42 protein-coding genes and 1 pseudogene are annotated in these 53342 nt (G+C 64.4%); 28 read left to right on the forward strand and 15 right to left on the reverse strand.

The window, feature by feature from the left end; all coding sequences use genetic code 11:
• The 6 genes and pseudogenes from ASG69_RS23015 to ASG69_RS03510 form a co-directional block, all read right to left on the reverse strand.
• Positions 1-226: pseudogene (locus tag ASG69_RS23015) on the reverse strand (acyl-CoA dehydrogenase family protein); the annotation flags it as partial.
• Between the two features lie 79 nt (positions 227-305).
• A complete protein-coding gene (locus tag ASG69_RS03490; RefSeq protein WP_056449006.1) occupies positions 306-917 on the reverse strand; it encodes a TetR/AcrR family transcriptional regulator in 612 nt (203 codons plus the stop codon).
• Positions 918-976: 59 nt separating this feature from the next.
• On the reverse strand, positions 977-2299 hold the full coding sequence (locus ASG69_RS03495) for an NtaA/DmoA family FMN-dependent monooxygenase (protein WP_056449448.1): 1323 nt from the start codon (positions 2297-2299) through the stop codon (positions 977-979).
• 87 nt (positions 2300-2386) lie between these two features.
• A complete protein-coding gene (locus tag ASG69_RS03500) occupies positions 2387-3076 on the reverse strand; it encodes a nitroreductase (protein ID WP_056449010.1) in 690 nt (229 codons plus the stop codon).
• Complete coding sequence (locus ASG69_RS03505; protein WP_156380423.1) at positions 3073-4776, reverse strand: AMP-binding protein; 1704 nt, start codon at positions 4774-4776, stop codon at positions 3073-3075. The genes ASG69_RS03500 and ASG69_RS03505 overlap by 4 nt, the downstream gene beginning before the upstream one ends.
• A 34-nt stretch (positions 4777-4810) precedes the next feature.
• Positions 4811-6682, reverse strand: a complete 1872-nt coding sequence (locus ASG69_RS03510; protein WP_082544707.1) for a flavin-containing monooxygenase — start codon at positions 6680-6682, stop codon at positions 4811-4813.
• 296 nt (positions 6683-6978) lie between these two features.
• Here ASG69_RS03510 and ASG69_RS03515 point away from each other — a divergent pair, with 296 nt between their 5' ends.
• Positions 6979-8166, forward strand: a complete 1188-nt coding sequence (locus ASG69_RS03515) for a CaiB/BaiF CoA transferase family protein (protein ID WP_056449454.1) — start codon at positions 6979-6981, stop codon at positions 8164-8166.
• Here the strand turns inward: ASG69_RS03515 and ASG69_RS03520 are convergent.
• Together ASG69_RS03520 and ASG69_RS03525 are read right to left on the reverse strand one after the other, a co-directional pair.
• Complete coding sequence (locus tag ASG69_RS03520) at positions 8163-8840, reverse strand: TetR/AcrR family transcriptional regulator (RefSeq protein ID WP_056449015.1); 678 nt, start codon at positions 8838-8840, stop codon at positions 8163-8165. The two genes, ASG69_RS03515 and ASG69_RS03520, sit on opposite strands and share 4 nt — an antisense overlap.
• 54 nt (positions 8841-8894) lie before the next feature.
• The gene (locus ASG69_RS03525) at positions 8895-10001 is read right to left on the reverse strand and encodes a zinc-dependent alcohol dehydrogenase (RefSeq protein ID WP_056449018.1); all 1107 of its coding nucleotides are present in this window, start codon (positions 9999-10001) and stop codon (positions 8895-8897) included.
• Between the two features lie 354 nt (positions 10002-10355).
• Here ASG69_RS03525 and ASG69_RS03530 point away from each other — a divergent pair, with 354 nt between their 5' ends.
• From ASG69_RS03530 to ASG69_RS03550, 5 genes are all read left to right on the forward strand, one after another.
• Positions 10356-12401, forward strand: coding sequence for a hydantoinase/oxoprolinase family protein (locus ASG69_RS03530; protein ID WP_056449022.1), 2046 nt, complete (start codon positions 10356-10358; stop codon positions 12399-12401).
• Positions 12401-14485, forward strand: coding sequence for a hydantoinase B/oxoprolinase family protein (locus ASG69_RS03535; protein ID WP_056449025.1), 2085 nt, complete (start codon positions 12401-12403; stop codon positions 14483-14485). Before ASG69_RS03530 ends, ASG69_RS03535 begins: the two co-directional genes overlap by 1 nt.
• Positions 14482-15603 (forward strand): LLM class flavin-dependent oxidoreductase, encoded by a 1122-nt coding sequence (locus ASG69_RS03540; RefSeq protein WP_056449028.1) that lies wholly within the window; start codon positions 14482-14484, stop codon positions 15601-15603. The genes ASG69_RS03535 and ASG69_RS03540 overlap by 4 nt, the downstream gene beginning before the upstream one ends.
• 60 nt (positions 15604-15663) lie before the next feature.
• Positions 15664-17010 (forward strand): MFS transporter, encoded by a 1347-nt coding sequence (locus tag ASG69_RS03545; RefSeq protein WP_235578837.1) that lies wholly within the window; start codon positions 15664-15666, stop codon positions 17008-17010.
• A 205-nt stretch (positions 17011-17215) separates the two neighbouring features.
• The gene (locus ASG69_RS03550; protein WP_082546981.1) at positions 17216-18541 is read left to right on the forward strand and encodes an MFS transporter; all 1326 of its coding nucleotides are present in this window, start codon (positions 17216-17218) and stop codon (positions 18539-18541) included.
• A gap of 82 nt (positions 18542-18623) precedes the next feature.
• Here the strand turns inward: ASG69_RS03550 and ASG69_RS03555 are convergent, their stop codons facing one another.
• Positions 18624-19340 (reverse strand): TetR/AcrR family transcriptional regulator, encoded by a 717-nt coding sequence (locus ASG69_RS03555; RefSeq protein WP_056449036.1) that lies wholly within the window; start codon positions 19338-19340, stop codon positions 18624-18626.
• 221 nt (positions 19341-19561) lie between these two features.
• On the opposite strand from ASG69_RS03555, the gene ASG69_RS03560 reads away from it, so the two are divergent.
• From ASG69_RS03560 to ASG69_RS03580, 5 genes are read left to right on the forward strand one after another with little or no spacing between them, the layout of a single operon-like run.
• Entirely contained in the window at positions 19562-20728 is a 1167-nt protein-coding gene (locus ASG69_RS03560; RefSeq protein ID WP_056449039.1) for an acyl-CoA dehydrogenase family protein, read from the forward strand.
• Between the two features lie 36 nt (positions 20729-20764).
• Complete coding sequence (locus ASG69_RS03565) at positions 20765-21943, forward strand: thiolase family protein (protein ID WP_056449041.1); 1179 nt, start codon at positions 20765-20767, stop codon at positions 21941-21943.
• The gene (locus ASG69_RS23245; RefSeq protein WP_056695666.1) at positions 21940-22404 is read left to right on the forward strand and encodes a Zn-ribbon domain-containing OB-fold protein; all 465 of its coding nucleotides are present in this window, start codon (positions 21940-21942) and stop codon (positions 22402-22404) included. The genes ASG69_RS03565 and ASG69_RS23245 overlap by 4 nt, the downstream gene beginning before the upstream one ends.
• Complete coding sequence (locus ASG69_RS03575) at positions 22401-23183, forward strand: crotonase/enoyl-CoA hydratase family protein (RefSeq protein ID WP_056449048.1); 783 nt, start codon at positions 22401-22403, stop codon at positions 23181-23183. Before ASG69_RS23245 ends, ASG69_RS03575 begins: the two co-directional genes overlap by 4 nt.
• Positions 23180-25585: a CaiB/BaiF CoA transferase family protein gene (locus ASG69_RS03580; RefSeq protein WP_056449051.1), complete on the forward strand. Its 2406-nt coding sequence runs from the start codon at positions 23180-23182 to the stop codon at positions 25583-25585. The genes ASG69_RS03575 and ASG69_RS03580 overlap by 4 nt, the downstream gene beginning before the upstream one ends.
• Before the next feature lie 78 nt (positions 25586-25663).
• On the opposite strand, the gene ASG69_RS03585 is transcribed toward ASG69_RS03580, so the two are convergent.
• Complete coding sequence (locus ASG69_RS03585; protein WP_082544710.1) at positions 25664-26932, reverse strand: acyl-CoA dehydrogenase family protein; 1269 nt, start codon at positions 26930-26932, stop codon at positions 25664-25666.
• A 65-nt stretch (positions 26933-26997) separates the two neighbouring features.
• Between ASG69_RS03585 and ASG69_RS03590 the strand changes: the two genes are divergently transcribed.
• The 10 genes from ASG69_RS03590 (at position 26998) to ASG69_RS03635 (ending at position 35933) form a co-directional block, all read left to right on the forward strand.
• Positions 26998-27474 carry an FAS1-like dehydratase domain-containing protein gene (locus ASG69_RS03590; protein WP_056449058.1) on the forward strand — a complete coding sequence of 159 codons (477 nt, stop codon included), beginning with the start codon at positions 26998-27000 and terminating at the stop codon, positions 27472-27474.
• On the forward strand, positions 27471-27932 hold the full coding sequence (locus ASG69_RS03595) for a MaoC family dehydratase (RefSeq protein WP_056449061.1): 462 nt from the start codon (positions 27471-27473) through the stop codon (positions 27930-27932). The genes ASG69_RS03590 and ASG69_RS03595 overlap by 4 nt, the downstream gene beginning before the upstream one ends.
• 6 nt (positions 27933-27938) lie before the next feature.
• Positions 27939-29084 (forward strand): acyl-CoA dehydrogenase family protein, encoded by a 1146-nt coding sequence (locus ASG69_RS03600; RefSeq protein WP_056449063.1) that lies wholly within the window; start codon positions 27939-27941, stop codon positions 29082-29084.
• Positions 29085-29163: 79 nt separating this feature from the next.
• Complete coding sequence (locus ASG69_RS03605; RefSeq protein ID WP_056449066.1) at positions 29164-29928, forward strand: enoyl-CoA hydratase/isomerase family protein; 765 nt, start codon at positions 29164-29166, stop codon at positions 29926-29928.
• A gap of 23 nt (positions 29929-29951) precedes the next feature.
• The gene (locus ASG69_RS03610) at positions 29952-30395 is read left to right on the forward strand and encodes a Zn-ribbon domain-containing OB-fold protein (RefSeq protein ID WP_056449068.1); all 444 of its coding nucleotides are present in this window, start codon (positions 29952-29954) and stop codon (positions 30393-30395) included.
• A complete protein-coding gene (locus ASG69_RS03615) occupies positions 30392-31606 on the forward strand; it encodes a thiolase family protein (protein ID WP_056449071.1) in 1215 nt (404 codons plus the stop codon). Before ASG69_RS03610 ends, ASG69_RS03615 begins: the two co-directional genes overlap by 4 nt.
• On the forward strand, positions 31603-32541 hold the full coding sequence (locus ASG69_RS03620) for an SDR family oxidoreductase (RefSeq protein ID WP_056449073.1): 939 nt from the start codon (positions 31603-31605) through the stop codon (positions 32539-32541). The genes ASG69_RS03615 and ASG69_RS03620 overlap by 4 nt, the downstream gene beginning before the upstream one ends.
• 89 nt (positions 32542-32630) lie before the next feature.
• Positions 32631-33599: a zinc-dependent alcohol dehydrogenase family protein gene (locus tag ASG69_RS03625; protein ID WP_235578838.1), complete on the forward strand. Its 969-nt coding sequence runs from the start codon at positions 32631-32633 to the stop codon at positions 33597-33599.
• Between the two features lie 113 nt (positions 33600-33712).
• Positions 33713-35224: an MFS transporter gene (locus ASG69_RS03630; protein WP_235578839.1), complete on the forward strand. Its 1512-nt coding sequence runs from the start codon at positions 33713-33715 to the stop codon at positions 35222-35224.
• A gap of 49 nt (positions 35225-35273) precedes the next feature.
• Complete coding sequence (locus ASG69_RS03635; protein WP_056449081.1) at positions 35274-35933, forward strand: TetR/AcrR family transcriptional regulator; 660 nt, start codon at positions 35274-35276, stop codon at positions 35931-35933.
• Positions 35934-36025: 92 nt separating this feature from the next.
• Here the strand turns inward: ASG69_RS03635 and ASG69_RS03640 are convergent, their stop codons facing one another.
• Positions 36026-36820 carry a DeoR/GlpR family DNA-binding transcription regulator gene (locus tag ASG69_RS03640; RefSeq protein WP_056449458.1) on the reverse strand — a complete coding sequence of 265 codons (795 nt, stop codon included), beginning with the start codon at positions 36818-36820 and terminating at the stop codon, positions 36026-36028.
• Between the two features lie 134 nt (positions 36821-36954).
• On the opposite strand from ASG69_RS03640, the gene ASG69_RS03645 reads away from it, so the two are divergent.
• Genes ASG69_RS03645 through ASG69_RS03665 form a run of 5 tightly spaced genes read left to right on the forward strand, consistent with a single transcriptional unit; the run spans position 36955 to position 42241 of the window.
• On the forward strand, positions 36955-37836 hold the full coding sequence (locus ASG69_RS03645; RefSeq protein WP_056449461.1) for a class II fructose-bisphosphate aldolase: 882 nt from the start codon (positions 36955-36957) through the stop codon (positions 37834-37836).
• Positions 37833-39161 (forward strand): D-tagatose-bisphosphate aldolase, class II, non-catalytic subunit, encoded by a 1329-nt coding sequence (locus tag ASG69_RS03650; RefSeq protein WP_056449084.1) that lies wholly within the window; start codon positions 37833-37835, stop codon positions 39159-39161. The genes ASG69_RS03645 and ASG69_RS03650 overlap by 4 nt, the downstream gene beginning before the upstream one ends.
• Positions 39158-40303 (forward strand): SIS domain-containing protein, encoded by a 1146-nt coding sequence (locus ASG69_RS03655; protein WP_056449089.1) that lies wholly within the window; start codon positions 39158-39160, stop codon positions 40301-40303. The genes ASG69_RS03650 and ASG69_RS03655 overlap by 4 nt, the downstream gene beginning before the upstream one ends.
• Complete coding sequence (locus tag ASG69_RS03660) at positions 40300-41310, forward strand: N-acetylglucosamine kinase (protein WP_235578840.1); 1011 nt, start codon at positions 40300-40302, stop codon at positions 41308-41310. Before ASG69_RS03655 ends, ASG69_RS03660 begins: the two co-directional genes overlap by 4 nt.
• On the forward strand, positions 41303-42241 hold the full coding sequence (locus ASG69_RS03665; RefSeq protein ID WP_056449093.1) for a DMT family transporter: 939 nt from the start codon (positions 41303-41305) through the stop codon (positions 42239-42241). The genes ASG69_RS03660 and ASG69_RS03665 overlap by 8 nt, the downstream gene beginning before the upstream one ends.
• 20 nt (positions 42242-42261) lie before the next feature.
• Here the strand turns inward: ASG69_RS03665 and ASG69_RS22720 are convergent, their stop codons facing one another.
• From ASG69_RS22720 to ASG69_RS22420, 3 genes are all read right to left on the reverse strand, one after another.
• Positions 42262-42726, reverse strand: coding sequence for a substrate-binding domain-containing protein (locus ASG69_RS22720; protein ID WP_082544711.1), 465 nt, complete (start codon positions 42724-42726; stop codon positions 42262-42264).
• A 360-nt stretch (positions 42727-43086) separates the two neighbouring features.
• Positions 43087-46641 (reverse strand): DEAD/DEAH box helicase, encoded by a 3555-nt coding sequence (locus tag ASG69_RS03675; RefSeq protein WP_082544712.1) that lies wholly within the window; start codon positions 46639-46641, stop codon positions 43087-43089.
• An 885-nt stretch (positions 46642-47526) separates the two neighbouring features.
• Positions 47527-47676, reverse strand: coding sequence for a hypothetical protein (locus tag ASG69_RS22420; RefSeq protein ID WP_156380425.1), 150 nt, complete (start codon positions 47674-47676; stop codon positions 47527-47529).
• A 310-nt stretch (positions 47677-47986) separates the two neighbouring features.
• Here ASG69_RS22420 and ASG69_RS03680 point away from each other — a divergent pair, with 310 nt between their 5' ends.
• Positions 47987-52468, forward strand: coding sequence for an EAL domain-containing protein (locus ASG69_RS03680; RefSeq protein WP_056449467.1), 4482 nt, complete (start codon positions 47987-47989; stop codon positions 52466-52468).
• A 157-nt stretch (positions 52469-52625) separates the two neighbouring features.
• A complete protein-coding gene (locus ASG69_RS03685) occupies positions 52626-52844 on the forward strand; it encodes a hypothetical protein (protein WP_056449103.1) in 219 nt (72 codons plus the stop codon).
• 11 nt (positions 52845-52855) lie between these two features.
• On the opposite strand, the gene ASG69_RS22835 is transcribed toward ASG69_RS03685, so the two are convergent.
• The coding region (locus ASG69_RS22835; protein WP_442971091.1) for an MmyB family transcriptional regulator at positions 52856-53342 on the reverse strand (487 nt) is incomplete at its 5' end.

Genomic DNA, 53342 nt, shown 5'->3' on the forward strand with positions numbered 1-53342 from the left:
TGCTCATGGACAAACCGCCGCCGCCGAACTCGCGGGGCGCGTGGGGGGCGAACACCGCCGCGTCCTTGGCTGCGGCCTGCAGTTCCCGGCGCAGGTCGTCCCCGCCCGCGGCGGTCACGTCACCGAGGAATTTGTCCTCGATGGGCAGGACGTGCTCACGCGTGAAGGTGCGGGTGCGGTCGATCCACTCGCGGACGCTCGGGTCGTAGGTCAGATCGATCGCCATGCTTACCTCCAGGTACCGACCGAGCGATCGCTCGGTCACCCCGATGGTGTCAGACGGCGGAGCGATCGGTCAAGGGTGATCAGCCGCGCCAATCGGCTCCCACGGTGCCCCGCGCGAGTTCGGAATACACCTCGACCAGTGCGCGCGGGTCCAAGCGCCCGCCGGATCGGTACCAGGTGGCTACTCCGACGCACATGGTCGTCACAGCGCGGCTCGCGTCGAGGGGGTGCGACGTCGCGAACGTTCCCGACTCGACGCCGTCCAGCACGATCCGGTCCAGCATGCGTTGCTGGGCGTCCCGTTGCGCGAGGTAGGCCTCACGGTTGCCGTCATCGAGGCTGCGAATCTCGGTGGAGCAGAGGAAGGCGACGTCCTGCCGGTGGACGTGGAAGAGAAGCAGTGACTCCACGACCGCGTCGAAACGGTTCACGGGGTCAGCGCCGGCTTCTTCTTCCGCGCGGGTCGATCGGTCGAGCAGTTCGCTCATCGCGGCGGAGGTGATGGCCACCAGCATCGCCTGTTTCGACGGATGGTGGTGATAGAGACCGGGAACCGAAAGCCCTGCCCGAGAAGCGATCTCGCGTACCGACGTGCCGTGGTAGCCCTGGTCCACGAAGGCGACGAGCGCGGCGGCGAGAATGGGGGGAAGCGGATCGGACTCGTACTCCCGCCAGGAACCGTCCTTTGTCATGAGGTAAGAGCGTAGAGGCCCGGCACCCCTGTCGTGCTCGGCGCCGAGCCGTCGGCTTCTCACACTCGCGGGTCGAGTCCGTACTGATCCGGCACGCCGAGGTTGTCGCGCAGGGTCGGTCCCTCGTAGTCACGGTGGTACAGACCACGCTCTTGCAGAATCGGCACGACCTCGTCGACGAAGGTGTCGATTCCGTCTTCGTAGATGTCGATCGCGACCCAGAATCCGTCCGCCGCGCCGGCCTCGAACCACGTCTGCAGGTGGTCCGCTGTCGTGGACGCAGGGCCGATGGGGGTGGGGTGGTAGTCGATGACCCCGTGGGCGAGCGTCTCGCGGATCGTCCAACCTTCTCGTGCGACTTCGAGAGCCCGAGCGGACCGTGGATCGCCGGGATGCGCTCGTGCGGTGGCCAGCTCATCGGATGTGAGCGGACGGTCGATCTGCTCTGCGGTCAGGGGAAGTCCCAGCATGGCACCGAGGTACGGCACGCGGCTCGCGAAGGACTGCTCACCCAGTGCGAGGCGGCGATCGAGTGCCTCCCGTTTCGTTCGGGCGATAGCAGGCATCACGCCCGCGAAGAATTTCACCTCGTCCGGATCTCGGCCCGCGCGTTCCGCAGCGGCGCGGACTGCAGCTCGCTGCGCTTTCGCGTCCTCGATCGTGAAGACGGCGCCGATGACCGCGCTCGCATACCGCCCCGCGATCTCGAGGCCGTACTCGCCGCCGCCCGCGGAGACGATGACGGGCTGGCCCTGTTCGGACGGTGGTATCGCCAGTGGTCCTGTGGACGCCACGTACTTCCCGCTGAGGTTGATCGGTCGGATCTTGCTCGAGTCGACGAATCGAGGGGTTGCAGTGTCCTTCAACCATGCGTCACGCTCCCAGCTGCCCCAGAGCGCCTGAGTCATCTGGATCACCTCGTGAGCTCGTTGGTAGCGCTCGGGTCGCGGGGCGATCTGTCTGCCGAAGTTGGCCGCCGCCGCTGGATCGCTCGTGGTCACGGCGTTCCATCCGACACGCCCATGGCTCATGACGTCGAGGGCCTTGAAACTGCGCGCGATGTTGTACGGCTCGTTGAATGTCGTCGATCCGGTCGCGACGAGGCCGATGCGCTCCGTCTCACGGGCGATGGCCGCCAGCGTGATCATGGGTTCGAGCGTCAGCATGGGCGCCTCGTGATCGTGGCCCTCCCCGATCTGCGCGAGGAAATCCGGAAAGAACAGGAACGCAACCTTCCCACGCTCGGCGGATCGGGCGTATCGGACGAGGGCATCGAAACTCGTGTAGTTCGACGGATCGACGCCCGGCGCTCGCCACGCCGTCGGTTGAGTTCCGTACCCGTTTCCGAGCTGCATTCCCAGGATCATCTGGCGGTCGGTCATGACACTCCTCATTGCTTGTGGCGTTGAAGCGACAACGTTCCTCGATCGGAGTTTCTTCCCATGGGCGGACATCGACTTTCCGACTGCTCAGTCGGTGACCCAGTCGAAGGTGTCCTCCACTGGCGCCCTCCGCGTTCGGAACCCGTTGGCGGGATGCCCTGCATCGGGATAACCGAATGAGATGCCGCACAGCACGACACGGTTTTCCGGGAGGTCGAAGTACTTCCTGATGAAGGGGGAGTGCGCCGCCAGCGCCGCCTGGGGCACCGCTGCGAGTCCTACACTGTGAGCGGCCAGCAGGAAGGTCTGTACATAGAGCCCGCAATCCACGGCGCCGTAGACGCCGAGCTCCGCTTCCGTGGTCACGATCGCCGTATGGGGTGCACCGAAGAGTTCGAAATTTCGTGCTGCCTGCCGGGACGAGGCTGCTCGATCGCCCTTCTCCACCCCCACGCTCTCGTACAGTTGCCATCCGCACTCTCGTCGCCGATCCCGATGTATCCCCGAATAGGAAAGCGGGAAAGGAAGATCGGGCTCGGCCTCCGCGCCGGACGAGTACTCGACGAGAGCGTCTCGAAACCGCGCTGTGCCCGCACCCTCGGTCACCAACAAGTGCCATGGCTGCGTGTTGCACCAGGACGGAGTCAACCGCGCCAGATCGAGCACGTGCTCGATGACATGCCGCGGCACCTGCTCGTCCACATAGCCGCGACAGCTGCTTCGCCCGCGCAGCAGGCGAGCGAGAACGTCGGTGTCGGTGTGATCGCTCGAACTCATGTCGTCTGTTCGTCGCGATCCGGTCGGACTGCAGGGGCCGAGCGTCGAGCGTGTCGGCTGACGGCGAGTCCGGATTCGTGCAGATCGACCACCGCCGAGTCGGTCACACTGCGGTTCAACGTGTGTTTGGTGATCCTCCCACTCGCGTTCCGAGGTAGGGCATCGACGATCTCGATGAATCGTGGGGTGGCGTAATAGGGAAGTTCGACGTTGACGAATTCCGCGAACTCCTCGATCGTGAAGGACGATCGGTCGTGAACGACGATGTCCGCCTTGATGCAGTCGTCGACTTCGGTGTCTATGCGTACGCCGAACACCGCTACTTCGCGCACAGCAGGGAATTTGGAGATCGCGTGCTCGACCTGGAATGCGGAGACGTTCTCGCCGCGTCGTCGCATGGAATCGTTCGCGCGGCCGGCGAATTGAAGGTTGCCGGTGACGTCGTATCGAGCCAGGTCGCCCGTTCTGTGCCACAGGTCGCGCCATGTCTTCAGCGTCGCTTCCGGCTGGCGCCAATATCCGGTGAACATCACGCCGGGTCGGGTAGGGCGCAGCACGATCTCGCCGACCTCACCGTCCGGCACGTCGTTGCCGGAATCGTCCGTCAACCGGAGTTCGACGTGATCGAGCGGCCGCCCCATGGAGTTGCGGTCTCCGGGTGGATAGTCCGACTGCACCATGGCGACCGGATTGAATTCGGTCTGGCCGTATCCGCCACCGATCACTCGGACGCCGAACCGATTCTCGAATTCCTCCTTGGCCTCGTGCGGCGCCGCGCCGCTCCAGAAGAATCGCAGGGGATGTTCTCTGTCGTCGTCGCGCGGGGGCTGTCCGAGAAGCGCGAGGGTGGTGAATCCGAGGCCGTGGAACGCGGTCACTCCGTACCGTCGCACGCGGTCCCAGAACGCCGACGCGCTGAAACGGGGAACGACGACCACCTCGGCTCCCGCGATGAGTCCGGTGGTCAGCACGTGTATGCCACTGACGTGGTAGAGCGGCGCGGACGACATGTACACGTCGTCGTCACGCAGCCCCGACCACGGCCCGAAGACCTCACCTTGATGCAGGAGGTACCGCTGGCTGAGGACGCAGCCCTTGGGCAGTCCGGTGGTGCCCGACGTGTAGACGATCTGGGCCGGGTCGTCGGGCCCGGCGAGTTCGAGTTCGTGCAGAAGAGGTCCGGAGGCCACGGTGCTCCACGCGACCAGGTCGAACGGCACCCCCGGAAGCGGGTGCGACGTTCCGTCGTCCAGTACGACAACCGTTCTCAGCTCCGGGACGTCGAGCGCGAGAGTGGCGAGCATGCTCAGACCATCGGAATCCACCACGATCACGCTGGGCGCGGCATCGACGAGTTGATGACGGAGCGAGTCACCTTTCAGGTACTCGTTCAACACGACGTTCACCGCGCCGAGTCGGTATGTGGCGAGAACGGTGAGCAACACCTCGCGTCTGTAGGCACTGAGATACACGATGCGCTCGCCCTTGGCCACGCCGAGCTGTAGGAGGCCTCCTGCCAGCGCTGCGGTCGCCGTGTCCAGGCCGTCGTACGTCAGCACGGTGTCGTCTATGCGTACGGCCGTGCGTCCCGGTCTCGTACGTCCCCACGTGTGCAGTGCGCTCGCGATATTCATGAACGGCTCTGCAGGGACTGATGATTCGTTTCCGGTGCGGGCGAACGCGAGATCGGGGTCGGTCATGAGTTCCTCACTGCGGACGTGGTCGGGATTGCGCTCATGCGATCGGGTCGAGGCCACGGAGCGATCCCTCCTCGCGCCAATTCTTCAAGAGGTCGAAGAACTTGAGGGGTCCGTCTCCGTAGCCGCCGGAGAACAGTCCGTTGGCATCGCCCGGCTTGCCCTCGTTGTTGAAGTAGCCCGGAGTGCACTCCTCGTAGAATGCCTGGCTCGACTTCGACGAGCGGATGATCTCGTCACGCCATTCCTTCTCCGCGAGTGGCGATGCTTCCAGCGGGCCGAGATCGGCTGCCTTCTGAGCGGAATAGATGTAGGCGATGTGCTTTGACTGCTCGTTGACCGTGTGCATGTAGTTCACCGATGTCCCGGTCTGTATCCGGCCCATGAAGTAGCAGTTGGGAAAGCCGGCGGAATGCAGACCGTGGAATGTGCTGAACCCGTCCTGCCATTTCTCGCTCAGACGTATTCCATTGCGCCCGACCACGTCGTAACCGTTTCTGCTGGTGTACTGAGTTCCGACCTCGAAACCGGTGGCGAAGATGAGGCAGTCCAGTTCGACGGTCCGGCCGCCGGCCACCACAGCACCCTTCTCGATGCGTTCGATCCCTTGTCCCATGGTGTCGAGCAGAGTGACGTTGGGACGATTGAACGTGTCGAGGTACTCGTCGTGGAATCCCGGGCGCTTGCACAGCAGGCGATACCAGGGTTTGAGCGACTCGGCGGTGTCGGGATCCGCGACGGTCGCTTCGATGCGATCCCTGATCTCGTCCATCTTCTTGAAATCCAGCAGTTCGAGAATCTCGTCCTTCTCTGCCGGCGAGAGTCGCCTACCCAGTTGCTCTGCCACCGGGCGAACTGCTCGCCCCGTCAGGCGCTCGTAGATCGATGTCCACCCGTCCGCCACGAGATCCGTCGTCACCGCGTTTCCGCTGACGATGGTGATGAAATTCTTCATCCGATCCTGCTGCCAACCCGGTTGCAACGACTCCGCCCACTCCGGATCCGTCGGACGATTCGCGCGAACGTCGACCGTGGAGGGTGTCCGCTGGATGACGACCAGTTCGCCTGCAGATTCGGCCAATTGGGGAACCGCTTGCAGGGAGGTCGCGCCCGTGCCCACGATCCCGACCCGCTTGTCGGCGAGACCGCTCATTCCGCCTGTCTCGTCGCCGCCCGTGTATCCGAAGTCCCAGCGGCTGGTGTGGAAGACGTGGCCGCCGAAATGCTCGATGCCGGGGATGCGTGGGAACTTCGGCTTGCTCAGCGGGCCGCTGGCGATGACGATGCTCGATGCGCGGAGAACGTCGCCGCGGTTCGTCCGGATCTGCCAGACGGCGCGGTCGTGATCCCATTCGACGCTCTCGACACGTGTGTGGAACGTGGCCTTCTCGTACAGTCCGAAGTGACGTCCGATCCGCGCGGCATGGGCCCGGATCTCGGGCCCCTTCGCGTATTTCATCGTCGGGACGTAACCGACCTCGTCGAGAAGCGGTAGGTAGATGTACGACTCGATGTCGCACATCGCTCCGGGGTACCGGTTCCAGTACCAGGCCCCACCGAAATCTCCACCTTCGTCGAGAATTCGGATATCGGTACATCCTTGTTGCCGCAACCGCGCACCTGCCAGCAGACCGCCGAACCCGCCACCGATGATGACGACCTCGACGTCCTCGTCGACGGCGGCCCGAGGTTCGACGTCCATGAAGGGGTCGTCGGCGAATCCTTCGTACGTGTCGATCGCGCCCTGGTACTGGGCGACCCCGTCGACCCTGATCCTCTTGTCTCGCTCGCGGCGGTAGATTTCCCGGTACTCCTCGGGAGACTTGTGGAGCCCGGCGACGAGCGACGCTCGAATCTGTTCGAAGTCCGATGTCGTCGGGTGTGTGGGTGTCGAGTGCGTGCTCGTCATGTTTCGCTGTCCCTGTCTTGTGTCGATTCGCCCATCGGTGATCGGGGCGCGCTACGGAAGCAGTTGTCGTGCTTCGACTCCGCGCACAGCGGGGGCGGTCGAAGTCGAGTAGGTCTTGACTAACTAAACAATGTTTAGTTGACTTCTCTCGAACGGTACGTCCATCGGACAGGCCCGTCAACCCCCACTACGGGGAACAGTGCCACCGTTGCGGCGAGGCGGTACCGGGAGATCTCACGGGCTGTTCTACCGCGTCGGCCGGCGGCCCGAGAGTGGCGAAAGATCAAGGAGTGATCATGAATTCGACGGACGGTGCTCCGGGGCCACTGCAAGGGCTACGGGTGTTGGAACTGGCGGGAATCGGACCCGTCCCTTTCGCGGGAATGATGCTCGCCGACATGGGCGCAGATGTCATCCGCCTGGACCGGGTGGGTCGGGGCGCGCATGCCGCGGACGTCGACGAGCTTCGGCACACCAGCATCAATCTCCGCGGCAAGCGTTCACTCAGCGTGGACGTCACCACGCCGCAAGGCCGCGACGTCGTTCTACGCGTGATCGAGACGTGCGACGTCGTACTCGAGGGAATGCGGCCGGGAGTCGCGGAACGGTTGGGGCTCGGTCCCGACGACTGTATGGCACGGCGCCCCGACCTGATCTACGGACGGATGACGGGGTGGGGACAGACCGGTCCCTACGCGCAGGTTGCCGGGCATGACATCAACTACCTGGCGCTGGCGGGCGTGCTCGAGGGCATCGGGCGGCCGGACTCACCTCCGACTCCGCCGTTGGCGTTGGTAGGAGACTTCGGGGGTGGTGCGATGTTCCTGTTGTTCGGCGTCATGGCAGCTCTCCACGAGGTGACATCGTCCGGGAGGGGACAGGTCGTCGATGCCGCCATGACCGAAGGTGCTGCACTGCTGAACACGATGAACTACAGCATGAGCGCTGCAGGTGCCGGGACGACGGAGCGAGGCGAGCATTTCCTGTCCGGCGCAGCGCCGCACTACGACGCCTACCGATGCTCGGACGGACACTGGATCTCCATCGCGGCGAACGAGCCGCAGTTCTATGCCGAACTACGCGACGCACTCGGCCTCGACGGAAAGGAGTGGGACGACCAGCACGACCGAGCGCTGTGGGCATGGCGAAAAGTGCAGCTCGACACTCTTTTCGGGAGTGCTACTCGTGAACAATGGTGCGAGCGGTTGGAAGGTCGCGCTATCTGCTTCTCACCGGTACTCGACATGCACGAAGCGGCGGAACACCCACAGAGCCTGGAGCGACAGAGCTTCCTGTCCAGGGAGGGTGTGCTGCAGCCGGCACCGGCGCCTCGGCTCAGCCGCACTCCCGCTCGTGTCGGAGCAAGACCTCCGAAGATCGGAGAGCACACGATCGACCTTCTGACGGAACTCGGCTTCGGCCCGGAGAGCGTGCGCCAGTGGGAGATCGACGGAGTGATCGGGTCTCGAGCCGACTCGGACTAGTGTGCGTCCGTCTCGCCCGTCGGCTTCCCGGAGACCGTCGCTTCTTCGGCAAGCGCCTCGAAACCTCGGATGAGTGCTCGCACGGTGATGTCCAGTGACTCCTCGGCCGTCCAGGTGTCGGCTTCGATAGCGCGCCGCAAGGTCGGGTACTGCTCGGGTACGTCTCCGTACTTGCTGTTGTCCCAGTCCGGGCCGATGAGCGCCGAGGCGAGACCCAGCATCTCTCCGGCTCGCATGATCGCGAGCTGGAGGTTCTCGGGAACTCCTCCGGCCGCCATCGACGACAGGGAGTGCTCGAACTTCGCGTACGAGTAGCTCTGCCACAAGCGTGCTGCGAGGATCGGTGCTGCACGGGGATGTTCGATCAACGTGCGGCGATACTGGTGAGTGCCGTTGACGAACGTGTTCTGCCAGCTGTCCTGCTGCTTCGGTATTCGTTGCTTGCGCAGCAGGTGCATCGTCAACTCCGCGAGGATCTCCTCCTTGTTCGCGAAGTGGTGGTACAGCGAGGCGGCGGTGACGTCCAGCGCCGTGGCAATCTTCCGCAGGTTGAGTCCCTCGGGGCCATCGCGATCGACGATGACGAGTGCAGCATCGACGATCGATTCGCGGGTGATCAGAGCCGTCTTCGGGCGACCGAGCCCGCGCTGACCGTTCTCTGTCTTCTTCTGCACCGTGCCGAGCCTACCTTCGTCTCCGGGATGGATGCCTGGTAGAGGTCCCGCTCGTCAGGGCGTGAAGTTCGGCGTGACGACGACGTTGATGGCGTTCTCACCGGCGACCTGACCCTTCAACACGTCCAGTGCTGTCCCGAGCCGATCGAAGCCGAAGACGTGTGTACGCAATTCGGACAGGGCCTTCGGATTGTTCGCCACGAGGTCCAGCGCCAGGCGGTAGGAACGGTCGGTGCTGCCCGGCACCGCCTTGAGGGTGCCCCGCTTGTAGAGGAACTGGTCGATCGGAAAGCCGTCGAGAGTACGGAGTTTCACCCCGATGACCATGATCGTGCCGCCGCGCCGGAGAGCAGCGACCGACTCGTTGATCGGGGTGACCGCGTGAGGTGTGGTGTCCAGCACCACGTCGAAACCCTCGCCGTCCGAAAGCTCCATGCACCGAGCGACGAAGTCTTCCGATTCCACGTCGATGACCGCGTCGGCACCGAGTCGAAGAGCGACATCCAGTTTGAATCTGTCCTTGGTGAGACCGGTGACCACGATCTTGCCCGCACCGGCATGACGGGCGGCCAGCACTGCTCCGAGGCCCCGTTGACCCGGTCCCAGGACGAGAAGCCGATCGCCGACGCGCAAACCGCCCTGGGCGATCGCCCACTCGTATCCGCCGGCTATGGGCTGCCACAGAGTGGCATCGAGGGCATCGACTTCGGGCGGCACCTTGTACAGGATGCCGTTGCGCGGAACGAATGCGTGTGTCGAGTACCCACCCCACAGGCTGGGCGACACCGATGTCGGCACCATTCCGTACCGCAATCTCTCGACATGGCCTGTGCAGCCGGAAAGATCGCCGATCAGGCACGAACGACAGATGCCGCACGAGACGAACGGATTGACGCACACCCGGTCGCCCACGGCGAGGCCGCGGCGATTGACCGTCGCCGGCCCCATGTCCTGGATGGTGCCGGCTATCTCGTGGCCGAGAATGCGAGGACGTTCATCCCAGTCCCGGTCGAGCCCTTCGTACGCTTCGACATCGGACGCGCACAGTCCGTTCGCCTCGACACGCACCAATACGTCGCCCTCGCCGAGTACCGGCAGGTCGAAGTTCTCGAACTCGAACTTGCCGGCGCCGTGTTGGACGAGCGCAGTCGCCTGTTCCATGTAATCACCTTTCCAGGGTCGAGGCAGATGGGCGCATCGTCCTGTGACCGAGTGCGCCGGCCGCGAGTGCCGAAGTTGAATCGTTGCAGGTCGGAAACCCTTGTTTGCCGACACACTGTATCCAAACAGTGTTTGATTTACAGGTATATCCCACCGGACGAGACGTGGTCAACCGCCGAAGTGCAGCAGCTCACCGGATCGAGGAAGTGTGATCTGCATCTAGCGTCGCAGGTCACATTCGACTACTATGTCGATTAAGCGGAGATGAGATCTGCATCGGCTGTCGCCGGGCTCGATCGACCGCATGAGTGATAGCTGCCGGAGCTCGGCTGCACCCGACACGAGGAGTTTCAGATGGGTTTCACAATCGGAGTCGACGTCGGTGGAACCTTCACCGACATCGTCTTGAGCGACGGTGAGCGAACCTGGCGCGACAAAGCGCCGACGGATCCACAGGAGTTCGGCCGCGGCGTGCTCCAAGCATGCGACAACGTTGCTGCGCGAGCCGGAACGACCAGCGCGGACCTGATGCCGAAGGTCGAGCGCTTCGGTCTGGGCACCACCGCTGTCACCAACGTCCTGACGGTGCGCAGGGGAATGCGCGTGGGCCTGCTGACGACCGCGGGATTCGAGGACGTCATCTCGTCCGCCCGAAGCCGCCGCGTCTCCGTCGACGGGTGGCTGGAGGTGCCCTGGCAACCGGTCGAACGCTCGTGCGTCAGGGGAGTGCCCGAACGTATCGGTCGGGGTGGCGTCGTCGTCGACGAGCTGGACGAGGCCGCGGCGATCGCGGCGCTGGACGAGCTCGTCCGGGATCAGGGTGTCGAGTCGATCGCCGTATCGCTGTTGTGGTCCTTCGCGAACTCGGCACACGAGGAGCGTGTGACGGCCATCGCGCGGGAGAGGTACCCGGAGATTCCGGTGTTCTCGGGTGCGGAACTGCACCCGTCCATTCGCGAGTACGAACGGACGATGGTCGCGGTGCTCAATGCGTTCAGCGGTAATGCGCTGGACGGAATCGACGATCTCGCAAAGACTCTTGTCGACATGGGTCTGCGTTCACCCATGCTCCTCCTCCAGGCGAACGGGGGCACGACCACGCTCGACGAGGCCCGGCGATCACCGTTCAGCCTGAACTCCTCGGGGCCGTCTGCGGGTGTCGTCGCGGCCGCCGAGTTCGCGGCCGCAGCCGGGTTCTCGAACGCGCTGTGCGGCGACGCCGGCGGCACGAGCTTCGATGTGGCACTGGTTCGGGACGGCCTTCCGCAGCGCACACAGCGCGGAACGCTGCACGGTGTCATCACTGCTCAGTCGACGGTCGACGTCGAGTCCATCGGAGCGGCGGGAGGGTCGATAGCCTGGGTCGACGACCGGGGGCTCCTGCGGGTGGGCCCGGAATCCGCGCGCGCCATGCCCGGTCCGGCCTGTTACGGGCGCGGCGGTACGCAACCTACGTTGACCGACGCCATGGTCGTACTGGGCTACATCGATCCGGCATCGTTCCTGCGTGGCACCATGCCGCTGGACGCTGCGGCCGCGCTGGAGGCGTGTGCCACCGTCGGTGCCCGACTCGGTCTGAGCGGTGAGGAGGTCGCGCTGGGCATCCATGCGATCGCGGTCGAGCAGATGGGCAAGGCCGCCCGGCTCCTGGCGACGTCGAGTGGTCTCGAACCCCGATCGCTGGCCTTTCTCGGCTACGGCGGATCCGGGCCTCTCTTCTCCGGGGATCTGGCTCGGATCGCGGGGGTGCCGACCGTGCTGGTTCCGCTCCCGGCGTCGGTGTTGTCCGCCTTCGGTGCCGCGTGCGCCGAGGTTCGACGAGAACGCCTCACCTCTGTCGACCAGTTGATCGATGCCGTTGACACTGAGTCGCTCTCGGCCAAGATGAAGAGCCTCGGCCAGGACGTGTACAACGATGTCGAACGCAACGGGGTGCCGGAGTCCGGGCGTCGCGTCGAATTCGAAGCGGACATTCGCTTCCACCAGCAGTCGTTCGAGCTGACGATTCCCCTCGGTGACGGAGCGTTCGACGCCGCGCAGATCAAGGATCACTTTCTCGAGCAGTACTCCCAGCGCTACGGCACGAGTGCCATCACCCTGGGAACTCCCGTCGAAGTGGCCGCCGTGCGCGCCATCGGCATCGGGAAACTCCCGCGCGCGGCCATACAGATCGATCCCGACGGCGTCGACACGACAGCGAAGCCCGACGGAACGCGGCAGATCCTCCTCGACGAGAACGGCCGTCGATCCGTCGATGTCTACGTCGCAGCCAATCTGCGTCCAGGACACACGTTCACCGGGCCGGCGATCGTGGACCAGGGAGACACGACCATCGTGGTTCCCGACGGCTACCGCGCGACGCGCGACTCCCGCCACACCTTGAAGATGGAGGCAATCTGATGACCGCTCTGCAGGAGAACCCGACCGTCACCATGAACGTGATCGCGGTCGAGGTTCTACGGCACCGACTGGAAGCGCTCGTCGCCGAGGCATCGAGGGTGATCGAGCGGACCGCGATCAGTCCGATCGTCGTCGAGAACGGTGACTACTGCACCGCGATCCTCGACGGGGCGGGCGATCTCGTCATCGGCGGCGGCAAGATCACGATGCAGTTCAACGAGTCCACCAATGCTGTCAAGACGGTATTGGCGGTGCACGACGACATCGCCGCGGGCGACGTCTTCCTCTCGAACGACCCGCACGGTGGCGGCGGACTGCACCCGCAGGACGTCTTCGTACTGAGGCCCGTCTTCGTGCACGGCGAGCTCGTCGCATGGGTGGTGAACTCGGCGCACCTCATGGATCTCGGCGGCATGGTGCCGGGATCGTTCGCCCCCAACGCCACCGAGTGCTACCAGGAGGCGCTGCGCTTCCCGCCCGTACGTCTGGTCCGCAGCGGCGTGGAGCAGCGAGACGTGTGGGCGATCTTCCTCAACAATGTCCGCGTCGCGCACCTCGTCGAGATGGACCTGCGCGCACTGGTGGCCGGCATCAACGTCGGCCACGACAGGCTCTCCACCCTGGTCGAGGAAACCGGGATCGAACGATTTCGCTTCGCGATCGCCGACCTGAATCGACGTGCGCTGGCGGCGATCCGAGGTCGGATCGCCGAATTGGCCGACGGTACGTACCGCTACACGACGTATGCGGAATGGCGAGGTGCGTTCCACAAGATTCCGTGTGCGATGACGGTCGACGGGTCGTCCCTCGTCTTCGATTTCGACGGCGCGGCACCGCAGGTCGCCAGCTTCCTCAATTCCAAGGACCATGTCGTCAAGAGCATGTTGAGCATGTACCTGGCGCTCTACCTGGTGGGCGATCTGCCGCACAATCAGGGCTACCTGGATGCCTTCGAGGTCAAGTGCACGGAGGGTTCGATCCTCAACGCCCTTCCGCCGGCCCCGGTCGGTGCCGCGCATCTGCTCGCGTCGATGGATGCTGTCAGCGCGGCCCTGCGCTGCCTGGTCGCAGCAGCGTCGTCGGCCCCGGGTTCGTACGTCAGCCGATTCCTGTCCGCCATTCCGCCGCATTCGGGAAAGTTCCTCTTGACCTGGTCCGGTCCCGGTCACTCGGGCGAGCCCCTGGCATGGTTGATGCAGGACTCCTCGGCGGCGGGCTCGTCGGCGGGCGCCGACCGCGACGGAACCGATTTCTACTGCGAAATCGTCGGGAAGCAGAACACGATCGAACCTGCCGACGTCGAGACGACCGAGTCGTGGTACCCGTTGCGCATCGACTTCCGCCGCCGGGGAACGCGCATGGCACACGGAGCGCACCGCGGCGGCGCCGGCGTGGAACTGGGTTTCCGGTCGACGAGCGACGCGTCGCTGTTCGGCACCAGTATCGGCCAGCACGATCTCCTGTCGACGGCAGGAACTGCCGGGGGACTCGACGGAACGACATCTCGGATGGCGATCCAGCTCGCTGACGGCACGCGGAAGCCGCTGGCCTTGACCGATCAGGGATTCGAACTGAAGCCGGGCGATCAGTTTCTGTGCTGGGCGGGAAGTGGAGCGGCGTGGGGCGATCCGATCGATCGTGCGCCCGCTCTCGTGGAAGCCGACATCGATGCCGGGTATGTCTCCGTCGAGGACGCTGCCGAGATTTACGGCGTCGTGCCGGGGGACGAGGATGCAACGAGTCGCCGTCGGGCAGAGATCGGTTCGAGGCGCCTGGCAGCGGCGCGGGCTGCGGCTGTCCCGATGGAGCAGACGGTGGTGTCGGACGAGGCAGGTCTGCCCATCGGTCCGAATGTCGATCAGCGAGGAGACCTCGCCGTGGCGAGTGCGTCCGGGGCGGTACTGGCGCAGGCGCCTCGTCCGTGGACGGACGGCGCCCCAGTTCTGGTCGAGGAGATCGGGGGTGCCTCCGAACGGCGGGCATACCTCGACCCGGTCACCGGGCACTTCCTCCACGTGGAGGTCGTGCCGGTGGGCGAAGGGATCTCCTTCGAGTACATGCCCACGAGTTGGGTGACTGCATGAAAGACGTCGAAGCGTGGACGACCCTGGTGTCACCGTCGAGCAGTCGTGACCCGCGGAAGTTGGCCGAACGTGCGCAACGCCTGGAATCCGACGGGTGGGACGGTGCTTCGCTGGTCGACTCCCAGTGCCTCATGGGGGACGCGTTCGCGGTGCTCACTCTCGCCGCGGTGTCCACGAGCACGCTGAAACTGGGGACAGGCACCAGCAATCCCGTGACACGTCATCCATCCGTCCTGGCTAATCTCGCGGCGACCGTCCAGGTCATCTCGGGGGGCCGGATGTCCTTGGGTATCGGACGTGGTGACTCGGCGTTGGCTCACATCGGAGCCCGACCTGCGACCGTGGCGACGTTCGACAAGGTGTTGTCGATGCTGAAGTCGTATCTGCGGAACGACGGCGTTCCGATGTCCGATTCGGCGAGCATGCTTGCTGTCGGACGTCCCGGGCTCGACGGCATCGCCATCGCCAACGCGCCGGAAACCAGTCGGCTGCACTGGCTTCCCGCGGACCTTCCGCCTGTGGAGATCGAGGTCGCGGCCAGCGGCCCCAAGGTCATCGCCGCAGCAGCTCGGCACGCCGATTGGATCTCGTTCTCGCTGGGTGCAGACGAGCACAGACTCCAGTGGGCGATCGACGTGGCACGTGAGGAGATGGATCGGGCAGGGCGGGAACCCGGATCCGTGCGCTTCGGCGCGTATCTGCCGCTGTACCCGCACGAGGACGTCGAGTTCGCTCGCGAACTGAGTCGGGGAATCGTCACGTCGCACAGTCGATTCGCGGTGATGAGCAACTCGATCACCGGACCCGTGAGCGAGTCTCAGCGCGCCAACCTCGAACGGGTCAAATCCACCTACGACATGACGAAGCACGGCGATGCTGCCGGTGCGCACTCCCGGGTGCTCGATGACGACTACATCGATCAGTTCGCACTGGTCGGAGACCCCGATCGATGCGTGGAGCGGATAGAGCGCCTCGTCGACATCGGGATCGAACGGTTCAATTTCTGGACCGCAGACCTGGACGGTAAGGCAGGCGAGAGTTACGGCCTCGCAGTCGAATCCATTCTGCCCCGCGTGCCGAACCGGGGGAGGAGTCCCGCGGCGTCGTCACTCGACTGAGGGTTCGCGAGACCGATGCATGACGGTGCCGATGGATCTCACCACCGTAGGACGTTCGCGGTGCTCGCCGCCGGTGTGGTGTCCTTCGCGCTGATGCTGTCGCTGGTGACGCCGGCTCTCCCGACGATCCGAGACGAACTGGGAACCTCTCACGCCGGCGTCACGCGAGTACTGACGGCATATCTGCTGTCTGCGTCCATCTTCACACCGATCGTGGGTCGGCTGGGTGACAGATACGGCAAGAAGCGGTTCCTGGTTATCGTCCTCGTCGCGCTGGCGCTCGGGTCGCTGGCCGCGGCGTTGGCAACCACTCTGCCGTTCATGATTCTCGCTCGGGTGATCCAGGGAATCGGCGGCGGCGTACTGCCGTTGGCGTTCGGAATCATCCGTGACGAATTTCCACCGGACGAGGTCGGCGGCGCGGTCGGGTTCATCGCCGCGCTGACTGCGTCCGGTGCCGGCCTCGGGTTGGTGCTCGCCGGGCCGATACTCTCGACGTTGAATTACCGATGGCTCTTCGTGATACCGATGGTCGTCGTCGTCGCCGCGGCAGTTGCAGCGCAGGTGTTCATCCCCGAGAGTGCGGAACGTGCAAGCGATTCGATCAGTGTACGGGCGGCACTGGCCATGTCGGGTTGGCTGGTGGCGCTTCTGGTCGCCATCGATGTCGCACCGCAGCGGGGTTGGACCTCCGTCTCGGTCATCGGTCTCCTCGTCGTCGCCCTCGTTCTGTGCACTCTGTGGATCCTCATCGAGACTCGTAGTGACTCGCCGCTCATCGACATCCGACTGATGGCCGCCCGTCATGTGTGGGCGACGAACCTCGTCGCACTGCTTTTCGGTGTTGCCCTGTACGCCTTGATGAGCACTCTTCCTGCGTTTCTCCAGACCGCTACGGACCACGGATACGGATTCGGTGCGTCGGTCACCCACTCGGGGTTGATGCTTCTGCCCCAGTCGGTGTTCGTCTTTATCGCCGGATCCTCTGTCGGCGGACTCGCCCGCAGATTCGGATACCGTGCGATCCTCGTAGCGGGGACGATCATCTCGTTCGCCGCATTGGTGACCTTGGCCTTCGTGCACACCCGCCAGTGGCACATTTTTCTCGTGACCTCGTTGACCGGAGTGGGATTCGGTTTGGCTATCGCCTCGATGTCGAGCATCGTCGTCCGCTCCGTACCCCGGCATCGAACCGGGATGGCCAGCGGGGTGAATGCCAACATTCGGACGATCGGTGGATCCCTCGGTGCGTCGGTCGTGGCCGGCGTCGTCGCGGCGAACGTCGATCCGTCGGGCGTACCCGCCGAATCCGGTTACACCGTCGGCTTTCTGGTCCTCGCAGGCGCCATGTTGCTCAGTGTGTTCGCGGCATTGGCGATTCCGAGGGAGCCGCGGGCGATCGCGTGAGTGTCCGTTCGTGAGGTCGTCCGAAGTTTCGTGTCGGACAGTAATTTTGGGATTCCTTGCCGGCGGTTCGGCCGCCGCAAGCGGGCAGAATCAAGCATTGCAATCGACATGCATGTCGGGTACGTTCCTCCGGTAAGTGAAACACATCACATCGTCGGACGTTCCTCGAGCCCGAGGTCGGTCCATTCCACGGAAGGATGTTCGCATGCCAAAAATGCAACCTCGGCTTGCGGCGGGGGCCAGCCTCATCGGCACGACAATCGAGTACTACGACTTCTTCGTATACGCGACAGCAGCAGCTCTCGTCTTCAACAAGGTGTTCTTCCCCGGTCTCGGAGAATTCGGTGGCACGTTGGCATCACTGTCCACCTTCGCGGTGGCATTCTTCTTCCGGCCGTTGGGCGGCATCGTGATCGGGCACTTCGGTGACAAGGTGGGTCGCCGTCCCATGCTGATTCTGACGCTGACCATGATGGGTGTGGCCACGGTCCTCATCGGAGTGCTGCCGACATTCGCAACCATCGGCGTCGCCGCGCCGATCCTGCTGGTCCTCCTGCGCGCCGTGCAGGGTTTCGCCCTCGGCGGTGAGTACGGCGGCGCCGTCGTCCTGACGATGGAACACAGCCCGGTCGAACGACGTGGGTTCTTCGGCAGTTTCACCACTGCTGGTGGTCCGTTGGCGCTCGTGCTCGCAACCCTCGTGTTCCTTCCGATCACCGCGTTGCCGGAGGAGGCTCTGCTTTCCTGGGGATGGCGTATCCCGTTCATCCTGAGCGCCGTTCTGATCTTCCTCGGCTTCTATCTCCGGCGAACCATCGAGGAGAGCCCCGCGTTCGCCGAGGTGAAGTCGGCCGGCCGACAGGATCGGTCACCGGCGCTGACCATCGTTCGTCAGTACCCGCTGCGGAGTCTGCTCATTGCCGGCATCAGCCTGAGTGCGGGTGTCTCGTTCTACGTGTTGGCCGTGTTCGGTCTGTCGTACGGCACGGGCACAGTCGGGTTCAGTCGTCAGACGATGCTCGAGATCATCATGGTGACCATGATCTGCGCCTTCGCATTCATGGTCGCGGCGGGCAGGCTCTCCGATCGCATCGGGAGGCCGAAGTGCATCGTTGCCGGAATGGTCGGACTCGCCGTATGGGCTTTCCCCTGGCTGTGGCTGGTGGGTAGTGGCAACGCCTGGCTCGCGTTGGTGGGCTGCGTCGTCCTGTGCATCCCGTTGGCGATGAACATGGGTGTCATGGGTGTCTTTCTCGCCGAGTGCTTTCCCCCGGAGGTCCGGTACGCCGGCATCTCGATCGGCTACACGATCGGGCTGATCGTCGGCAGTGGTCTGGCGCCCCTGATCGCGACCACTCTGACGTCCGAATTCGGTGCGTACGCGGTCGGGTGGTACCTGGTCGCCATGAGTCTGCTGTCACTGCTGTCGGTAGCAGTGCTGTTGCGCACCAACGGCCATACAGCTGCCGGCCGTCGGGCCTCGGTGTCGACGTCGAGTGCTCCGCGGGACAAGTCCGACGTGATTCACTGACGGACGGGTGCAGTGCGACTGCGGGACAACGAGAACGAAATCGTTGTTCCGCAGTCGACGTCGTAGCACAGAGTAGGACGATTCAGCCCTTGTCCCTGCTCAGGCCGATGGTGCGCACCCACGCATCGGTGAGCGCTGTCGCTGCTTCGTCATGATCGTGTGACTCGTTGCCGACGAACCACCAGTAGTTGAAATTCGAGGTCATCGAGACGAGCAGACCGGCAGTCGTCTCCGCGTCGATCGTGGTGTCGGCTATCCCGCGATGTTGCCATCGCCGGATCGTGTCCGCCACGCGCGCCACGTGGTCGCGTCTCCTCCTGGTTCGGTCCGTGTGCACCTCGGGGTCGATGGTCGCGACCTGCTCGACCAGTCCGTACATGGCGGCATGCTGCTCGTAGGTCGCGATGTATCTGAGGTTCGATTCGTGCAGACGGGCGATCGGACCGAGAGACTTCGTCGGCTCCGCAGTCGCGGCTTCCAGTACCGCTTGGTTCACCTCGGCGGACAGGATGCGAAACACTTCCAGTTTGTCCTCGAAGTATGTGTAGAAGCTTCCCCGCGCAACTCCTGCTTCCTTCACGATGTCCTCGACCCCGGCATCGATGTAACCGATGTTCTCGAAGACTCGTCGAGCGGCATCGAGTAGGCCACGCCTCGTACGTTCTCCCCGAGCTGTTCCCTTGGATGCGTGGTTGGCGCGGCGTTCCGCAGCTGTACCGACGGGTGTCCATCCACCGCGTGTCAGCGGACCGGATTTCTTTCCGCGGCCGGCCGAGGGCGTCGTGGAACGAGGCACCATTTCCTCCTTCGTCGAGCGAGACGAGCGATGTGCGGCCGTCACTCTTGTCGAGCAGAGGTCCCGCTACACCTCGAGAGCTTAGTGGACCCGCACGTCATGTCCTCGTCGATGACGGCACATCGGTGTCGTCGCGCAAAGCCTCGTAGAGTATCGACAATGATGTCGAATGGGGCTAATCTGTGATCATCGCCTCGGCGCCGTTGCCTACGGGTCCGCCGAGAATGCACGCCGGTCATCTCGATCGGCTGTCGACGGAGGGATGTGGGCCGGTGCCGAACTTGATCTTCACCGCAGAGCAAGAAGAGTTCAGATCCGTGCTCGCGGACTTCTTCGGGAGCAGGTCACCGGAATCCGAGGTGCGGCGACTCATGGAGACATCCGACGGCTACGACGCAGCGTTGTGGCGAGAGATGGGAGAAGGCCTCGGCCTCCAGGGTCTCGGAATCCCCGAGCAGTACGGAGGTTCCGGGTTCTCGCACCTCGAGATCGCTCTGGTGCTCGAGGAAATGGGCAAGGCATTGGTCTGTGCCCCCTACTTCTCGACGGTCGTCCTTGCGGCGAACGCGGTGATGCTCAGTGGTGACGACGATGCCAAGGGTTCCTACCTTCCCGGCATCGCGTCCGGTGAGACGATCGCGACACTCGCATTCACAGACGATCGCGGGCGGTGGGACGCGAACGGAATCTCGGCAACTGCCCGTGAGTCGGAGACCGGCTGGTCCATCACCGGAATCAGCTCCTTCGTGACTGACGGTCACACGGCCGACCTGGTACTCGTTGCGGCTCGGTCCACGTCCGGCGTGTCGCTCTTCGCGGTTCCGGGGGATGCGCCCGGAATGACCAGAACGTTGCTGACCACGCTGGACCCCACCCGGAAGCAGGCGCGCCTCGAGTTCTGCGAGACGCCCGCGACATTGATCGGCACCGAGGGGCAGGGTGAGCCCGTTCTGGACAAGGTGCTCGACCTGGCAGTCGTCGGACTGGCGGCAGAACAGGTGGGTGGAGCTCAGCACGTTCTGGAGATGGCAGTTCGGTACGCGAAGGAGCGCATTCAGTACGGCAGGCCGATCGGAAGCTTTCAGGCGATCAAACACAGGTGCGCGGACATGTTGTTGGAAGTCGAATCGGCGAGATCCGCTGCCTACCAGGGTGCGTGGTGCAGCGTCGAGGGTGGCGAGGAGCTCGCCGAGGTTGCGGCTCTTTCCAAGGCGTACTGCTCGGAGACGTATCTCGACGCTGCGACCGACAACATCCAGATTCACGGGGGTATCGGATTCACGTGGGAACACCCGGCGCACCTGTACTTCAGACGTGCCAAATCCTCGGAGCTCCTGTTCGGCAATCCCACACATTGGCGTGAGATCTTCGCCGACCGCATCGGGCTGTGACATGAGGATTCGCGAAACGACAGAGGTGAGGGCGACATGAGATTGCCTGCCGGTGAGGGGTCCTACGGCACGATCGTCGGGCTCGGAATGACAGACAACACGGTCGACGGCCGATCGGCTGCAGATTTCGCCACGGAAGCAGTTCATCTCGCTCTGGACGACGCCGGACTCACCCTCGACGACGTCGACGGACTGGTGACCTCCAGCGGCAAGTCCGGTGGAGTCGATGTGAAGCTGGCAAGCAGGCTCGGGCTTCGGGACCTCGGCTTGCTGACCCAGATTTCGCAGGCGGGGTCGACCGCGAACGCGCAGATCCAGTTGGCGGCTCTGGCAATTGCCGGTGGCCTTGCCACCACCGTGGTGTGTGTCCACGCCGATGCTCCCTTGACAGCATCGAAGCGCGCGCGTGATGCGTACCGCCCGTCGGCCGGCGCGGTCGGTACCGGTTTCCGCGGGTTGTCCACCGTGGCAGGCCCCCGAAATCCGAACGGCGGCTATGCGCTTGCCGCGCGCAGGCACATGAACCGGTATGGCACGACGAGCGAGCAGTTGGGCGCGATCGCCGTCGGGCAACGCGCGTGGGCAGCGTCGAATCCGCGCGCCAGGTTCCAGGAGCCCATCACTGTGGCCGACCACCAAGCATCACGGTGGGTCGTGGAGCCGCTACATCTACTCGATTGCTGCATGGTGTCCAACGGCGGTGTGGCCGTCGTCGTGACCACAGAAGAACGCGCACGGGATCTGGCCCAACCTCCGGTTCATGTCCGAGGCTGGGCACAGAGCCACCCGGGCTACCTGATGGAACGCGGATCGGACTGGGGTCTGACGACGGGCGCCGCCGCAGCCGGGCCTGCAGCTCTGAAGATGGCCGGCATGACCCCTGCCGATATCGACGTCCGGCAGATCTACGACTGCTACACGTACACGGTCCTGGTCACATTGGAAGATTACGGATTCTGCGACAAGGGCGAGGGCGGCGCACTCGCGGCCAGTGGTGCTCTGGCACCGGGAGGCGCGTTGCCGACCAACACGGGAGGCGGACAGTTGTCCAGCTTCTACCTGTGGGGGATGACTCCGCTGTCCGAAGCGATCATCCAGATCCGCGGCCAGGGCGGTGCCCGTCAGGTCCCACGGCACGAGACCGCCATCGTGAGTGGCAACGGTGGGATCCTCGATCACCACAGCACCCTTGTCCTGGGAGCGCAGTCTCGATGAGCGAGAGATCAGTCTCGAATACGACGGCGGCGCAGCAGTACACCGTCGAACGCAACGCCGCGTCAGCGCCTTTCTTCGATGCCGCACGGAGCGGAACGCTCCTGATTCGGGTGTGCCAGACGTGCGACCACTTCTACGCCCCGCACGTCAGACGTTGCCGCGACGGCAGCGAACTGGAGTGGCGTGCCGCGCGGGGTACAGCCACCCTCGTGACGTGGGCAGTGGATCATTCGCCGGCGATCAGCACCGAATTGTCCAGTAGTAACGGGGGACCGCCGGTGATCGGCATCGTGGAACTGTCCGAAGGTCCGTGGATGTATACCGCTCTGCCCGGCGTTCGCGCCGCATCGCTGAGCGATGGCATGGACATGCACCTCGAATTCCTGACGCTGGGCACCGGTGAACCGGTGCCTGTCTTCGCACCGACCGTCGAGCACCCCGAAAGCGAGCAACCACGATGACAGTCGACCATGCGGATCAGCTGGTTCTGGCCGAGCGGCGTGGCTCGGTCGGGCTACTCACGATCAACCGACCCGCGTCGCGAAATGCGATCAGTCGAGCAGTCACCGTCGAGATGGCCGGCGCGATAGACATATTCGAAGAAGACGATCGTGTTCGCGTGTTGGTGGTGACAGGTGCTGGTGACAAAGCATTCTGCGCGGGCGCCGACCTGAAGTCCATGAAGGAAGGTCGCCCCGTCGTTCCCGAGCTCGGCGGGTTGGCCGGTTTCACGTCGCGGACGTTCCGCAAACCGGTGATTGCAGCCGTGAACGGTTTCGCGCTCGGTGGTGGCACCGAAATCTGCTTGGCATGCGACTTGGTCGTGGCGGACGAACGTGCATCGTTCGGGCTGCCGGAGGTCAGGCGGGGGATCGTGGCCGCCGCCGGCGGTGTGGAGAAGCTCTCGCGCAGAATTCCTCCGGCAGTTGCCCTGGAGATGATCCTGACCGGGGAGCCCATCACCGCGCGGCGAGCCTTCGACCTGGGGCTCGTCAATCGCGTCACTCCCGACGGCGGAGCTCTCGGTGGTGCACTCGAGCTCGCGGACCTGATATGCAAGGGCGCGCCGTTGGCTGTCCGTTATTCCAAGGCCGTTGCGCGTCGGTCGAGTTCGATCGGCGAGTCCGATGCGCTCGAGGAGTTCGACTCCCTTCGCCGAGAGGTGTTCCGGAGCCAGGACGCAACCGAAGGACCACGCGCTTTCGCGGAGAAGCGCCAACCGAACTGGACTGGGAAATGACCGGGAACAAGCCGCTGGCGGGACTTCGAGTAGTGGACACGTCCGATGGTAAGGGCGAGATGTGTGGTCGCTACCTGGCCGACCTCGGCGCCGAGGTGATCCTTGTCGAACCCCCCGGGGGCGCGTCGAGCCGCACCTGCGAACCGATCTGCAGAGGCGTCAGCACATACTTCGCCACGCACAACGCAAACAAGTCGAGCGTCGTCATCGACCTGGACGACGAGAACGGGCGCGCCACTTTTCTGGGGTTGCTGGCCACCGCCGACATCTGGATCGAAACCTCGGCTCCAGGAACACTATCCGTGATCGGCCTCGATCCGATCGACGTACAGCGTCGTTTACCCCAGCTCGTGGTGGTGTCGATCACCGACTTCGGGCAGACCGGCCCACGCAGGGACGAGGTGGCCACCGATTGGGTGCAGATGGCCGTAGCGGGAATACTGAGTCGTTCCGGATCGCCCGACGCGGCGCCCATGATGCCCCCTGGCGCTCTGGCCTACGAGTCGGCGTCGATCCAAGCCGCATGGGCCACGCTACTGGCGTACTGGAACCGCCTCGAGTCGGGCGCGGGGGACTACCTGGACTTCTCGATCTCCGATGCCGTCGCGCAGGTGCTCGACCCCCCGTTCGGTTCGATCGGAACTGCGGCGGCTGCGACGGGTGACGGAGAGACCAGCCAGGATCGTTCCGCATTCCAGCCGTACCCGATTTTTCCCTGTCGTGACGGGCACGTGCGCATCGTCGTGCTGGCCGCCCGACAATGGCGCGCCATTCGACAGTGGTTGGGTGAGCCGGATGCTCTGGCCGATCCGGAGCTCGAGCTGGCGCACAGGCGATACGCCCAGGCCGATCTGGTCAATCCGTATATCGCAGAACTGTTCGCCGAGCGCACGTCCATGGAACTCGTAGTGGAGGGCCAGCGACGAGGCGTGCCGATCGCGCCCGTCCTGACCCCCGACGCGGTACTCGACAGCGAACACTTCGCCGCCCGAGGTGCATTCGTCGACCTCGAGGTCGCACCCGGAGTCGTGGGCAAGATTCCGTCCGGCCTCGTCGAGCTGGACGGAGAGCGGGCCGGAATCCGGCGGAGAGCACCCGAGTTGGGCGAGCATCAACATCTGCTCGACAGCATCGTTCCGTATCTCACGAGTACTCCGTCTCCGACACCCGTACCCGCGGAACGCAGACTTCCCCTGCAGGGAATTCGTGTGCTCGATCTCGGCGTCATCGTCATGGGTGCGGAATCGGGGCGGCTGTTCGCCGATCAGGGCGCCGACGTGATCAAGGTCGAGAATCGGGCGTACCCGGACGGTTCACGAGCCGTACTGCAACGTCCGATGACTCGACGCTTCGCCATCGCGCAACGGGGCAAACGCAGTTTCGGCGTCGATCTGCGAAGTGACAACGGCAGGAGCATCTTTCGGCGTTTGGTCGAGCAGGCCGATGTCGTGCTGTCGAACTTCAAGCCCGGAACTCTCGACAAGCTGGGGATCGGCCCGAGTGCCCTTCGTGAGATGAATCCGAGAGTTGTGGTTGCCACGAGTAGTGCGATGGGAGCAACCGGGCCGTGGAGCAACTGGATGGGATACGGCCCGCTGGTTCGCGGGGTGTCGGGCCTGACAAGTCTGTGGCGCGATGCGGGCGACGGTGGCCGATTCGGGGATTCGGCCACCGTCTACCCGGACCATCTGGAAGCAAGGGTGGTCGACATCGCTGTGCTGGCGTGTCTCATCTCGCGTAGGCACCACGGAGTCGGTGCACTTGTCGAGGCGTCTCAAGCGGAAGCAATCCTCGTGGCGATGTCCGATCTCTTCCTCGCAGAGTCGATCGAGCCCGGAACCGCGGTGCCACACGAAAACTCGATCGACAGTCAGGCGCCGTCCGGTGTGTACCGGTGCGCCGGCGACGACGCGTGGTGCGTGATCAACGTCCGCGATGACGACGACTGGTCGAGAATGCTCGAGGTCGTCGACGCCGCGACCCTGTCGAATTCGGCGTTCGACACCGTCGCGGGGCGGATCGCCGATCGGGCCGAGATCGACAGGGCCGTGACCTCGTGGACCAGTACTCGCGATCCCGCCGAGGTCGCCCGAGCGCTGCAGGGAGTGGGTGTTCCGGCCGGCGCTATGAGGCACGTCGGCGAATTCGGATCGGACGAGCATCTGCAGGCGCGCGGTTTCTTCAGAACCGTGACGCACCCCTTGGTCCGACGTCCGATCATCATGGAGAACGGCTTGTGTCCTTCCACGCGGATGGCAGACCCTGTCCTCGATCCTGCTCCCTTGCACGGTGAACACACGCGCGACATCGCAGCCGAGTTGCTCGGCATGACCGACGATCAGATCGAGTCAGCACTCGATGCAGGGGTCCTCGAGGAGTCACCGACGCCGGTATCTGCCTAGCTGTTCGAGTCTGCGCTGCACGGACCGCAAAGAACTCTGGCCCCGTCGACGACGGGGCCAGAGTTGTTCGTCCGACATTCAGCTGCTTCGCGGAACCTCGCGGAACGGCAGATTCTTGCCCACGACCGGTTCACGCGGAAGTCCGAGAACCTTCTCGCCGATGATGTTCTTCTGGATCTCGTCGGTGCCGCCGGCGATGGATTGTGCAGGAACGGACAGTAGAACCTCGGCGATGATGCCGTCGAGCGGTGCGTCGGAACCGGCGAGCATGCCGTCGGCCTGCTCGATGAGGGTGTGAACCTTGCTTGCTTGCTTGGCCAGCTTGCTGAGCGCCAGTTTGCCGAGTGAGCCCTCGGCGCCCGGGGGCCGGCCGAGTTGCTGAGCGGCGCGTGCCCGGTCAGCGGTCCATCTGGTTGTTCGCTGTGTGGTGAGCAGCCGTGCAATCTCCTGCCGAACGACAGGATCCTGGGCTCGACCCGTTGCGATGGCCCGCTCGACGACCAGGTCGACTCGACCGAGGCGCTGGGGATACCACCGGTATGTCTCGAAGTAGTGCTCGGCCTCGTGCCTCGCCTCGTCGAGTGCTCGGCCGGGCGCGGTGGAGTAGTCCGGTCGAACCAGAGTCCCCGCGCGTCGCTCGAACGCAAGCGTGGTCAGGGCGACGGACCAGCCGTCGTCCACCTCGCCGATCACATATTCCTTGGGAATCCGGGCGTCGGTGAAGAAGACCTCGTTGAACGAGCTGTAATCGTTCATCTGCCGAAGTGGACGAACCTCGACACCGGGCTGATTCATGGGAATTGCGAAGTAGGTGAGTCCACGGTGCTTCGGCGCGTCCCAGTTGGTCCGCGCCACCAGAATGCCGAAGTCGGCGTGGTGCGCACTCGTATTCCACAGCTTCTGACCGTTGACAACCCACTCGTCGCCGTCGAGAACCGCTCGCGTGGTGAGACCGGCCAGGTCGGAGCCGGCACCGGGCTCACTGAACAGTTGGCACCAGGACTCCTGTCCGGTGAGGATCGGACGCAGGAAGCGCTCGCGGACGACGTCGCTCCCGTGGGTCAGGATTGTGGGTCCGGCGAGAATGGTGCCGTTTCCGACTGGAGTCCCCACGGCGCCGGCGGCAAGAATCGCCTCCGCGACGGCAGGGTCCGTCCACTCCGGCCACCCGCGTCCATGCCAGTTCCGCGGCCAGGCGGGTACGGCCCAGCCCGCGTCGAGAAGCAGGGTCCTCCACTGCACGAGGCTTCGGTCCGGATCCCAGTTCTCGGCGACCCATCGCTGAACTTGCTCGCGCAACTCCACGGCGGTTGCCGGCGGCGCGTCGATCGCAGAAGTAATGGTCATAGGGGCACTTTAAGGCTATTCGACACTCTTGTCGAGTGTGGATTCCGTCTGTACAGTCGGCACTCATGTCGCAGATCGGTGAAGAACATGTCGTGACGATGCGCGTCGATCCGTCTCACGTGATGATGTTCGCGCGAGCGCTGGGGGAGCTGGACGCGTCGTTGCCCGAGCCTGGCGACGAATCCGTGCCGGTGACGTTCCCGGTCGCGGCGGCGCAGTTCGACCCGGATAACGAGTTACGGCCCACCAGCGCCCGTCCGTGGTTCGGCTCGGGCCGCGAGGCCGGGACGCCGCGACCCACCGCAGTGGAGGGAACTCGATTGCACGCCGAGCAGCACTTCGAGTACCACCGACCGATACGTGTCGGGGACGAGCTGACGTCTACCCGGTCTCCCGGGGCGAGGTGGACGAAGACCAGCTCGAAGGGGGGAGAACTCGAATTCTTCGAGACGCTGACGCATGTCGTGGATTCCTCCGGAGAGCCCGTGCTCACGATGCGCAGTGTCAGCGTCATCGTCAAGGAGAAGGGAGAACTCCGATGATCGACGCTGCAATCATCGGCCGTCAGTACCGGTGCGTGTTGGTCGACGATCTCACGAGAACTCAGATCGTCCAGTACGCAGGCGCTTCGGGCGATTACAACCCGTTGCACACGGACGAGAGGTACGCCGTCGAGGTCGCCAAGAGCCCGTCGGTCTTCGCGCACGGAATGCTGACGGCGGGCATGACGGCGCACGGTCTCCGAACCCTGTTCGGTACTGCGCCGGTGCTTCGTTTCGGAGGCCGATTCCTCGACAAGGTATGGCCGGGAGATTCGCTGACCATGACCGCGACCGTGGCGGGAACGCAGGATCGTGGCGACCGAGACGTCGTCACCCTCGACCTCGTGACCAGTAACCAGCACGGCCGCGCCGTGTACAAGGGGTCGGCCGATCTGGTTCTCGACTCGATACCCGACCGACTACCGCAATGTTCGGAATCCACATCGTCGAGAGAGTAAGACATCATGCGTCGCACCATCTTCGACCTCGACCACGAGGCATTTCGCGAATCGGTCCGTACGTTCCTCGAGCGGAACGTCGTGCCTCGTGCCGATGAACTCGTCGAGAAGCGAACGGTTCCGCGTGATGTCTGGATCGAGGCCGGCAAGCACGGCTTCCTCGGCCTTCAGGTACCCGAAGAGTACGGCGGATCCGATGCACAGGATTACCGGTACACGGCCGTCATCACCGAGGAGTTCGCTCGGGTCTCGGCCTCTCTGTCGTCGTGCCTCGGCATTCACATCGACGTTGTCGCTCCGTATCTGACGGAGCTCGCCTCGCCGTCGCAGCGGGACAAGTGGTTACCGGGGTTCTGCTCGGGGGAGACGTTGACGGCGATCGGGATGACCGAGCCCGGTGGAGGTTCGGATCTTGCAGCGCTGAAGACCACCGCCGTGCGAGACGGTGACGGTTGGGTTCTCAACGGGTCGAAGACCTTCATCACCAATGGTTACTCGGCTGATCTCGTCGTGGTCGCGGCACGTACCTCCCCCGGTGGCGGCGCACGCGGAATTTCGCTGTTCGGGGTGGAAGCGGCGATGCCCGGTTTCAGTCGCGGACGCAAACTCGACAAGGTGGGACAGGTCGAATCCGACACGGCCGAACTGTTCTTCGACGACGTGTTCGTGGATCAGTCTGCGGTGATCGGCGAGGTCGATCGGGGGTTCATCCACATGATGGAGCGCTTGCCTCAGGAGCGTCTCGGATGTGCCGTCTCCAACGTCGCGCACGCATCCCGAATTCTCGAGGAGACGATCGAGTACGCGAAGAACAGGAAGGCCTTCGGGCAGGCAATCGGATCGTTCCAGTACAACAAGTTCACGTTCGCGGAGATGGTCACGAAGATCGACGCTGCACAAGCATTTCTGGACCAGGCCATCATGGCCCACGTCGAGGGGACACTGTCGGCGGTCGACGCGGCGAAGGTGAAATGGTGGTCGGCAGAAATCCAGAACGACGTGATAGATCGGTGCCTGCAGCTGCACGGTGGTTACGGATACATGAACGAGTACCGGGTCGCCCGGGCGTGGCGGGACGCCCGTGTCACGAAGATCTGGGCAGGGTCGAACGAGATCATGAAGGAGATCATCGGCCGCGACCTCGGATTCTAGCGACGTCGGATGCAGCCGGGGCGTGAGTCGGCGTCACGACGCTATTGTATTCGACTTACATGTCGACTATGTTCGGTCCATGGGTAACGGCGATATCGAAGTCGAGTCGGCAGCGGATCACGTCGCCACGATCGAGATGCGCCGCGGCCCTGACAACTACTTCGACACAGCGTTGATCCAGAGGCTCGGCGAGGCGCTGAACGAGTTGGCCGAGGACGGGTGTCGGGCGGTCGTACTGTGCAGTGAAGGCCGGAACTTCTGTGCAGGAGCGCGTTTGAAGCCGATGTCGAGCTCCGGCGCCGCGGAGGGCCCACATCTCTACGACGTCGCGATCACGCTGTTCGAGCAGCCGTTGCCGATCGTCGCAGCCGTCCAGGGTGCAGCCGTCGGGGGAGGGCTCGGATTGGCTCTGGCCGCAGATTTTCGCGTTGTGGCCGATAATGCGAGATTCACGGCCTCGTTCGCTCGACTGGGATTCCACCACGGCTTCGGTATGACGGCGACGCTCCCCGCTGTCGTCGGCTCGCAGACGGCCCTGGACTTGTTGTTCACGGGCCGCAGGGTCGGCGCCGCCGAGGCGAAGAGCATCGGCCTGTGCGACGACGTCGTCCCCGCCGATGAGCTCCGGGCACGCGCTCGCGCCCGAGCACTCACGATTGCGCAGTCCGCGCCGTTGGCGGTTCGGTCGATCAGGGCAACCATGCGCAGGACTCTGGTCGACGATGTCCGTGCAGCCGTCTCGCGGGAGCGCAGCGAGCAGGAGCGCTTGATGGCAACAGCCGATTTCACCGAAGGCGTGACCGCGATGTCGGAGCGCCGTGATCCCGATTTTCACGGCGCCTGACGTCGCCGCCCGAGCAGAAGGAGATGCACGTGCATGCCGCGGTTCCGATCGTGAATTATCTGAAGTTGGACGGTGACGAGGCATATCTGCTCGCGACCGATTGTTCGTCGTGCGGCGCCAGTTACCTGGGTACTCGAATCGCTTGTTCACGGTGCAGTTCTCGCACGTTCGTCGAACGCCGGCTCCCGCAGGACGGGACCGTCGGATCGTTCTCCATCGTTCACAGGGCGTCGGCGCCTGTCGTGACTCCCTTCGTGTCCGCGTTGGTCGACCTCAGCGACGGAACTACCGTGAAGGCGAACATCATCGACTGCCCACCCGACGCGGATCACGTTCGCCTCGGTATGTCGACGACCCTGCGGATCTACGAAGTGGGCCGAGACAGCGAGGGAACCGTCGCAATGGCGTTCGGGTTCGCGCCGAACAAGACCGACACCGCACCATCAGCGACGAAGGAATCACGATGACTGCTATTGCCCCGGACTCCCTGTGGTTGATCGGTGTTTCGATGACCCGTTTCGGTCGCTATCCGGATCGCGACGCCTTCGATCTGGGCGCCGAAGCGGCCCTCGATGCGCTCGACGACGCCGGTGTCACCATCGCGGACATGGACGTCCTCGCGGCGGGCAGCGTGAATCAAGCGAGGCTGTATCCAGCACAGCGCATTCAGAAGTTGATCGGCCAGACCGGAATTCCGGCGTTCAACGTTCTCAATGCGTGCGCCACGGGAGCCACCGCGGTTCGTGTCGTGGTGCAGGCGATCAAAGCCGGCGAAGCCACCATGGGCCTCGCCGTCGGATGCGAGCAGATGGGAAAGATGGGTCTGCTGGGCGCCGCCGGCGCACCGGAGGTGCCGGAGCGCTTCACTCCCACCGGGCACGACGGTCACGTGGTGCCGACCGAAGGGATCCTCGGCACGTCCATGATGCCGGGCATCTTCGCTCAGGCAGGAATGCGGTACGCATCCGAGAACGACGGTGTGGGTTTCGAGCAGTTCGCCCGGGTAGCCGAGAAGAATCATCAGCACTCGACGCTGAATCCACTCGCGCAGTATCGGAAGGCATTCTCGTTCGAGCAGATCGTCAATGCGGAAATGATCGGATACCCGAACACGACGCTGATGTGCTGCCCGACGGGCGATGGCGCGGCGGCGGCGGTGATCGTCTCGGGGGAGCGCTTGGCGACCATGCCCATGGAGACGAAGAAGCGCGCTGTCAAGATGTCGGCGTCTGTACTGACGTCGGACCCGTGGTCGCCGGACGGCCTCGTGCAACCGGATATCTCGACCCTCACCCGGAACGCCGCGAGACAGGCGTACGAGATCGCAGGCGTCGGTCCGAGCGATCTCGATCTGGTGGAGTTGCACGATTGCTTCGCCACCGCGGAATTGATTCATTACGACAACCTCGAGCTGTGCGAGCGAGGGGGAGCAGGCGATTTCATCGATCGTCGGGCGCCCTGGCGAGACGGTGAGATTCCCGTCAACGTATCCGGCGGGTTGCTCTCGAAAGGTCATCCCCTGGGCGCGACAGGAGTTGCCAATCTGTTCGAAGTGGCAACGCATCTTCGTGGAGAAGCGGGCGATCGACAGATCGAGGGCGCGAAGATCGGACTTACCCACGTGATCGGGCTCGGTTCTGCCTGCTCGATTCATATTCTGGAGCGGAGCGGGTTATGAATGGAATTTGCCGAGATCGCGTAGTCGTCATCACGGGCGCGGGCCGTGGTATCGGCCGGGAGTACGCACTCGAGTTCGCGAGGCAAGGCGCGAAGGTGGTCGTGAACGACCTCGGCGCCGGGGGTGACGGCGCGGGTTCGGGGTCGGTCACACCGGCTGCGCAAGTTGTCGCGGAAATTCGCGAGATGGGCGGCGAAGCGATCGTCAACGGAAACGACGTCGCCGATTTCGACGGCGCCAAGAACGTGATCGACGATGCCGTCTCCACATTCGGGCGACTCGACGTTCTGGTCAACAACGCGGGGATCCTCAGGGATCGAATGATCGCCAATATGTCCATCGACGAGTGGGATTCGGTGATACGCGTACATCTGCGCGGAACGTTCGGACCGACTAGGTGGGCAGCGGCCCACTGGCGTGAGCGCAGCAAGGCAGGCGAAGCCGTCGACGCCCGACTCATCAACACAGCGTCGTCCTCCGGTCTGTATTCGAATGTGGGACAGGCCAACTACGCAGCCGCGAAAGCGGGAATCGCCTCGCTGACCGTGGTGGCGAGTCAGGAATTGGCCCGGTACGGCGTCACCGCCAATGCGGTGTACCCGACCGCGTTGAGCAGGCTGACCGAGGGTGTCTTCAAGGCGGCCGGGTGGACGGGCGAGTCCGAGGACGGCTTCGACCCCTTCGATCCCGCGAACATCGCCCCTGCCGTCGTGTGGTTGGGTAGCACACGGTCGGCGGGAGTGACAGGACGTGTCTTCGGGCTTCGCGGCGGTCGTATCGTCCTCGCAAACGGTTGGGAGGCCGGCCCGACGGTCGATGCGGGACGACGTTGGGACCCAGCGGAACTGGACGATGTCATGGCCGACCTGGTTCACCGTGCGCCGGAGAACTCGGGCACGGACGGTATTCGACCTGTCCGAGTGGACACGGCGTAGTCGGCACCTCCTGTGGTCGCCCGAGAACGAGGAAGCGATAGATGAAAGCAGTCAGGCTCGCACGGCTCGGCGATCGTAGAGATCCGGTCGTGCACGAGGAAGACACACCGACTCCCGGACGCGAGGACGTCCTGATCCGGGTGTTCGCCGCATCCCTGAATTTCCGCGACCAGACGGTTTTGGACGGGACGTACCCGGGCCCGCTGAAGGTCGACGGCGTCCCACTCTCGGACGGTGCGGGCGAGGTGGTGGCTGTCGGTTCCACCGTCACGCGGGCGAAGGTCGGGGATCGTGTGTCGGTGAACTGCGCGGTGCACTGGGTCGGTGGACCGAGACTCCCGGAGCACCGTGCCAGTGCCATGGGTATGACTGTCGACGGCATGTTGGCCGATCATGTCCTGGTGCACGAGAATGCGATCGTCCATCTACCGGATTACCTGTCCTTCGTCGAGGCTGCGTCACTGCCCTGCGCCGCGGTGTCCGCGTGGTCGGCGATGAACGTGGTAACCCCGCTCCAGCCGGGTCATACCGTCCTCGTGCAGGGGACCGGTGGTGTCGCACTGTTCGGTCTGCAACTCGCACGAATCTTCGGTTCGCGAGTACTGGCCATCACGTCGTCGGACGAGAAAGCCGACATCCTGAGGGGCCTCGGAGCGGAGTCGGTCGTGAACTACAGCACCACTCCCGAGTGGGATCGCGAGATCCTCGAACTGACCGACGGGAAGGGTGTGGACAAGGTCATCGACATTGCCGGCGAGGCGACGATAGTCAAGTCGGCAGCGTCCACTCGTGTCGGTGGGGAGATCGGACTCGTGGGATTCGCGAGTGGATTTGGTGGTGGGCTTCCACCTATCGACATCCTGCGACGCGGGATCACCATCGCAGGAATCGGGGTCGGTCCCAGGCTGAACTTCGAGGCGGTTCTCGCCGCGATGGCTACCGAGGAGACCAGACCCGTCATCGATCGGATCTACCCGTTCGACGACTACCGGGAGGCCTACCGCCGCCTCGAGAGCGGAAAGCATGTGGGAAAGGTCGTCATCGACGTGGCGGGATGACTCCGGCCGGCACCGGTGATCCCTCGGCTTCGTTCGCGCATATCACCTGACAGCGTCGACCTCGGCTGGTAGCGGAGTGCATACTCCGCTTTCATGCTACGGTTCAAGCGGAGATGCCACTCCGCTTAGCCAACGAGGAGAAGAAGATGCCGAGTTCGACGCGTACCCACTATCGGGCGACGTTCGCCGTGTTGGCTGTGGGGGTTGCGGCGTTCGCCCTCCTGCAGTCGTTGGTGATGCCCGCTCTACCGACGATTCGCGAAGCTCTCGACACCTCGCAGTCGAACGTGACCTGGGTGTTGACCGCGTATCTGCTCTCCGCGTCGATCTTCACGCCGATCATGGGTCGCCTGGGCGACGTGAAGGGCAAGAAGCGGATGTTCGTCGTCGCGTTGGTCGCGCTGGCGGTCGGGTCCCTGCTCGCGGCCGTGGCGCCGTCGCTGGCGGTCATGATCATCGGTCGGGTTGTTCAGGGCATAGGCGGCGGGGTGCTCCCTCTGGCCTTCGGGATCATCAGGGACGAATACCCGGCGGCCGAAGTGGGCGGTGCCGTAGGGCTCATCGCAGCGCTGTCCGCGATGGGGGCGGGCTTCGGAATCGTCCTCGCAGGTCCGATCGTCTCCACTTTCGGCTACGAGTGGCTGTTCTGGTTCCCGATGATCATGGTCATCCTCGCAGCCGCCGCAGCGCAGGTGCTCGTGCCGGAGAGCGACGAAATGGCGCCCGGCCGAATCAATTGGGGAGCTGCCGCGTTGTTGTCCGGCTGGCTCGTCGCTTTGCTGATCGCCGTCAGCCAGGCGTCGTCACGAGGGTGGGGTTCCGTCCCGATTCTGAGCCTCCTGGGAGTGGCGATCGTGCTCGGGAGCGTGTGGGTCCTCGTCGAGCGTCGCAGCGCGCACCCTCTGGTCGACATGAACATGATGGCGTCCAGGTCCGTGTGGGCGACCAACATGGTCGCTCTGCTTTTCGGTGTGGCGATGTACGCCATGTTGGGATTTCTGCCGGCGTTCCTTCAGACACCCGTGTCCGCCGGTTACGGATTCGGCGCGTCGGTCACGGAATCAGGCGTCATGCTGTTGCCGAACGCCGTACTCATGTTCCTCGTCGGACTCGTCGCCGGGCGTCTGGCACAACGATTCGGCTCCAGGAATGTACTCGTCGTCGGGACGGGGATCTCCTTCGTAGGCCTGCTTCTGCTGGCGCTCGCCCATGACCATGCATGGGAGATCTACAGCGCGACAGCCCTGACGGGCATCGGATTCGGACTTGCGTTCTCCTCGATGTCGAACATCATCGTCAATTCCGTTCGGCGTGACCAGACCGGAGTCGCGAGCGGTATGAACGCCAATATTCGCACCATCGGCGGCTCCATCGGAGCTGCGGTCATGGCGAGTGTCGTGGCGGCCGGCGCCGGAGAATCGGGAACTCCCGCGGAATCGGGTTACACCAACGGTTTCCTCGTGCTGGCCGGTGCCATGTTGCTCGCCGGCGCTCTCGGACTCGTGATCCCGCGTATCGCACGGCACACGGTGGGTTCGCACAAGGAAGAGCCCGAGGTGCAATTGCGGCATGGAGAGTTGGCTATGGTCGCCGGTGGAACTGTGGTCGGTGACGAATCCGAGTAGGTCGGTCATAGTGCCCAGCCCATCCGCGCACACAATCGAGGATCACCGTATGACCGAGGGTTCCCTTCCGGACGGCCACGCCGCGTCGTCGGCGCCCCGTCCACTCCGTCGAGATGCCGCTGAGAATCGGCGGCGTCTTCTCGATGCCGCGCGGACCGTCTTCGCGGAGCGTGGCATGGATGCCGGGGTGGAGGATGTCGCCCGGACCGCAGGGGTCGGAGTCGGCACTCTGTACCGGAGGTTTCCCACCAAGGACGCACTCGTGGCCGAGCTCGTGCACGAGTTCATGGAGAATGCAGTGTCACTCGCTCGTGACGCTGGATCGGTCTCGGGCGGCGGGGGATTGGAACAACTCGTGTTCGCACTGGGTGAGGTGCAGGCGGAGAACCGCGGATGCCTCGCCCGAATCTGGACCGACGAGGCGAGCTCGGCGCTGCGTGACGAATATCGAAGGCTGAGCGCGGCCCTTCTCGCCGATGCGCGACGCCACGGCACTATTCGTTCCGACGCCGTGGCGACTGATCTCGATCTCGTGTTCTGGTCCCTCCGGGGCATCATCGAAACGACAGGCGACTCGGCGCCGGTCGCCTGGCGCCGCCAGGCCGCGATCTTGCTGGCGGGCCTGCGGCCGTCGTCCCACCCGCTGGGCGTCGCGCCCATCAGTGAGGCGGTCGTCGCACGCACGCGCGAATCCTCGTTGTCGACGTGAACGCCGGCTCTACAATCTCCCAAGGCGTTCGAGGGGTTCTCCGTCGACATTCGACGGAGAGGTATCGCGCGCCGTCCATCTGCTGATGACATTCACCGGTCGCCGCCGGAGGTGACCTCGACGACATGCACGTGAACACCCTGCTCGGCGATCCGTTCGAGCTGTGACGGGTCAGCGGTCGAGTCGGTGACGAGGTGGTCGAGTCGATCCAACGCCGTCATCCTCGCGAGCGTGACCTTGCCGATCTTGGAGCCGTCGACCGCCACGATCACGCGCTGCGCGTTGGCGGCCATGGCAATCGCGGTACGTGCCTCGGCCTCGTCGTACGTCGTCGCACCGACGTCGGCAGACATCCCGTCGGCGCCGAGGACAGCGGTGCCGACCGTGATGACCTGAAAGGCGTACTCGGACATGGGCCCTACTGCTTCGAGGGAGTTCGCGCGTACCAGTCCACCAGTCATGAAAACCTTCATGTGCGTGTCGACGACGCAGTCGGCCGCAATGGTGAGCGAATTGGTCACGATGGTCATGTTCGGTCTGCCCTTGAGTGAGCGAGCGACCTCCTGAGTGGTGATTCCGCCGGTCAGTGCCACCGACTGCGGACCCGCCGGAATCAGGGCCGCTGCGCGCTGAGCGATCCGCCGCTTCGCAGCGATAGTCCGGTGGTCGCGCAGCCGCACCGGAATGTCGCTCCCACTCGGATCGAGCGCGCGAGCACCGCCGTGAGTGCGCTGCAACAGACCCTGTCCTTCGAGTTCGCTCAGGTCTCTGCGCAGCGTTGCGGGTGACACTCCCAGCTGTTCGCACAACTGCTGGGACGCGACCTCGCCCTGGTCGCGGAGCGTCGAGAGCATCGTCCGCATCCGGTCCGTTCTATTCGTCGACATCGTCGTCGCTTCCACTCTCTCTCGATTCGCTCAGTTTTATTGATCGTTTCGCCGATCCATATTGCGCGCTCCACATGACGTTTCCATACTCGTCGAATGCAATCCACATCACACCCGACACGACAGACGTCGTCGTGACGCTCACGACGACGAGAGAACTCGTCGACTCGGCGGCGTCCCACGGGACGGCGGTCCCGGCGTTCAACGTGATATCCCTCGAGCACGCGGAAGGCGTGGTCGACGGCATCGAGAGCGCCGGATCGTCGGCCTTGCTGCAGATCAGTGAGAACACGGCGTTGTTCCACGGCGGTCGCTTCGCGCCGCTCGTTGCCGCGTGCGCGCAGATCGCCTCTCACTCGACGGCTGCCATCGCGATTCACCTCGATCACTTCCGCAGCATCGATCTGCTCGAGGAGGCGATCGCGACTGCCTCGAGCCTGGGCGCCACATCGATCATGGTGGACGCTGCGCATCTGGACTACGGCGACAACATTTCTCGCACAACATCGCTCACACGTGACGCACATGCGGCCGGCCTGTGGGTCGAAGCCGAACTCGGCGAAATCGGCGGAAAGGACGGCATCGTGCTCGATGCACATGCACCAGGCGCGCGGACCGACCCGGACGACGCCGCGGCGTTCGTCGCAGCAACCGGTGTCGATGCTCTCGCCGTGGCAGTCGGCAGTTCTCACGCGATGTCGAGTCGTACTGCCCAACTCGATATCGACCTGCTCTCCCGACTCTGCGGCCGGGTATCCGTGCCGCTCGTGTTGCACGGATCTTCGGGCGTCCCCGACGACATGATCCGATCGGCGGTCGACGCGGGCATTCGCAAGGTCAACGTCGGAACGGCACTGAATCTGTCGTTCACCGCGGCAGTTCGAGGTGCGATGCGAGCGGAACCGTCTGCACACGATCCACGAACATATCTCTCGGCCGGACGAGCTGCGGTCAGCGAGACCGTCGCTCATTTCTGCCGCTCGATCGACTCCGTTCGGGCGGTGAGCGGCCGATGACCACCGGCACTCTCGCAGACAGCCCACTGGCCGACCTGATCGCCCGGCACAAGGCCGGGGAAGCAGTCGGCATCTACTCGGTGTGCTCAGCGCACCCCACCATCGTGCGAGCAGCGATCGAGCAGGCCGCGGAGGACGGCAGCCACGTGCTGATCGAAGCCACGTCCAACCAGGTGGACCAGTACGGCGGCTACACAGGTATGCGACCCGCCGATTTCCGGTCACTCGTCCTCGGCATCGCCGACGAGGAGGCGTTCCCCCGCGGCCGCGTCATTCTCGGTGGCGACCACCTCGGGCCCAACAGGTGGCAGGACCGACCGGCCGAGGTGGCGATGGCCGAAGCCGACGTGCTGATCGCGGCATACGTCGAGGCGGGGTACACGAAGATCCATCTGGACTGCAGCATGTCCTGCGCCGACGATCCACCCACCCTGAGCGACGACGTCGTGGCCGCTCGCAGTGCTCGACTGTTGCGCATCGCGGAAGATGCGGCGGAGCGTTCGGGCGGTGTCCGGCCCGCCTACGTGATCGGCACCGAGGTTCCGGTACCCGGGGGTGCCCACGAGACTCTCGACGCGCTGACGCCGACCCCCGCTGACCGAGCCGGAGCCACGATCGCCGCCCACAGGGCTGCGTTCGCGGCAGCGGGCCTGGATGCCGTGTGGCCCAGAGTCATCGCGCTCGTTGTGCAGCCCGGCGTCGAGTTCGACCACGTCAACGTCTTCGACTACGACCGCACCGCCACTGTCGACTTACGCGCCGTTCTCGACGACGAGCACCATCTGGTCTTCGAGGCGCACTCCACCGATTACCAGAGACCCGATCGGCTCCGCGAACTCGTGGAGGATCACTGGGCGATCCTGAAGGTCGGCCCCGGTCTGACGTTCGCGATGCGGGAGGCGCTCTTCGCTCTGGCCCGGATCGAGAAGGAACTGGTTGCGGTTCCGTCCCAGTCCGCTCTCATCGAGGTCGTCGAACGCCGGATGCTGGCCGAACCCGGTCACTGGCAGTCCTACTATCACGGTGATCCGACGGCCCAGCGCACCGCGCGACGCTACAGCTACAGCGACCGTCTGCGGTACTACTGGCCCGATCCCGAGATCGACGCAGCTCGAAAGACGTTGCTCGACAACCTCGATCGCATCGGAATTCCGTTGCCGCTCATCAGTGCCTTCATGCCGGACCAGTACGCGCGGGTCCGTGCGGGCCTGCTGGACCCCCGCCCTGATGCCCTCGTCGCGGACCGCGTTCGCGACGCCATGCGCCCTTATGCCCGAGCTTGCGGCACCAGTGCCGTCCACTACTCCGACGGAGCCCCGACATGACCGACAGAACCCGACCCGCCGTGATCGCTGTACCCGCTCAGGAGGACGGCGGCGCAACAATTCTCGAGATCGGTCAGCAGCCCGAGGTGTGGCGTGAAGTCGCCGGAGGCTGGGATGCGCGAGCCGACGGGTTCCTCCGTGACCTGACCGCGCGCTCGGATCTGCGCGTCATCCTGACCGGCGCCGGAAGTAGCGCCTTCGCCGGCGAGGTCGTCGCTCCTGCTCTTCGACGCCATCTCGGTCGACGCGTCGAGGCGATTGCCACGACCAGCATCGTCGCAAGCCCGCTCGATCACCTGGAGCCCGACACTCCGACGCTACTGGTGTCGTTCGCGCGGTCGGGCAACAGTCCCGAGAGCGTGGCGACGACCGAGCTGGCCGATGAGATCGTCAGGGAGGTGTGGCATCTCGTGCTGACCTGTGATCGCGACGGACAGCTGGCTCGGACGCACGCCGATCGACACGATTCCGTGGTTCTGCTGATGCCGGAGCGCACCAACGACACCGGGTTCGCGATGACGTCGAGCCTCACGTCGATGATGTTGTCGTGCCTGTTGCTGCTGGGTGGCTTGTCGCGTCAGGACGTCGAGGCTCTCTCTCGAGCCGTCGAGCACATCATCGAGATGCAGTCGGACATCCGCGATCGTGCACGAACCAGGAACAGCACGTTCGTGTACCTCGGTGCCGGTGGACTGGAGGGCCTCGCTCGAGAATCGGCGCTCAAGTTGCTGGAACTGACCGCGGGCGAGGTATCCACGTACTTCGACTCACCACTGGGCTTCCGTCACGGCCCGAAAGCCGTGCTCGACTCCGAGACTCTCGTCCTGGTCTTCGTCTCCACCGATGCGCACACTCGTCGATACGATCTCGATATCATCGCCGAGCTCCGCGCCCAGCTCGGGTCGGACAGTGTCACGGTGATCAGTGCCGAGCCTCTCGACGACGCCGTCGTGCTTCCCGGTCTGGCGGATCTGAACGACTCCTCGGTGGCCCTGGCCTACCTCGTCTATGCGCAGTACCTGGCGCTCTTCACCTCCATCGAGAGGGGTAAGACGCCGGACAACCCGTTCCCCTCCGGTGAGGTCAACCGAGTGGTCGAGGGCGTCACCATCCACCCGATGTACGACACGGTGCGGCGATGATGTCGACTACGGCTCACTTTCTCGGTGTCGACGGCGGCGGTTCGAAGACGGCCTTCGCGGTGGTCGACTCTCACGGCGTGGTGTCCGCGCGCATCACAACGGCGAGTTCCTACTATTTCAATTCCAGTTCCGATGTGATGGAACGCGTGCTGGCAGAGGGTGTCTTGCAGGTCTGCGTCGCGGCCGGGATCGCACCGGAGCAGATCGACGCGGCCTTCTTCGGGCTCCCCGGCTACGGGGAGGCGAGCGGGGACGTCGCCGAACTCGACGCGATGCCGGCACGCATTCTGGGACATGACCGCTACCGATGCGACAACGACATGGTCTGCGGGTGGGCGGGTTCGCTGGCAGGCGACGACGGCATCAACGTCATCAGCGGCACCGGGTCCATGACCTACGGCGAACGCCTCGGGGCCGGGCACCGTGTCGGCGGCTGGGGTGAACTGTTCGGCGACGAGGGATCGGCGTACTGGATCGCCACCCGCGGTCTGAACGTCTTCAGCAGAATGAGTGACGGTCGCACCCCACGCGGTCCGCTGCACGGTCTGCTCGTGGAGAGGCTGGGTCTCTCGTCGGATCTCGACGCGGTGGGCCTCGTCATCGGTACGTGGGGTGGCGACCGCAGTCGAATTGCCGCACTGGCGACAACTGTGTGTGAAGCTGCGCGGCAGGGTGATTCGGAAGCGCTGGGTGTCGTGTCCAGTGCGGTCCGCGAGCTCGCGACCTTGATCGAGACCACCCGCTCTCTCCTCGGCTTCAGCGACGACGAGGTCGTTCCCGTGTCCTATTCGGGTGGAATGTTCACCGACGACGGTTACCTGACGTCTTTTCGCGCGGCATTGGGAGAACTGCCGGCCGAGTACGACCTTCGAGTTCCCCTGCTGGACCCCGCACTCGGGGCAGCCGTCTATGCCGCCAAGGACGCCGGCACCCCGTTCAGCACCGCGGCGCTTCAGCGCCTCCGCAGTACCCACACATCGACAGATGAGGTAGAGACCCATGAGTGACACACTCGTAGCCCCCCGCACCCGCAGCTGGATCTTCTATGCAGCTCTGCTGATTCTCTTCTGGGGCGTATGGGGGGCGTTCTCGGCGCTACCCGCCACCAGGTACGGCTATCCCGATCGCATGATCTACTGCATCTGGGCACTCACCATGATCATTCCCGCTGTATTCGCGCTGCGTGGAGCGACATTCGACCGGCGACGCGCAGCGACCGGTTACGGTCTGCTCATCGGGCTCACCGGCGCCGGTGGCCAGCTGCTTCTCTTCCAAGCCCTCACCATGGGGCCGGCCTACCTGATCTTCCCGATCGTGTCGATCTCGCCTGCGATCACGGTCATCATGGCCATGGTGCTTCTGCGAGAGCGGATCTCACGTCTCGCCGTGGTCGGTCTGATCGCTGCTCTCGCCGCGATCGTCCTGTTCAGCGTCACCGGTGCGGCTGCGGACGATTCGACCGGGCCGTGGTTGCTGCTGGCAGTCCTGATCTGTGTGGCGTGGGGAGTGCAGGCCTACTTCATGCGCAAGACCGCGACGATCGGGGTCGACGCGGCCACCACCTTCGGGTGGATGGCGATCAGTGCCCTCGTTCTCATTCCCTTCGCCGTCTACTCCATGGGCGGTATACCGACCGAGTTCCCCTGGCAGGCACCAGTGTTGACCGCAGGGACCCAGATCTTGAATGCTGTCGGCGCGTTGTTCCTCGTGATGGCGTTCACTCGCGGCAAGGCCACCGTGGTCGCGCCCACCACCAATGCGCTGGCGCCCGCTCTGACCATCGTGGTGTCGCTCGTGGTCTACCAGACCGTGCCCACGCTGTACGGCGCACTGGGTATCGCCCTGGCGCTGATCGGGTCGACGTTGATGGTCTACAGCGACGAGAAGCGCGGCATGGCTCCCACCCCTGCAGTGCTGAGTGCGCACGCCGCGTCCTGACCGCGTGTTCGCCCGGTCGGTCACAGTGTCGTGCTCGCTCGGCGTATCAGTGAGACCGTCTCGCGGTCGCCCTCGGACTGTCCCTCCACCTCGCGCCCCAATGAGTGGAGTACGTCGGTAGCGATACGGCGGGCCTCGCGGGTCAGGTCGTATCCGACGGTGGACAGTGGAGGGACCAGATACGGGGAGAACGGTGCGTCGTCGACCCCGATCACCGCAAGCTGGTCCGGAACGGAGACGTTCGCGTTGCGAGTCGTGTAAAGCACCCGACTCGCTAGCACGTCCGAAAAGGCGCACACACCCACAGTCCGGCCGGAATCGGTCCACGACTCGACGATGCGAGGTCGGCCTCCGCATCGTCGGTGAGATACGACGTTGTCGCGTGGTCCGATCCCCGGGTCAGTGAGTCGAAAGCGTGTCGGCGCGCGCGAACGAAGTCGTCGTCTTCCGATGACCGGTCGGCGACGTGGACGAACTTCTCGCAGCCGATGTCATCATTCGCACACTTACATGAAGCCAACGCCGAGCCCCAAGCAGTGCCGTGACGGTGCGAGTTTCAGGCGAATCCCTCTCGAGCGACGATACCGCTTCTCTTACCCTCGGCGGACTGATCAGTGCCGCGATTGTCAGCTACGAGATGGTGCTCGCGAGCCGACTCATCGTGGGCATCGGCGTGGCGAGTTCACGGTCGGCGTGGCGACCCTCGTCGAAATGGTCGCGACCCGCCGCTGCGGTTCTTTTCTAGCGACACCGTGCGGGTATTTACGGGGTATATTACGCCGGGTTTCGTCGTACATCTGCGACTTGGCCGGCGCGCTTATACAAATTGGGCGACCACGTTGACGTCAACGGCTTCCCCAACGCCAGCCCGGCAAGGACTCCAGTTTTGCTGCTCGTTCGGTTTTTATCTTCTGTCTTCCGCGCCATTGCTCCCGGACCCACCCGCCGAGTTTGACGCCGTGTTCGACATGCCCGTCCGGGGGCTTGGTGTCACCTTCGCGAGCGACATACTGCTTCAGTATTTCGAAGTTTTGGTTCCAGGCGTAGTCGCTCTTGGTGCCCCAGAACCACCCCGGAACCGCTTCAAGTTCCGCTTGTCGTTCCGCGCTGAGCTTTGCCTGCTCGCGTCGGCGGAGTCTGACCCATTGGCCGAGTTTGAGTCCTTCCGCGACGAAGTCGACCGGAACGGTGGTGTGACCCTCCGCTCTCGCGAATGACCGCAGCAGCTCGAGGTGCTGTGCCCACGAATCGGCAAGGGTGTTCCAACTCCATCCGGGTACGGCCTCGAGTCGCTGCCGCCGACTCTCGGTCATCGTGGCCCGGTTACCACGCTGTTCTCCGACCCAGACGCCCAGCTTGACGTCGTCGACGACGTCACCGCGGCGGACCCTTGTGTGCCCATGACTCTTTGCGAACGTGACCAGCGCCGAATGCCCCCGCTCCCACGAGTCCGTGTACGGGTCCCACGACCATCCCGGAACCGCCTCGAGGAGCTCACGACGTTCCTGAGCGATGTTGGCGCGATTGTTTCGTTGTTCCAACACCCAACCACCAAGTTTTACGCCGTCTTCCGTGAAACCCTGCGGCACGAGGGCATGGCCTTCTCTCTTCTGATATTGCTCGAGCAGTTCGAACTTCTGCTGCCACATCGCAGCTCGTGCATCCCACACCCAACCGGGCAGCGATTGCAGACGTTCTCGGTCGCTGTCCTTAAGTTCGTTTTGGTTCTTTCGCTGGACGATGACCCACGTTCCGAGCCGATAGTTGTCCTCGACATGCGTAGCGGGGACACGGGCGTGGCCTTCGCGTTCGACGAACGTCAATAGGTGGTCGTAGCCGCGGTTCCATTTCTCGGACTGAGGTGTCCAGGACCATCCCGGCAAGGCTTCCAGAAGTGCAATCCGCTCAGGAACCATCTCGGCGCGGTTGCCGCGCTGCACAGCCACCCACTGGCCCAGCTTCACGCCGTCCTCGACCAGTCGCGGCGTCGGTTGAGCGCGTCCCTCTCGCTCGCTGAACGCTTTCAGTGCTTGGTAGTTCCGCGCCCAGGTGTCCTCGCGGGTGTCCCACACCCAACCGGACAACGTTTCGAGCTCTTGCTTCCTGTCCTCGGACAACCGGCCTTGCTTGTACAACCCCCGCTGTGTCGCTACCCAACTCCGTAGGTCGAGGTCGCCAACCGCGTACGGATAAGGCACGTCGGCGTGACCATGCTCGGCCACGAACTGCTCCATCAGTTGGGTCCACGTACCCCACTTGTCTGCCAGCAGGTCCCAGGCCCACCCGTGCAGTCGCTCCAGAGCAGACCGCCTGTCATCGCTGAGAGTCTGGTTCGTGAAAGCGATCCGTTGCACGCTCGCCCATTGCCCGAGTGCGTACCCGTCGACTACGTGATCGACGGGCACCCGTGCGGTGCAGTTTTCTGCGGCGTACCGTTCCAGCATCCCGTACCAGAACTCCCAGGTAGCGCTGGTCTTTTCGATCAGCCGCACATCGAACGCGTCGACGAACGCCTTTCCGACCGAGTGCGCCACGTCCAGGCGAATCTTGTCTGGAATGCGCGCGCGGCCACCCGTCCGGCCGAGTTCGCGGCGCATTTCGTCGATCTGCCCCGCCATCTGCTCGTCGTGCGAGCGTAAAGCAGTGACGACGCGCCAGACAGCTTTGAACGACGAGTCCTCCAGCGCAGTATCAGGATCTGCGGCAGTATCGATGAACACCGGGATCACAATGGTGCCGACGGTTTTGTTCTCGGCCAACCTGATAGCCCGCCCGACTGCCTGAACGATGTCGACCTCCGAGCCTCGTGGGTCGATGAAGGCGACACCGTCGAGGGTGGGGACGTCGACGCCCTCAGCGAGACATCTGGCGTTGGCCAGCACGCCGCGTTCGTCGTCGTCGAGTTGGCGGAGACGCTGAAGCTTGACGTGGCGTTCACCGGACGACATATCACCGGAGGCGCACCCGGCCCACAATGTTCCGGACGGTCGTTCTTCTGCAGGCATCCAGTCGAGAACGTCGGGCATCTCGGCGGCGAATCTCTGTGCTCGCAGCACCCGCGAATGGAAGCTGATGACCCGGCGGAGGTCGTATTTGCGCATGGCTTTGGCCAGCCCGATCTGGCTGGCGAGGGTGCGGGCGTCGGTGGTCTGACTCTCGCGTCGAACCAGAACGCCCGTGGTCGCCCACTCGCGATAGGTCGCATCGTCGACGCCCACCACGGCGACTCGATAGTCGGTGAGAAGTCCGCGCCGGATTGCCTCTCCAAAGCTGAGCCGGTGGAACACCTCCCCGAACTTCGCGGTGTCGTCCATCGACGCGACTTCCATCTCGGAGCCGCGTGCTGCAGCGAGCACTCGTCCGGTGTAGTAGCGCGGAGTGGCCGTCATGAACAGCCGCCGGCGGGCAGCGACGGCGTTCGAACAAAGGATCGTTGCGAACACTGTCGATTCATCGCCCGCGACGCGGTGACTTTCGTCGGCGACAGCGAGGTCGAAAGGCGGGACTTGCTCCAAGGTGAATGCTTTCGCGATCTGCGGTGACGACTGATACGTGGAGAACACCACCCGCGGCCCGCTACGACGCAGAAACGCTGCGATCTCGGCGGGGTCGCTTTGAACCGGAAGGCACAGTTCGCTGCTGTATGCCAGGGCTGCATCGTCCTGGGTGACGGTGTCATCGGAGCAGACCGGAAGCGCCTCGAACGGTTCGGTCGCGTTCGCCCTCCATACCGCGATCGTCTGTTTCAGGAGGGACAAAGATGGCAACAGAACCAACGTTCGCTGGGCATCGAGTTCCTGCTTGATGAACAAAGACGTGAGCGTTTTTCCCGTGCCGCACGCCATGACGAGCTGACCACGGTCGGTGTTCCGAAAACCGTCTACGACATCGGCTACGGCTTTGCTCTGGTGGTCGCGGGGTGAGGCCGGCTGCGGCGGTGAAATCGGGCGAAGGACGTCCGGGGACTCCGCCCAGTCGACGTCGGCGGTCTGCAGATCGGAAAGACCGATCACGCCGACCTTCTTCTCCTGGGCGTCGATGGTCCTGCGTGCGATGTGGTGTAACCGGTCCGTGGTAGCGATGAGAAGGCGATAGTCGAACCACTTCCTCGACGACTCGGAGAGGAACTTGTCGACGTCGCGCTTCGTGACGGCGTGATCGGGGCTGTACGCCTTAACCTGAACCGCCCAGACCTTCCCGACACTGTCCTCGACCACGAGGTCGATGCCGGCGTCGCTGCCCCACCTGTGCTCCCAGTCGTCCCACAGCCAAACCTCCCGAACCGTGTGTCGGTAGTACGGGTCGTTCTCGAGGTACCACTTGCAGATGCGCTCGAACTGCCTGCCTCGGATGTGATTGTTTACGGAGAGGCTGTCGTAGAGGGTAGCGAATGTGCCCATTCCGAGAATTTTAGCTGGCCGTACCGACTGGTTTGTCGACCTCGCGTGACTACTCGAATGACTCCTCGATACCCTTAGGGCGCAGATCCTGCGCCACACGACCCAGGAGTTGCGCGGATCTAACTAGTTGAGTGAGCTGGCGAGTACTTGCGACGAGCGTCCTCCTTGGCTACGGCAGGCCTCCGGTCGAGCTTGGCGGGTTGCCCTCGGAGGTGAGGTCGTTCCGACGCATTGCACTCGGTCGGTGTGCGCCTTCGTTCAGCCGCGTTTGACGAGTGACGCGATCGTGAAGCCGAGTCGCGACTCATTGAGGCGTGGCCGCAACTGTCATGCGGCTGGACCCGCGTCTGCTGCTCTGTCGATCGACGAGATATCATGTCCACCAGGGCAATACGGACTAGTTGAGTTCGACGTAGGAGATTCTCGGTGTCACGAGAGTGTCACAAGTCGGGACGGACGGAGGTGGACGCCAGTGGACGCCAGTGGACAAAGGAGCAGTTCAGCACGGTTTTCGTGAGTCCAGGTGAATCCACCTGATCGGGTCGTCGAAGCCTTGTAAGCGAAAGGTCGTCAGTTCAATCCTGACAGGAGGCTCTCGAATGCCCCTGACCAGTAGGAATGCTTCGATTCCTCGACGCCGGCTCTGCTGTGGCGGATGCCACCGCCGTCATCACCGACTTCGGCTTCACAGCAGCGGAGGCGGGCGTACTGATGCCACTGGCGATAAGTGGCTACTGCACCGAGCATCTGCCGACCTGGGCCACGCCACGCCTCGACCGACCCGACACGGCCCTCGTGAACGCGGTCGAGCGCACGGCGCGGCGCCGCCGGCGCACAAACTGCTCGTCACATCGACTGATGCACCGAGCTCGTGGGGTCACAGGATCAACTGTGGCGCCGGTCCAGCTCCCGGCGCACCCGCGTACACGCGTTCGACACCGAGATGACCTCGTCCGACGGGGCATTGCGCGCCACCGCTGATCGCCTGTCTCGCTGCAGTCGCTCGTACTGGTCCGCGAGCAACTCCGAGGACATCTCTGCACAATTCATGTGACCGCCGCACCTCTATCGAGAGGGCGACGGTCGATCGGTCGTGCAGTACTCCCGAGTACTCGCCCGGGATGCCGCCACGGCGGGCGGGTGCGGGTCGAAACGGCGCCGCAGCGCGCACGTCGTCGCCGGAGTGAGCTGCTCATGTCCGTGTGGTGAATCCCGTGGCGCATCCGGCCTGCGTCGCTGTCGTCTTCCGACTGATCGTCGATACCGCGCGCCGACGTGTGACACTGTGTCGGATCGAGGCGCGAAAACCGCGCGGCAGGTTCGCAAGTCCGGGGAGGAGATTTCTGTGCCCTGGAATTCGCACGACGAGGCGAAACCGTCGTACGTGATCGTGGTCGGCGGCTCGGCAGGCGGACTGGACGCGCTCACTGCGATGCTCGGCGCGGTAGAGGTGGGCCTGGGGTGGTGTGTCGTTATCGCGCAACACACGGCACCGACAGGGACGAGCGAGCTCGCCCACCTTCTGGACCGCGCGAGTGCACTGCACGTGGTCGAGGCGGCCGACGGTGACGACCTGCGCCCGGACACCGTGTTCGTCGCCCCACCGGGTCATGACATCGCGGTCCGCGAACGAAGCATATCGATCGACGTCCCCGATCTGAACACGCGTCCCTGGCCGAGCATCGACCGCCTGTTCGTGTCCGCGGCGCAGGCGTTCGGGGATCGATCGGTGGCGGTCGTGTTGTCCGGCACGGGGAGCGACGGAGCGTCGGGGGTCGAGGCCGTCGAGTCGGCGGGTGGCGTCGTGGCGGTGCAGGAGCGGGCGACGGCCGCGTTCGACTCGATGCCGTCGGCGTCGTTCGCCACCGGGTCGGTGGACATCGAGGAAGCAGCTGCCGATATCCCCGGCGCGCTCGAACGTTTTCTCCGCGGCACTCCGCCCGACTCGCCGCCGTCCGAGGTCGTCGGCACGGGCGTGGTCGACGACGTCGTGGCCGCGTTGTACGAGCAGAGTGGGCTCGATTTCTCGGGTTACAAGACCTCGACGCTGCAGCGGCAGATCATCCGCCGCCAGCGTCTGTCGGCCATCGCCGAGACCGCGCTCTACCTACAGCATCTCCGGCAGTCGCCGACCGAGGCCTCGGCGCTGGCCCGCGCCCTGCTGGTCACGGTCACCGCATTCTTCCGAGACCAGGGCGTGTGGGACGGGCTGCGCGAGCATCTGGACGCGGTCGTCTCCGCGTCGGAGGGTGGTCAGGTCCGGATGTGGGTGCCTGGATGCGCCACCGGACAAGAGGCGTACACCCTCGCCGTACTCGTCGCGGAAGCCCTGGCCGTACCGGATGTCGAACTGTCGCAACGGTTGAAGATCTTCGCCACCGATCTGGACGAGCGCGCACTGACGATCGCTCGGGTCGGGCGATACCCGATCGGCGAGCGGAATGCGCTGCCGGAGTATGCACGAGTGCGATGGACCCGTGATCTCGAGGGGGAGTTCGAGATCTCCCCAGTCTTACGGGAGTGCATCGTCTTCGCTCGACACAACGTGGCTTTCGATCCCCCGTTTCCCGATCTGAACATGATTTCGTTACGCAACACGTTGATCTACTTTCAACCCCGGTTGCAGGAGCGGGCTCTGCAGCTGTGTCAGTTCGCTCTCAATCCCGGGGGACTGCTGCTGCTCGGGCAGAGTGAACGCGTACCGCGCACCGACGACGCCTTCGTCTCCGTCGACGCCGAGCGCAGATTGTATCGGCGACGGCAGAGTCCACGTGCCCTCGGCCTGCCGCTGAGCGGCATCGGGCACCCGGCCCGCGGGGCGAAGGTCGTCGATCGTGGAGACGTCTCACCGCGCTCGACAGCCGTCGGCGACCACTTCTACAGCGACATCGTCAAGGCGGTGGCGCCGTCGGCGCTGATCGTCGACGACCGAGCGGTACTCGTGGAGGTCATCGGCGACGTCACACCGTGGGTCGCCGTGAGCGAGGGGGTCCACAGCGGGCACGTCGTCGATCTGGTGAAGGACGACTACCGCGCGGCGGTGCGCGCGATGCTCAGTCAGCTCCGTTTCAGTGCGCCTCGCACGGTGACTCGGTCGATACGCAGCGACCGGGAGTCCGTTCGGATCTCGGTCACTCGCATCGACACCGCTGAAGGGAGGTCTGGTGCGGGCGCGATCATCGCCTTCCAGACCGAGGCCGATTCCGATTCGCGGCCCGAGACCACACCCGACGCCGACGTCGACGCGCCACCGGTGGAGGTGCGCGTCGAACTCGACACCGTGTACGACGCGCTGCAGGCGACTGTAGAGGACCTCAGCGCATCCAACGAGGAACTGCAGGCCCTCAACGAGGAGTTGCAAGCCTCCTCCGAGGAACTGCAGGCATCGTCGGAGGAGGTTCAGGCCTCGAACGAGGAACTCGAGGCGACCAACGAGGAACTCGTCACCCTCAATCAGGAACTCGCTGTCCGCGGCGCGGAACTGACCCGCGCGAACACCGACCTGGAGAATATTCAGAGCTCTCTGACGAACGGGCTCGTGCTGCTCGACCGGGATCTCCGCGTCACCCGGTACACCGCCCTGGCGGTGCGCTTGTTCTCCCTGATCCCCTCGGACGTGGGGCGCGAGCTGTCCGCAATACCGACCACCATCGCGATGCCCGGTCTGACCGACCTGCTCCTGCAGACTCTGGCGGGGGACTCGAGGATTCTCGAGTCGGGCGGCGACGGACGGGATCTACTGGTCCAGACCCAGCCGTACCGTGGGGACCACGAGGAGATTCTCGGCGTGATCGTCGTGGTCATCGACGTCACCGACATCACCGCCGAGCGCCGCGCCCGCGAACGCGCGCTGGCCAACCTCGAAGTCATTACCGACTCGGTCCGCGAGACGGTGTGGCAACGGGACTCGTCCGGGGCGTTGACGTTGCTCACCCGCCGGGTCGAGGAGATGTACGGGCTCGATCGGGCCAGGGTCCTCGCCGACCCGTCGCTGTTGCTGATCGCCGTGCACCCCGCCGATCGCGACCGCGTGGCCGCCGTGTCCGCGTCCGCGTCCCCTGACTGGCAGCTTCGCTACCGCATCGTTCGCCCGGACGGCACCGTCCGATGGATCGACGAATCGGCCGCTCGAATACAACCACCGGACGGATCGCCTCCGCTGCGCGTGGGGACCGCACTCGACGTCACCGAACAGCACGAACTCACCGAACAACTCGAGCGCCGCACCGAACTCGTGTCCGCCATGTTCGACTCGGGCTCGCTCGGACTACTCCTCGTCGACAGCGATGGGCGAATCGAGCGGAGCAGCCCCGCGATCGAGGCGATGACCGGACATTCAGCAGACGCGCTGACCGGCCGCACGGTACTCAGCGTCCTGCCGCCGGACGACCGTGCCCTCGACGACGATGACACACAGAGCCGCCGGGTGCTGCACGCGGACGGGCACAGCACACCGGCGACGATCGAGATCCTCCGGAGGGCCGGCAACGGCCGCACCGTGGTGGTCGTTCACGACAGTTCCCGGCTGCGCCATCTGAGTGCAGAGTTGGCCGCACGCGAGCAGTTCGACCACCAGACCGGGCTGCTCAACCGAGCGTTCTTCCGGGCTCAGGCCATGGAGATGGTCACGGCGGAGGGTGCCGCGTCCGCTGTGCTGTGGATCGACCTCGACGGATTCAAGGAGGTCAACGACCGACTCGGCCACCGGAACGGTGACCTCGTTCTCGGTGTCATCGCGACCAGACTCCAGCGCGCCGCGCGCACCGATCAGCTCGTCGGCAGATTCGGTGGCGACGAGTTCGCGATGCTCGTGACCGGGGCCGACGACCTCGACACGCTGGACGGCCTCGTCCATCGAGTGCTCGCTGCCGTTCGTGAACCTGTCGTCATCGACGACGTCACCGCATTCGTCTCCGCCTCGATCGGAGTCGCCGTGCAGCCGGTCGACGGGACCACCGTCGACGACCTGCTCCACAACGCCGACGTCGCGATGTACTCGGCGAAACAGAACGGTCGAGATCGGGCGGTCTACTTCACGGCCGAGATGGACCACGACGCTGATGTCAGAGCGACCATCCGCCACCAGCTCGCATCCGCGGTCAGAGCGCACGAATTCGAACTGCACTATCAACCCATCCGGTCCATCTCCACGGGTGCGACAGTGATGGTCGAGGCCCTCATGCGGTGGCGGCGAGACGGTGAACTGGTCACCGCGAGCGAGTTCATCACCCTTGCGACCGAGACCGGTCAACTGCGCGCCCTCGGGCACCTCGCGCTCGACTGTCTCATCGACGACGTCGCGGCCCTGTACCGGCAATTCGGTGTCGACCACCCGCGAGTCGCGTTCAATCTCTCCGTCACCGAGCTCCGAGAACGCGAGCTGATGGACAGGCTGCTGTCCTGGCACCCGGACGCCGGCTTCGACAGGATCGTCATCGAGGTCACCGAGCACGTGACCCTGATACCCGGTGATCGCGCTTTCGGTGCGCTGACGTTGCTGCAGAGACTCGGAGCGACGATCAGCATCGACGACTTCGGTACCGGGTACTCGAACCTGGAGCTGCTCGGGCGACTGAGACCAGGAATCATCAAGATCGACCGCACCCTCACCGAACGTGCCGCCGAAGACGTTCGCGGCGAGCGGATCCTCGACGCAGCCGTGCGGCTCGCCCATGCACTCGAGGCCACCGCGGTCATCGAGGGCGTTGGTGATGCGAGGCTGTCCGCCGTCGCCGCCGCGACCGGTGCCGAGCTGGCGCAGGGGTACTACCACGGTCACCCCATGCCCTTGCTGGACCTGATCGAGACGATCCGTGACGGCGGATGAAAGATCGCGTACAGCAGTCGCTTTCGGTCCAGCCGCATGTAGCACCCGCGATGCGTCAGCCGGCCGTGTGACACCGGGGACTCAGAGGTCGTCGAGTGCTACTCAGGTGGGTGCTGGGCGCCCGACCGCGTGCTGCCGCATCCACCGCGGCGTTACGGTGGTCGGCGACATCCTCTATTTGCACGTCACCGAGTCGAGCCAATGGGCGAAGAGTGATGCGCAGGAGTACGGCTCGGCTTTCGGACGAGACGTATTCGGCACCCGCGTGACGAACGTGTCGGGACCCGTGGAGGTTGCGGCGGTGAACGACGAGACGATCTGGGCACAGTCGAAGGTACTGCCGATACCACCCGCGCGGGACCGGCCGATCGTGTGATCGTCCCCGCGTCAGCCCATCGACTCGGCGGATGCCGGGCCCCACGACGCCAACATCGGAAGTGCCCGAGCAGTGGACGACTCAGGCTCGACGGTGTAGACGATCAAGCGTTGCTCCGGATCGTGGGGCGACACAAGAGATTCGATGCCGAATACGAGTCGGCCTACCACGGGGTGAGCGATCATCTTGTCGACGGACGTGCGATCCGCTACGCCGTGATCATTCCACCAATCGGCGAAGTCTTCACTTGCCAGACGTAATTCGTCGATGAGAACCGTCAATCGGGCGTCCGCGACGTGGCGTCCGACCTCGTAACGCATCGCACCCACCGCGGCCGACGCGTAATCGGACCAGTTGACGATTCGTTCCCTCGCACGCTGATCCAAGAAGAGCCAGCGCACCAACACGGCGCCCGCGTCTATCTCTGCCCCCAAAACTGCCCGCGCCAGCGTGTTGCACGCCAGGATCTCCGAGCGGCGCCCGAGGACGAGCGCAGGA

Source organism: Rhodococcus sp. Leaf225 (genome assembly GCF_001426145.1).
Taxonomy (GTDB): domain Bacteria; phylum Actinomycetota; class Actinomycetes; order Mycobacteriales; family Mycobacteriaceae; genus Rhodococcoides.

Bases quoted from the DNA above. Each gene is read 5' to 3' on its own strand.
- ASG69_RS03575 (WP_056449048.1), top strand. From the start codon at position 22,401: ATGACAGTCGACCATGCGGATCAGCTGGTTCTGGCCGAGCGGCGTGGC.
- ASG69_RS03660 (WP_235578840.1), top strand. From the start codon at position 40,300: ATGATGTCGACTACGGCTCACTTTCTCGGTGTCGACGGCGGCGGTTCG.
- ASG69_RS03495 (WP_056449448.1), bottom strand. From the start codon at position 2,299: ATGACCGACCGCCAGATGATCCTGGGAATGCAGCTCGGAAACGGGTAC.
- ASG69_RS03535 (WP_056449025.1), top strand. From the start codon at position 12,401: ATGACCGCTCTGCAGGAGAACCCGACCGTCACCATGAACGTGATCGCG.
- ASG69_RS03525 (WP_056449018.1), bottom strand. From the start codon at position 10,001: ATGGAACAGGCGACTGCGCTCGTCCAACACGGCGCCGGCAAGTTCGAG.
- ASG69_RS03590 (WP_056449058.1), top strand. From the start codon at position 26,998: ATGTCGCAGATCGGTGAAGAACATGTCGTGACGATGCGCGTCGATCCG.
- ASG69_RS03550 (WP_082546981.1), top strand. From the start codon at position 17,216: ATGCCAAAAATGCAACCTCGGCTTGCGGCGGGGGCCAGCCTCATCGGC.
- ASG69_RS03585 (WP_082544710.1), bottom strand. From the start codon at position 26,932: ATGACCATTACTTCTGCGATCGACGCGCCGCCGGCAACCGCCGTGGAG.
- ASG69_RS03595 (WP_056449061.1), top strand. From the start codon at position 27,471: ATGATCGACGCTGCAATCATCGGCCGTCAGTACCGGTGCGTGTTGGTC.
- ASG69_RS03510 (WP_082544707.1), bottom strand. From the start codon at position 6,682: ATGACGAGCACGCACTCGACACCCACACACCCGACGACATCGGACTTC.
- ASG69_RS03600 (WP_056449063.1), top strand. From the start codon at position 27,939: ATGCGTCGCACCATCTTCGACCTCGACCACGAGGCATTTCGCGAATCG.
- ASG69_RS03605 (WP_056449066.1), top strand. From the start codon at position 29,164: ATGGGTAACGGCGATATCGAAGTCGAGTCGGCAGCGGATCACGTCGCC.
- ASG69_RS03530 (WP_056449022.1), top strand. From the start codon at position 10,356: ATGGGTTTCACAATCGGAGTCGACGTCGGTGGAACCTTCACCGACATC.
- ASG69_RS03640 (WP_056449458.1), bottom strand. From the start codon at position 36,820: ATGTCGACGAATAGAACGGACCGGATGCGGACGATGCTCTCGACGCTC.
- ASG69_RS03665 (WP_056449093.1), top strand. From the start codon at position 41,303: ATGAGTGACACACTCGTAGCCCCCCGCACCCGCAGCTGGATCTTCTAT.
- ASG69_RS03620 (WP_056449073.1), top strand. From the start codon at position 31,603: ATGAATGGAATTTGCCGAGATCGCGTAGTCGTCATCACGGGCGCGGGC.
- ASG69_RS23245 (WP_056695666.1), top strand. From the start codon at position 21,940: ATGAGCGAGAGATCAGTCTCGAATACGACGGCGGCGCAGCAGTACACC.
- ASG69_RS03555 (WP_056449036.1), bottom strand. From the start codon at position 19,340: ATGGTGCCTCGTTCCACGACGCCCTCGGCCGGCCGCGGAAAGAAATCC.
- ASG69_RS03610 (WP_056449068.1), top strand. From the start codon at position 29,952: ATGCACGTGCATGCCGCGGTTCCGATCGTGAATTATCTGAAGTTGGAC.
- ASG69_RS03540 (WP_056449028.1), top strand. From the start codon at position 14,482: ATGAAAGACGTCGAAGCGTGGACGACCCTGGTGTCACCGTCGAGCAGT.
- ASG69_RS03615 (WP_056449071.1), top strand. From the start codon at position 30,392: ATGACTGCTATTGCCCCGGACTCCCTGTGGTTGATCGGTGTTTCGATG.
- ASG69_RS03630 (WP_235578839.1), top strand. From the start codon at position 33,713: ATGCCACTCCGCTTAGCCAACGAGGAGAAGAAGATGCCGAGTTCGACG.
- ASG69_RS22420 (WP_156380425.1), bottom strand. From the start codon at position 47,676: ATGTCCTCGGAGTTGCTCGCGGACCAGTACGAGCGACTGCAGCGAGAC.
- ASG69_RS03500 (WP_056449010.1), bottom strand. From the start codon at position 3,076: ATGAGTTCGAGCGATCACACCGACACCGACGTTCTCGCTCGCCTGCTG.
- ASG69_RS03560 (WP_056449039.1), top strand. From the start codon at position 19,562: ATGCACGCCGGTCATCTCGATCGGCTGTCGACGGAGGGATGTGGGCCG.
- ASG69_RS03505 (WP_156380423.1), bottom strand. From the start codon at position 4,776: ATGACCGACCCCGATCTCGCGTTCGCCCGCACCGGAAACGAATCATCA.
- ASG69_RS03490 (WP_056449006.1), bottom strand. From the start codon at position 917: ATGACAAAGGACGGTTCCTGGCGGGAGTACGAGTCCGATCCGCTTCCC.
- ASG69_RS03565 (WP_056449041.1), top strand. From the start codon at position 20,765: ATGAGATTGCCTGCCGGTGAGGGGTCCTACGGCACGATCGTCGGGCTC.
- ASG69_RS03675 (WP_082544712.1), bottom strand. From the start codon at position 46,641: ATGGGCACATTCGCTACCCTCTACGACAGCCTCTCCGTAAACAATCAC.
- ASG69_RS03515 (WP_056449454.1), top strand. From the start codon at position 6,979: ATGAATTCGACGGACGGTGCTCCGGGGCCACTGCAAGGGCTACGGGTG.
- ASG69_RS03650 (WP_056449084.1), top strand. From the start codon at position 37,833: ATGACCACCGGCACTCTCGCAGACAGCCCACTGGCCGACCTGATCGCC.
- ASG69_RS03580 (WP_056449051.1), top strand. From the start codon at position 23,180: ATGACCGGGAACAAGCCGCTGGCGGGACTTCGAGTAGTGGACACGTCC.
- ASG69_RS03635 (WP_056449081.1), top strand. From the start codon at position 35,274: ATGACCGAGGGTTCCCTTCCGGACGGCCACGCCGCGTCGTCGGCGCCC.
- ASG69_RS03655 (WP_056449089.1), top strand. From the start codon at position 39,158: ATGACCGACAGAACCCGACCCGCCGTGATCGCTGTACCCGCTCAGGAG.